This window comes from Streptomyces sp. NPDC092045 (genome assembly GCF_044756005.1).
Taxonomy (GTDB): domain Bacteria; phylum Actinomycetota; class Actinomycetes; order Streptomycetales; family Streptomycetaceae; genus Streptomyces.
In genome coordinates this window covers 423,911-480,385 of record NZ_JBIVSC010000004.1, presented here as the reverse complement: position 1 = coordinate 480,385, position 56,475 = coordinate 423,911, and the positions used below count along the sequence as shown (strand labels likewise).

Annotated in this window: 48 protein-coding genes (1 of these 48 running past the window's edge); 16 read left to right on the top strand and 32 right to left on the bottom strand. The window is 73.5% G+C overall.

Features of this window, described 5'->3' with window-relative positions; translation table 11 throughout:
• The 3 genes in view from ACIQKA_RS15610 to ACIQKA_RS15600 are tightly spaced (each overlapping or abutting the next) and all read left to right on the top strand, a layout consistent with a single transcriptional unit that may run on beyond the window.
• Window positions 1-948: the 3' portion of an ABC transporter permease gene (locus tag ACIQKA_RS15610; protein WP_402541241.1), read on the top strand. Its footprint begins 54 nt before the window's first position; only the last 948 of its 1,002 coding nucleotides appear in the window; its start codon lies beyond the left edge, outside the window; its stop codon occupies window positions 946-948.
• Complete coding sequence (locus ACIQKA_RS15605; RefSeq protein WP_383152739.1) at window positions 945-1,910, top strand: ABC transporter ATP-binding protein; 966 nt, start codon at window positions 945-947, stop codon at window positions 1,908-1,910. Before ACIQKA_RS15610 ends, ACIQKA_RS15605 begins: the two co-directional genes overlap by 4 nt.
• Window positions 1,907-2,923, top strand: coding sequence for an ABC transporter ATP-binding protein (locus tag ACIQKA_RS15600; protein WP_402541239.1), 1,017 nt, complete (start codon window positions 1,907-1,909; stop codon window positions 2,921-2,923). The genes ACIQKA_RS15605 and ACIQKA_RS15600 overlap by 4 nt, the downstream gene beginning before the upstream one ends.
• An 89-nt stretch (window positions 2,924-3,012) precedes the next feature.
• Here the strand turns inward: ACIQKA_RS15600 and ACIQKA_RS15595 are convergent, their stop codons facing one another.
• The 9 genes from ACIQKA_RS15595 to rimP all read right to left on the bottom strand — a co-directional run bounded on the left by ACIQKA_RS15595 (window position 3,013) and on the right by rimP (window position 14,819).
• Complete coding sequence (locus ACIQKA_RS15595; RefSeq protein ID WP_383446289.1) at window positions 3,013-3,981, bottom strand: bifunctional riboflavin kinase/FAD synthetase; 969 nt, start codon at window positions 3,979-3,981, stop codon at window positions 3,013-3,015.
• A gap of 31 nt (window positions 3,982-4,012) precedes the next feature.
• Window positions 4,013-7,720, bottom strand: coding sequence for a trypsin-like peptidase domain-containing protein (locus ACIQKA_RS15590; protein ID WP_402541236.1), 3,708 nt, complete (start codon window positions 7,718-7,720; stop codon window positions 4,013-4,015).
• Window positions 7,721-7,927: 207 nt separating this feature from the next.
• Complete coding sequence (gene truB, locus ACIQKA_RS15585; protein WP_391095927.1) at window positions 7,928-8,827, bottom strand: tRNA pseudouridine(55) synthase TruB; 900 nt, start codon at window positions 8,825-8,827, stop codon at window positions 7,928-7,930.
• The gene (rbfA, locus tag ACIQKA_RS15580; protein WP_383152744.1) at window positions 8,824-9,264 is read right to left on the bottom strand and encodes a 30S ribosome-binding factor RbfA; all 441 of its coding nucleotides are present in this window, start codon (window positions 9,262-9,264) and stop codon (window positions 8,824-8,826) included. Before rbfA ends, truB begins: the two co-directional genes overlap by 4 nt.
• Window positions 9,265-9,293: 29 nt before the next feature.
• Window positions 9,294-9,587, bottom strand: coding sequence for a DUF503 domain-containing protein (locus tag ACIQKA_RS15575; protein WP_030217805.1), 294 nt, complete (start codon window positions 9,585-9,587; stop codon window positions 9,294-9,296).
• 148 nt (window positions 9,588-9,735) lie between these two features.
• Entirely contained in the window at window positions 9,736-12,816 is a 3,081-nt protein-coding gene (gene infB / locus ACIQKA_RS15570; protein WP_383152747.1) for a translation initiation factor IF-2, read from the bottom strand.
• Window positions 12,817-12,961: 145 nt separating this feature from the next.
• Entirely contained in the window at window positions 12,962-13,243 is a 282-nt protein-coding gene (locus ACIQKA_RS15565) for a YlxR family protein (RefSeq protein WP_383152748.1), read from the bottom strand.
• Between the two features lie 74 nt (window positions 13,244-13,317).
• Window positions 13,318-14,319 carry a transcription termination factor NusA gene (gene nusA, locus ACIQKA_RS15560; protein WP_383152750.1) on the bottom strand — a complete coding sequence of 334 codons (1,002 nt, stop codon included), beginning with the start codon at window positions 14,317-14,319 and terminating at the stop codon, window positions 13,318-13,320.
• Window positions 14,320-14,321: 2 nt separating this feature from the next.
• Window positions 14,322-14,819: a ribosome maturation factor RimP gene (gene rimP, locus ACIQKA_RS15555; RefSeq protein WP_383152752.1), complete on the bottom strand. Its 498-nt coding sequence runs from the start codon at window positions 14,817-14,819 to the stop codon at window positions 14,322-14,324.
• Between the two features lie 187 nt (window positions 14,820-15,006).
• On the opposite strand from rimP, the gene ACIQKA_RS15550 reads away from it, so the two are divergent.
• The 4 genes from ACIQKA_RS15550 to ACIQKA_RS15535 all read left to right on the top strand — a co-directional run bounded on the left by ACIQKA_RS15550 (window position 15,007) and on the right by ACIQKA_RS15535 (window position 18,118).
• Window positions 15,007-15,570: a hypothetical protein gene (locus ACIQKA_RS15550; protein WP_402541232.1), complete on the top strand. Its 564-nt coding sequence runs from the start codon at window positions 15,007-15,009 to the stop codon at window positions 15,568-15,570.
• Complete coding sequence (locus tag ACIQKA_RS15545) at window positions 15,567-15,983, top strand: DUF4439 domain-containing protein (protein WP_383152756.1); 417 nt, start codon at window positions 15,567-15,569, stop codon at window positions 15,981-15,983. The genes ACIQKA_RS15550 and ACIQKA_RS15545 overlap by 4 nt, the downstream gene beginning before the upstream one ends.
• Before the next feature lie 32 nt (window positions 15,984-16,015).
• The gene (locus ACIQKA_RS15540) at window positions 16,016-16,915 is read left to right on the top strand and encodes an aminoglycoside phosphotransferase family protein (RefSeq protein ID WP_383152758.1); all 900 of its coding nucleotides are present in this window, start codon (window positions 16,016-16,018) and stop codon (window positions 16,913-16,915) included.
• Between the two features lie 219 nt (window positions 16,916-17,134).
• Window positions 17,135-18,118, top strand: a complete 984-nt coding sequence (locus tag ACIQKA_RS15535; RefSeq protein ID WP_391095920.1) for an SPFH domain-containing protein — start codon at window positions 17,135-17,137, stop codon at window positions 18,116-18,118.
• 62 nt (window positions 18,119-18,180) lie between these two features.
• On the opposite strand, the gene ACIQKA_RS15530 is transcribed toward ACIQKA_RS15535, so the two are convergent.
• The 9 genes from ACIQKA_RS15530 to ACIQKA_RS15490 form a co-directional block, all read right to left on the bottom strand.
• Window positions 18,181-19,881: a proline--tRNA ligase gene (locus ACIQKA_RS15530; protein WP_383152762.1), complete on the bottom strand. Its 1,701-nt coding sequence runs from the start codon at window positions 19,879-19,881 to the stop codon at window positions 18,181-18,183.
• Window positions 19,882-19,951: 70 nt separating this feature from the next.
• Entirely contained in the window at window positions 19,952-20,497 is a 546-nt protein-coding gene (locus ACIQKA_RS15525; RefSeq protein WP_366372271.1) for a GNAT family N-acetyltransferase, read from the bottom strand.
• Between the two features lie 58 nt (window positions 20,498-20,555).
• Complete coding sequence (locus tag ACIQKA_RS15520) at window positions 20,556-21,401, bottom strand: GNAT family N-acetyltransferase (RefSeq protein ID WP_391095916.1); 846 nt, start codon at window positions 21,399-21,401, stop codon at window positions 20,556-20,558.
• A gap of 249 nt (window positions 21,402-21,650) precedes the next feature.
• The gene (gene ispG / locus ACIQKA_RS15515) at window positions 21,651-22,808 is read right to left on the bottom strand and encodes a flavodoxin-dependent (E)-4-hydroxy-3-methylbut-2-enyl-diphosphate synthase (RefSeq protein WP_383152765.1); all 1,158 of its coding nucleotides are present in this window, start codon (window positions 22,806-22,808) and stop codon (window positions 21,651-21,653) included.
• Window positions 22,809-22,911: 103 nt separating this feature from the next.
• Window positions 22,912-24,219: a M50 family metallopeptidase gene (locus ACIQKA_RS15510; protein WP_383152767.1), complete on the bottom strand. Its 1,308-nt coding sequence runs from the start codon at window positions 24,217-24,219 to the stop codon at window positions 22,912-22,914.
• Complete coding sequence (dxr, locus tag ACIQKA_RS15505) at window positions 24,216-25,466, bottom strand: 1-deoxy-D-xylulose-5-phosphate reductoisomerase (protein ID WP_383434613.1); 1,251 nt, start codon at window positions 25,464-25,466, stop codon at window positions 24,216-24,218. The genes ACIQKA_RS15510 and dxr overlap by 4 nt, the downstream gene beginning before the upstream one ends.
• A 34-nt stretch (window positions 25,467-25,500) precedes the next feature.
• A complete protein-coding gene (gene aroA / locus ACIQKA_RS15500) occupies window positions 25,501-26,736 on the bottom strand; it encodes a 3-phosphoshikimate 1-carboxyvinyltransferase (protein WP_402541227.1) in 1,236 nt (411 codons plus the stop codon).
• Between the two features lie 267 nt (window positions 26,737-27,003).
• On the bottom strand, window positions 27,004-28,449 hold the full coding sequence (locus tag ACIQKA_RS15495) for an aldehyde dehydrogenase family protein (protein WP_383152772.1): 1,446 nt from the start codon (window positions 28,447-28,449) through the stop codon (window positions 27,004-27,006).
• 160 nt (window positions 28,450-28,609) lie between these two features.
• Window positions 28,610-29,569, bottom strand: coding sequence for an EamA family transporter (locus tag ACIQKA_RS15490; RefSeq protein ID WP_383446280.1), 960 nt, complete (start codon window positions 29,567-29,569; stop codon window positions 28,610-28,612).
• A 143-nt stretch (window positions 29,570-29,712) separates the two neighbouring features.
• Between ACIQKA_RS15490 and ACIQKA_RS15485 the strand changes: the two genes are divergently transcribed.
• Window positions 29,713-29,928: a hypothetical protein gene (locus ACIQKA_RS15485; RefSeq protein WP_383152776.1), complete on the top strand. Its 216-nt coding sequence runs from the start codon at window positions 29,713-29,715 to the stop codon at window positions 29,926-29,928.
• 53 nt (window positions 29,929-29,981) lie between these two features.
• Here ACIQKA_RS15485 and ACIQKA_RS15480 read toward each other — a convergent pair whose 3' ends face one another.
• Both ACIQKA_RS15480 and ACIQKA_RS15475 read right to left on the bottom strand, forming a co-directional pair.
• Window positions 29,982-31,535, bottom strand: a complete 1,554-nt coding sequence (locus ACIQKA_RS15480) for a PucR family transcriptional regulator (RefSeq protein WP_383152778.1) — start codon at window positions 31,533-31,535, stop codon at window positions 29,982-29,984.
• 83 nt (window positions 31,536-31,618) lie between these two features.
• Complete coding sequence (locus tag ACIQKA_RS15475; RefSeq protein ID WP_391095912.1) at window positions 31,619-34,096, bottom strand: ATP/GTP-binding protein; 2,478 nt, start codon at window positions 34,094-34,096, stop codon at window positions 31,619-31,621.
• Window positions 34,097-34,409: 313 nt separating this feature from the next.
• Between ACIQKA_RS15475 and gabT the strand changes: the two genes are divergently transcribed.
• Together gabT and ACIQKA_RS15465 are read left to right on the top strand one after the other, a co-directional pair.
• Window positions 34,410-35,744 (top strand): 4-aminobutyrate--2-oxoglutarate transaminase, encoded by a 1,335-nt coding sequence (gene gabT, locus ACIQKA_RS15470; RefSeq protein ID WP_383152781.1) that lies wholly within the window; start codon window positions 34,410-34,412, stop codon window positions 35,742-35,744.
• A gap of 104 nt (window positions 35,745-35,848) precedes the next feature.
• Window positions 35,849-36,598 carry a phosphatase PAP2 family protein gene (locus ACIQKA_RS15465; protein WP_383152783.1) on the top strand — a complete coding sequence of 250 codons (750 nt, stop codon included), beginning with the start codon at window positions 35,849-35,851 and terminating at the stop codon, window positions 36,596-36,598.
• Here the strand turns inward: ACIQKA_RS15465 and ACIQKA_RS15460 are convergent.
• From ACIQKA_RS15460 to ACIQKA_RS15425, 8 genes are all read right to left on the bottom strand, one after another.
• Window positions 36,549-38,357 carry a chitinase gene (locus ACIQKA_RS15460; protein ID WP_402541223.1) on the bottom strand — a complete coding sequence of 603 codons (1,809 nt, stop codon included), beginning with the start codon at window positions 38,355-38,357 and terminating at the stop codon, window positions 36,549-36,551. The genes ACIQKA_RS15465 and ACIQKA_RS15460 overlap by 50 nt on opposite strands.
• A 112-nt stretch (window positions 38,358-38,469) precedes the next feature.
• Complete coding sequence (locus ACIQKA_RS15455) at window positions 38,470-38,949, bottom strand: hypothetical protein (protein WP_383152787.1); 480 nt, start codon at window positions 38,947-38,949, stop codon at window positions 38,470-38,472.
• 218 nt (window positions 38,950-39,167) lie between these two features.
• The gene (locus ACIQKA_RS15450; protein WP_383152789.1) at window positions 39,168-40,586 is read right to left on the bottom strand and encodes an NAD(P)/FAD-dependent oxidoreductase; all 1,419 of its coding nucleotides are present in this window, start codon (window positions 40,584-40,586) and stop codon (window positions 39,168-39,170) included.
• 36 nt (window positions 40,587-40,622) lie between these two features.
• Window positions 40,623-41,420 carry an ABC transporter permease gene (locus tag ACIQKA_RS15445; RefSeq protein WP_383152791.1) on the bottom strand — a complete coding sequence of 266 codons (798 nt, stop codon included), beginning with the start codon at window positions 41,418-41,420 and terminating at the stop codon, window positions 40,623-40,625.
• Window positions 41,420-42,352, bottom strand: a complete 933-nt coding sequence (locus ACIQKA_RS15440; protein WP_391095907.1) for an ABC transporter permease subunit — start codon at window positions 42,350-42,352, stop codon at window positions 41,420-41,422. The genes ACIQKA_RS15445 and ACIQKA_RS15440 overlap by 1 nt, the downstream gene beginning before the upstream one ends.
• Window positions 42,349-43,536, bottom strand: coding sequence for an ABC transporter ATP-binding protein (locus ACIQKA_RS15435; RefSeq protein ID WP_383434597.1), 1,188 nt, complete (start codon window positions 43,534-43,536; stop codon window positions 42,349-42,351). The genes ACIQKA_RS15440 and ACIQKA_RS15435 overlap by 4 nt, the downstream gene beginning before the upstream one ends.
• Before the next feature lie 45 nt (window positions 43,537-43,581).
• Window positions 43,582-44,829, bottom strand: a complete 1,248-nt coding sequence (locus ACIQKA_RS15430; protein WP_383152797.1) for a PotD/PotF family extracellular solute-binding protein — start codon at window positions 44,827-44,829, stop codon at window positions 43,582-43,584.
• A gap of 49 nt (window positions 44,830-44,878) precedes the next feature.
• Entirely contained in the window at window positions 44,879-46,393 is a 1,515-nt protein-coding gene (locus ACIQKA_RS15425) for an aminobutyraldehyde dehydrogenase (protein WP_391095903.1), read from the bottom strand.
• 175 nt (window positions 46,394-46,568) lie between these two features.
• Here ACIQKA_RS15425 and ACIQKA_RS15420 point away from each other — a divergent pair, with 175 nt between their 5' ends.
• Window positions 46,569-47,117: an NADAR family protein gene (locus tag ACIQKA_RS15420; RefSeq protein ID WP_383152801.1), complete on the top strand. Its 549-nt coding sequence runs from the start codon at window positions 46,569-46,571 to the stop codon at window positions 47,115-47,117.
• A gap of 85 nt (window positions 47,118-47,202) precedes the next feature.
• Here the strand turns inward: ACIQKA_RS15420 and ACIQKA_RS15415 are convergent, their stop codons facing one another.
• A complete protein-coding gene (locus tag ACIQKA_RS15415) occupies window positions 47,203-47,877 on the bottom strand; it encodes a DUF4190 domain-containing protein (protein ID WP_383160131.1) in 675 nt (224 codons plus the stop codon).
• A gap of 75 nt (window positions 47,878-47,952) precedes the next feature.
• Between ACIQKA_RS15415 and ACIQKA_RS15410 the strand changes: the two genes are divergently transcribed.
• From ACIQKA_RS15410 to ACIQKA_RS15400, 3 genes are all read left to right on the top strand, one after another.
• Window positions 47,953-48,984, top strand: a complete 1,032-nt coding sequence (locus ACIQKA_RS15410; protein ID WP_383160130.1) for an adenosine deaminase — start codon at window positions 47,953-47,955, stop codon at window positions 48,982-48,984.
• A gap of 70 nt (window positions 48,985-49,054) precedes the next feature.
• Window positions 49,055-49,741, top strand: a complete 687-nt coding sequence (locus tag ACIQKA_RS15405; RefSeq protein ID WP_402541218.1) for a glycerophosphodiester phosphodiesterase — start codon at window positions 49,055-49,057, stop codon at window positions 49,739-49,741.
• Between the two features lies 1 nt (window position 49,742).
• The gene (locus ACIQKA_RS15400; protein ID WP_391095897.1) at window positions 49,743-50,546 is read left to right on the top strand and encodes an SAM-dependent methyltransferase; all 804 of its coding nucleotides are present in this window, start codon (window positions 49,743-49,745) and stop codon (window positions 50,544-50,546) included.
• A 226-nt stretch (window positions 50,547-50,772) separates the two neighbouring features.
• Here ACIQKA_RS15400 and ACIQKA_RS15395 read toward each other — a convergent pair whose 3' ends face one another.
• From ACIQKA_RS15395 to ACIQKA_RS15385, 3 genes are all read right to left on the bottom strand, one after another.
• The gene (locus tag ACIQKA_RS15395; protein ID WP_402541215.1) at window positions 50,773-51,315 is read right to left on the bottom strand and encodes a hypothetical protein; all 543 of its coding nucleotides are present in this window, start codon (window positions 51,313-51,315) and stop codon (window positions 50,773-50,775) included.
• A 176-nt stretch (window positions 51,316-51,491) separates the two neighbouring features.
• Window positions 51,492-52,658: a PotD/PotF family extracellular solute-binding protein gene (locus ACIQKA_RS15390; RefSeq protein ID WP_383160134.1), complete on the bottom strand. Its 1,167-nt coding sequence runs from the start codon at window positions 52,656-52,658 to the stop codon at window positions 51,492-51,494.
• Window positions 52,659-52,803: 145 nt separating this feature from the next.
• On the bottom strand, window positions 52,804-54,240 hold the full coding sequence (locus ACIQKA_RS15385; protein ID WP_402541213.1) for a gamma-aminobutyraldehyde dehydrogenase: 1,437 nt from the start codon (window positions 54,238-54,240) through the stop codon (window positions 52,804-52,806).
• Window positions 54,241-54,445: 205 nt separating this feature from the next.
• Between ACIQKA_RS15385 and ACIQKA_RS15380 the strand changes: the two genes are divergently transcribed.
• Both ACIQKA_RS15380 and ACIQKA_RS15375 read left to right on the top strand, forming a co-directional pair.
• On the top strand, window positions 54,446-54,937 hold the full coding sequence (locus ACIQKA_RS15380; RefSeq protein ID WP_366372242.1) for an Lrp/AsnC family transcriptional regulator: 492 nt from the start codon (window positions 54,446-54,448) through the stop codon (window positions 54,935-54,937).
• A complete protein-coding gene (locus ACIQKA_RS15375) occupies window positions 54,922-56,301 on the top strand; it encodes an aspartate aminotransferase family protein (RefSeq protein ID WP_383160119.1) in 1,380 nt (459 codons plus the stop codon). Before ACIQKA_RS15380 ends, ACIQKA_RS15375 begins: the two co-directional genes overlap by 16 nt.
• The last annotated feature ends 174 nt before the right edge of the window (window positions 56,302-56,475 follow it).

Sequence of the window (56,475 nt, the reverse complement as noted above, 5' to 3'; positions counted from 1 at the left end):
CTTCCGGCACCCGCCCCCAGGCCCCCGGCGCCCTCCCCCGAGCCCGCGCGGAAGGCGCCCTCGGCGGCCTCGCTCGCCCGGCAGCGCCGCAAGGCCTCGGCGGTCCGCTTCTGGAAGCGGTACCGCACCCACCGCGCCGGTCTGTACGGCCTCGCCGGGCTGGTCCTGATCGCGCTGCTCGCGCTCGCCGCCCCGCTGCTCGTCGGCGCGGACGTGCAGTCGGTGACGGCGGCGCCGGGCACCGCCCTGGAGTCCCCGAGCGCCGAGTTCCCGCTCGGCACCGACCAGTTCGGGCGCTCGCTGCTCGGGCTGCTGGTCTGGGGGGCGCGGATCTCGCTGGTCGTCGGTCTGCTCGCGGCGGCCCTCTCGGTCGCCATCGGCACCCTGGTCGGGGTCGTCGCCGGGCACTACGGCGGCTGGTTCTCGACCGTCGTCATGCGGATCACCGACTGGTTCCTGGTGATGCCGACGCTCGTCCTGGCGATCGTGCTCGCCACCGTGATGTCCCGCTCGATGTGGACGGTGGTCCTCGCGATCGGGGTGACCTCCTGGCCGACCACCGCCCGTCTGGTGCGGGCGCAGACCATCGCGGTGGAGTCGCGTCCGTACATCGAGCGGGCGACCGCGCTCGGCGGCGGCCACGGGCACGTCATGACCCGGCACGTGCTGCCGAACGTGATGCCGCTGGTGCTCGCGCAGACCACGCTCGGCATCTCGACCGCCATCCTCACCGAGGCCACCCTCGCCTTCCTCGGCCTGGGCGACCCGACGGTGGTCTCCTGGGGCGGGATGCTCCAGGACGCCCGCGAGGCCGGCGCCGTCTCCTCCGGGCACTGGTGGTACCTGGCCCCGCCCGGAATCGCGATCGCGCTGGTGGCGCTGGCCTTCACGCTGTGCGGCCGGGCCGTCGAGTCCGTGCTCAACCCGAAGCTGGGGGTGGGGCGATGAGCCTCCTGGAGGTACGGGACCTCAGGGTGACGTACGGGTCGGGCGCGGCGGCCGTGCCCGCCGTGCGCGGGGTCGACCTGACCCTGGCGGCGGGCACCAAGCTGGGCGTGGCCGGCGAGTCCGGCTGCGGCAAGTCCACGCTCGCGCTCGCGCTGCTCCGGCTGCTGCCGGCCTCGGCGCGCCTGGAGGGCGAGATCCTGCTCGACGGCGAGGACGTCCTCGCGATGTCGTGGGGGCGGCTGCGGGCCGTGCGCTGGGCGGGCGCGTCGATCGTCTTCCAGGGCGCGATGCACTCGCTGAACGCGGTGCACCGGATCGGGGACCAGATCGCGGAGCCGCTGCTCGTGCACGGCCGGGCGACCCCGGCGGCGGCCCGGAAGCGGGCCGGCGAACTGCTCGAACAGGTCGGCCTGCCCGCCGCCCGCGCCGCCGCGTACCCGCACGAGCTGTCCGGCGGGCAGCGGCAGCGCGTGATGATCGCGATGGCGCTCGCCTGCGATCCGCGGCTGATCGTCGCGGACGAGCCGACGACCGCCCTGGACGTGATGATCCAGGCGCAGATCCTGCGCCTGATCGAGGGCCTGGTCGCCGAGCAGTCGATCGGCCTCCTGATGATCAGCCACGACCTGGCGGTCCTCGCCGACACCTGCGACCGGCTCGCCGTGATGTACGCGGGCCGGATCGTCGAGGAGGGCCCGGCGCGGGAGGTGTACGAGGCGGCCGCGCACCCCTACGGGCGGGCGCTGTCCTCGGCGTTCCCGCGCATCGGCGACCCCGCCTCCCGGCGGGCGCCGCGCGGGCTGCCGGGCGATCCGCCGGACCCGGCCGACCTGCCGGGCGGCTGCGCCTTCCACCCGCGCTGCCCGGTGGCGGTGGACGTCTGCGGGGACCTCGACCTGGAACTGCGGGAGGCGGGCGCGGGGCGCCGGGCCGCCTGCGTGCACGTGGGGAGCGCTTCATGAGTACGGACACCTCCGCGCGCCCGGAGGCGGGAACGGCGACCGGGTCACTGCTCTCGGCCCGGGACCTGCGCGTGGTCTTCCCCGGGCGCCGTGGCGCGCCGCCCGCCCGGGCGGTGGACGGCGTGGACCTGGACGTCGGCGCGGGCGAGATCGTGGCGCTCGTCGGGGAGTCGGGCTGCGGCAAGACGACCCTGGCCCGCTCGCTGCTCGGCCTGGTCCGGCCCACGTCGGGCACGGTCGCCTTCGACGGGGCGCCGCTCGGGTACTCCTCCGGGGCCCTGAAGTCCTACCGGAAGCGGGCGCAGCTCGTCCTCCAGGACCCGAGCGGTTCGCTGAACCCCCGGCACACCGTGTACGACGCGGTGGCGGAGGGGCTGCGGATCCACGGGTACGCGGGGGACGAGCGGGCCGCCGTCGCCGGGGCCCTCGCGCGGGCCGGGCTGCGCCCGCCGGAGCGCTTCTTCCTGCGCTACCCGCACGAGCTGTCCGGCGGGCAGCGGCAGCGGGTGGTCATCGCGGGCGCGCTGGTCCTGGAGCCCGAACTGATCGTCGCGGACGAGCCGGTGGCCTCCCTGGACGCGTCCGTGCGGGGCGAGATCCTGGCCCTGCTGCTGCGGCTGCGCGACGAACTGGGCCTGTCGGCCCTGGTGGTGACGCACGATCTGGGGCTCGCGTGGAACATCGCGGACCGGGTGGCGGTGATGTACCTGGGCCGGATCGTGGAGACCGGCCCGGTGGAGACCGTCCTGACGGACCCGCGGCACCCCTACACGCGGGCGCTGCTCTCGGTGCTCCCGGAGTCCGGGGGGCCGCCGGTGGTGCTGACGGGCGAGCCCCCGGACCCGTCCCGGATCCCCTCCGGGTGCCGCTTCCACGCCCGCTGCCAGATCCTCGCCTCAGGCGCGGCGGCGGCGGTCGCGGAGCGGTGCCGGGGCGAGGACCCGCCGGTCCTGCCCGGCGGCGGGGCGGGCGCGGTGGCCTGCCACTGGGCGGGGAGCGGGAAGGCGGACTGACCGGTCCGGGAGCCCCGGACCCCGCGGGCCGGGCCCGGTCCGGGCGCCTCGGCCACGGCGGGTCGGACCCGCCCACGGCCCCCGACGGGTCAGACCTGCTCCGGGTGCTCCCGGTCGTACTCCCCGGTCAGCTCGCGGCAGCGCTTCACGTCGTCCGCCATCGCCAGGAGCAGGTCGTCCAGGGTGTCGAAGCGGAGCATCCCGCGCACGTACGCCAGGAAGTCGACGGCCACGTGCAGCCCGTAGAGGTCGAGGCCCTCGCGGTCGATCGCGTACGCCTCGACGGTCCGCTCGGTGCCGTCGAACTGCGGGTTGGTGCCGACCGAGATCGCCGCCGGCATCCGCTCGCCGTCGGCGGTCAGCCAGCCCGCGTAGACGCCGTCCGCCGGAATCGCGGTGTGCGGCAGGGTCTCGACGTTGGCGGTGGGGAAGCCGAGCTCGCGGCCGCGCTGGGCGCCGCGGACGACGACGCCCTCGACGCGGTGCGGGCGGCCGAGGATCTCGGCGGCCCCGGCCATGTCGCCCTCGGCGACCAGACGGCGGGTGAGGGTCGAGGAGAAGGGCTGGCCGCCGCCCGCGCTGCCGCTGACGTACAGGTCGACGACCTCGACCTCGTAGTCGTAGGTGGTGCCGAACTCGGCGAGGAAGGCGACGTTCCCGGCGGCCCGGTGGCCGAAGCGGAAGTTGGGGCCCTCGATGACGGCCTTGGCGTGCAGCTTGTCGACGAGCACCTTGACGATGAAGTCGGCCGGGGAGAGCTGGGAGAACTCGGCGGTGAACGGCAGCACGAGCACCGCGTCCACGCCGAGGCCGGCCATCAGCTCGGCGCGCCGGTGGTGCGGGGCGAGCAGCGGCGGGTGGCTGCCGGGGCGCACGACCTCGGAGGGGTGCGGGTCGAAGGTGACCACGACGGAGGGGACGCCGAGTTCGCGGGCGCGCTCGACGGCCCGCCCGACGATCAGCTGGTGCCCGCGGTGCACACCGTCGTAGGAGCCGATGGTGACGACGCTGCGCCCCCAGTCCTGGGGGATGTCCTCCAAGCCACGCCAGCGCTGCACTGTGACCGCTCCTCGTCCGCCTGTTCGCCGATTACGCAGGTCTAAGACTGCCATGCCCACGCCCGTCGGCACGCATCGGCATGGAAGTGCCGGGGAAGCGCAGCGCGTCGAGGGCCTCGATGCCGAGGAGCGGCGCCCAGTCGCCGGGGGCCGCGACGATCCAGCCGCCGAGGAGTTCGGTGAAGACGGGCCGTTCCCGGACGAGGGCGGCGAGGAGCCGGTCGAGCCGCGCGGCGCCCTCGGGGGTGCGCACGCACAGCAGGCCGGCCCGGTGGGTGAGCTGCCGGGTGCGGGGCTCGCTGCGCTCCTCCGCCCGCTCGGCGGCGGCCGTCACGAGGGCCTCCGCGACGGAGGAGTCCCCGGCCTCGGCCCCGTACCTCTCGTGCTCCAGGAGTACGTCGAGCAGCTCGGCCCGCAGGTGGCGGGAGGCGCCGGTGCCGGGGGCGGCGAGCACGGGGGCGAGGGCGCGGCGGAGCGGGACGGACCTGCTCCGGACCAGGTCGCCGACCAGCGGGAACAGCACGGCCCCGGCCTCGGGTCCGGCTTCGAGGCGCCGGTCCACGAAGGCGGCCACGTGCGGGGCGTCCCCGGGGTGGAGCAGGGCGTGGTCGCGGACGAGGACGGCGGCGCGGCGGGCGAGGGCGGGCGTGTCGATCCCGGCGAGGGCCTCCAGGACCGCGGCCGGGTCCCCGCCGGGGGCGCCGAGGCGGGTCCGGAGGGCGTCGAGGGCCTCCCCGGGGTGGGTGGCGAGGGCCGCGACGAGCGCGTCGACGGGGACGCCGGGCTCGGCCGCGGCCCGGGGCAGGTGCCGGGCGCGGGACTCGGGGTCGCGGACCAGGAGGCCAAGGGCGGCGCCGTGCAGGTCCCGGTCGGCGGGGCGGGCGAGGAGGGCGAGGGCGGCGTAGCGCAGGAGCTCGCGGTCGGCGGGGGCGGTGGCGCGGCCGGCGGCCAGGTGCCCGTACGCGGCGGCCGCGGCGCGCCGCTCCGGGCGCCCGTCGTCGTGGGCCCAGCGGTCGACGGCCCGGCAGAGGGCGGAGGTCTCGTCCCGGGCGAGCGCGGCGAGGAGGTCCTCGGCGAGGGGGTGGGCGGTGGCGACGAGCGCCTCGCACAGGTCGTCGACGGCGAGGTCCCGGTGGGCGTGCAGGAGGGCCTGGGCGGCGGTGGCGACGGTGGCGTGCGGGGCGGCGGGCAGCGGCCGGGCGTCGCCGAACCAGCGGCACAGGAGCGGCTGGACGCCCCGGGGGTCGGCGGCGAGCAGCTCCGCGACCGTGCCGAACCAGCGGTCACCGCCCGGCGGGTCGGCGGTGACGAGCCGCCGCAGCAGGTCGATCCGCTCGTCCTCCCCGACCGCGAGGCCCCGCCAGAACGCGGGCCCGAAGGCGGCGAGGGCGGGGGGCCGCCCGGGGCGGGCGCCGATCCGGTCGGCGAGCAGCCGCAGGACGGGCAGGCAGGGCCGGGGGTCCGGGATCCGGCGCAGGCTTTCCCCGAGCAGTCGCGCGGCCCACCAGGCCCCGTCCCCGTCCTTCCCGGCGTCCGCGAACCGGGCGAGCGCCTCGACGAGTCCGGCGAGCCGCGGCACGGACCCGCCCGCCCCCCGCTCCCGGTGTTCGAGCAGCAGCGCCTGGAGCACGGGCCCGATCCGGTGCCGGGGCACGGGCGGCGCCTCCGGGGCCCCGGCGGCCGGGGACTCCCCGCCGGACGGGGCGGGGGGTACGGCGGGGGCGGGGGCGCCGGGACCCCGGGGCGGCCCGGAGGCGTCCGGGGCCGTGCGGGGGCCGGGCAGCACGGCCGGTCCCGTCGGGGAGCCGGGAGAACCGGGAGAACCGGGTGTGTCGGGGCTCGTGGGGAGGTCGGGGCCGGGCGCCCCGGCGAGGGGCCGGGAGCCCGCTTCCGTGCCACCGGGGGCGTCCGGGCGCGCGAGGGGTCCGGGGGCGCCCGGCACCGGGCCGGGGGCGCCCGGCGCCCGGCCCTCCTCGTGGTGGGCGTGGACCAGGGCGTGGAGCGCCGTGTCCAGGTCCAGGTGGGCGGCCTGGAGCCAGTCGGCGAGCTCCTCGTGGGCGAAGCGGTAGCCGGAGCCCGCCGGGACGAGGAGGCCCTCGGTGAGGACGGCCGGGGCCCAGCCCTCCCGCCAGGGGAACAGCTCCTCGAAGGAGGCCCGGTCGAGGACGCCGTGGCCGGGGCCGAGGCAGCGGCGGGCTGCCTCGTGGACCCGGCCGGTCACGCGCGCGGCGAGCCGGCGGACGGCGGTCCCCCGGACCAGGGGACGGGTCCCGGCGGCGATCCGGACGGCGGTCCGCAGGCACATCAGGTCGAGGTGGGCGGTGAAGACCTCCTCGCGGCAGGGCCGCCCCGGCACCTCGCCGGGCAGCGCGGCGCGGACCTCGGCGAGCAGCCGCAGGGCGAGCGGGTGCCGGGCGTCCGCCTCGGCGAGGTCCGTCTCCCGGAGCCCGTACCCCTCGCGCACGGCCCGCGCCTCCTCCTCGGTGTACGGGCCGAGGACGACGGCCGGGGGGAGTCCGCTCCCGTCGTCCCCGGTCGCGGGACGGTGCAGGGCCTCCGGGCCGTAGAGGGCACCGGCCCGCTCCCAGTGCTCGGGACGGCAGGCGGTGGCGAGCCGTACCCCGTGGGCGCGGAGCCACCGCTCGGTGGCCGCGGTCCAGGCGGGGAGCCGGTGGGCGAGGAGCGGGGGCATCTCCTCGGGGCCGTCGAGGACGACGAGGAGCGGCCGGCCGGCCTCCCGGGCGAGGGCGGCGGCCCGTTCGGGGGTGGCGGTGGTGGTGTCGCCGAGGGCGCCGGAGGCGGTGACGATGCGCCCGGCCCGGTCCAGGGCGCGGCCGACGGCGTCGGCGAGGGAGTGGTCCTCGGCGCGCAGGTCGGCGCCGCGCAGCCGGACGGTGGGGGCCGGGGCCTCGCCCCGGGCGCGGCGGGCGCAGAGGGCGGCGAGGGCGGTGGTGCGTCCGGTGCCGGGGGTGCCGACCAGGGCGAGGACGGGGGCGTCCCCGGCGGTGAAGCGGTCGAGTTCGCGGGCGCACCCGGCGCGCTCGACGGGTTCGGGCCAGGGCCCGGGGTCCCGCACGGGGCCGGTGGAGGTGGCGGTGAGCTCCAGGATCCCGGCGAGGTTGAGGTCGGGGCCGTAGGCGGGGACGGTGGCGGCGTTGCGCCGCAGCAGGTCGGTGAGCGGGCCGTCGGGCCGGAGCGGGACCGCGTATCCGGCGGCCCTGCGGCCGCCGTGGAGGGCGGTGCCGAGGACGGCGAGGACGGTGCCGGTGGCGGTGTCGAGGACGGGGCTCCCGGCGGCCCGGCCGCCGCGCCGGAGCGCCTCGGCGCCCTCGGTGCCGATGGCGAGTTCGAGGGCCTCGTCGAGGTCGTGGAAGCGGTCGGCGGCGGTGTACGTGACGGCGGCGGGGCCGAGGACGCGCGCCTCGCGCCAGCCGTGGGCCTCGATCCGGACGTACGTGCCGGGTTCGATCTCGGGGCGGGTGGCGAGCGGCAGGGGGCGGACGCCGAGTCCTTCGCTGCGGACGAGGGCGAGCCCGCTCTCGGGCAGGGGGGTGACGGCCCCGGCCTCGGCGAGCCAGCTGCGGTCGTCGGGTGCGCGCAGCAGCACGCGGCTGAGTCCGTCGACGGCTTCGTGGCTGGTGACGACCGTCCCGTGGTGGTCGGCGAGGAAGCCGGTGCCGCGCGTCCGGCCCGCCGGATCGCAGATCCGCACCAGCGTCGCCAGGTCCCCGCGTCCCATGGTGACGACGGTAGGCGGCCGGTGGTCGGGCGACGGCGCGCGGAGGGGAACGCGCCCCCTCTCACTCCCCTTTTTGCTCCGAGCGCCTCCCCGGTGGAGTGAATTCCCGTGACTTTCCGGGACAGGGTCCGGGTGGGGGAACGAGAGTGGGGCGGGTACGCGCGCGTACCCGCCCCATGCGGGGGACCGTTCCCGTTCCGCCGGTCCTCAGCCGAAGACCGCGAGGCTCTTCGCCTTGCCCCGCTGGTCCTCGACCAGCGCGAGCAGCTTCCCCTCCGGTCCGAAGACCGCGACGGGGCCCTTCGGGTACTCCGGCATCTCCAGGCGGACGCCGTTGAGCAGCAGCCGGGCCCGCTTCTCGTCGACGTCCCAGCGCGGGAACGCCGCCGCGGCCGCGTCCGCGACCGGCATGACCGCCAGCTCCTCCTGGAGCCGTTCCAGGGTCCTGGCCGAGTCCAGCTTGTACGGCCCGACCCGGGTGCGGCGCAGCGCGGTCAGGTGGCCGCCCACACCGAGCCCGGCGCCCAGGTCGCGGGCGAGGGCGCGGATGTACGTGCCGGAGGAGCAGACCACCGAGACGACCAGGTCGACCACGGGGGTGCCGTCCTCGGCGACGGCCTCGCGGACGTCGTACACCCGGAAGGAGGAGACGGTGACCGGGCGGGCCGGGATCTCGAACTCCTCGCCGCCGCGCACGCGCGCGTACGACCGCTTGCCGTCGATCTTGATCGCGGAGACCTTCGACGGCACCTGCATGATGGCGCCGGTCAGCTCCGCCACACCGGCGTCGATCTGCTCGCGGGTGACCTTCGAAGCGTCGACCGACGCCGTGATCTCGCCCTCGGCGTCGTCGGTGATCGTGCTCTGGCCCAGGCGGACGGTGCCCAGGTACTCCTTCTCGGTCAGCGCGAGGTGACCGAGGAGCTTGGTCGCCCGCTCCACGCCGAGGACGAGGACGCCCGTGGCCATGGGGTCGAGCGTTCCGGCGTGGCCGACGCGGCGGGTCTTCGCGATCCCGCGCATCTTGGCCACGACGTCGTGCGAAGTGAAGCCCGACGGCTTGTCGACGATGACGAGGCCGTCGGGCGTGGGGGTCTTGTCGCTCATTCGGCGGTGTCGTCCTCGCCCGGCTTCTTGTAGGGGTCGGCGTCGCCCGCGAAGCCGGCGCCCGAGGACGCCTCCCGCACCTGGGCGTCGGAGGCCCGCGCCTTGTCGAGGAGGTCCTCGATGGTGCGCGCGTTCTCCGGGAGGGCGTCGGCCACGAAGGTCAGCGTCGGGGTGAACTTGGTCCCCGCCGCCCGGCCCACGGCCGAACGGAGGACGCCCTTGGCGCTCTCCAGGCCCGCCGCCGCGCTCGCGCGCTCCTCGTCGTCGCCGTAGACCGTGTAGAAGACCGTGGCCTCCCGCAGGTCACCGGTGACGCGGGTGTCCGTGATGGTCACGTGCGTACCCAGGCGGGGGTCCTTGATGCCGCGCTGCAGCTTCTCGGCGACCACCTCCCGGATGAGGTCCGCCAGCTTCTTCGCCCGCGCGTTGTCGGCCACTGGTCCTTCTCCTTCTTCGCCTTGCTCGATCAGTCTTCATCAGTGTGGAGCCTGCGGCGCACCGACAGCAGCTCCACCTCCGGCCGGGCGGCGACGAGCCGCTCGCACCGGTCCAGCACGTCACTGAGGTGTCCCGGGTCCCCCGTCACCATCGCGACGCCGATCTCGGCCCGTCGGTGGAGGTCCTGGCCGCCGACCTCCGCCGCGCTCACCGCGAACTTGCGCTGGAGCTCGGCGACGATCGGCCTGACGACGGAGCGCTTCTCCTTCAGCGAGCGCACGTCGCCGAGGAGCAGATCGAAGGACAGTGTCCCCACGTACATGCGTGTCCGGATGTCCCGCCGGTTCGGGGTCAGTGGCCCCGCCCACCAGAGGGCGGGTACACCAGGAACCGTACACGCAACGGCCGGGGCCGATCGACGGAATAAGCTCCGCCGACCGGCCCCTGCTCACTGCTGCGATCGGACGCGATCAGGCGCGCGGCTTCTCACGCATCTCGTACGTCGCGATGACGTCGTCGATCTTGATGTCGTTGAAGTTTCCGAGGTTGATACCGCCCTCGAAGCCTTCGCGGATCTCGGTGACGTCGTCCTTGAAGCGGCGCAGACCGTGGATCGTGAGGTCCTCGGCGATGACCTTGCCGTCGCGGACGAGGCGCGCCTTGGTGTTGCGCTTGACCTCGCCCGAGCGGATGAGGACACCGGCGATGTTGCCCAGCTTGGACGAGCGGAAGACCTCGCGGATCTCCGCCGTGCCGAGCTCGACCTCTTCGTACTCCGGCTTGAGGAGGCCCTTGAGCGCCGCCTCGATCTCCTCGATCGCCTGGTAGATGACCGAGTAGTACCGGACGTCGACGCCCTCGCGCTCCGCCATCTGCGCGGCACGGCCGGCCGCACGGACGTTGTAGCCGATGACGATGGCGTCGGAGCCCATGGCCAGGTCGATGTCCGACTCGGTGACCGCACCCACACCGCGGTGCAGGACGCGGATGTCGACCTCTTCGCCGACGTCGAGCTGGAGCAGCGAGGCCTCCAGGGCCTCGACCGCACCGGACGCGTCGCCCTTGATGATGAGGTTGAGTTCCTGGACGAGACCGGCCTTGAGCACCTTGTCGAGGTCCTCCAGGGACACCCGGCGGACCCGCTTGGCGAAGGCGGCGTTGCGCTCGCGCGCCGCGCGCTTCTCGGCGATCTGACGGGCCGTACGGTCCTCGTCGACGACCAGGAGGTTGTCGCCGGCACCCGGCACGTTGGTGAGACCGAGCACCAGGACGGGAGTCGACGGGGCCGCCTCCTCGACGTTGTTGCCCTTGTCGTCGAGCATCGCCCGGACGCGGCCGTACGCGTCGCCGACCACCACGGTGTCGCCGATGCGCAGCGTTCCGCGCTGGACGAGGACGGTCGAGACCGCACCGCGGCCGCGGTCGAGGTGGGACTCGATCGCGATGCCCTGCGCGTCCTGGTTCGGGTTGGCCCGCAGGTCGAGCGAGGCGTCGGCGGTGAGGACGACGGCCTCGAGCAGGGAGTCGATGTGCAGACCCTGCTTGGCGGAGATGTCGACGAACATCGTGTCGCCGCCGTACTCCTCGGCCACCAGGCCGAACTCGGTCAGCTGACCGCGGACCTTGGTCGGGTCCGCACCCTCGACGTCGATCTTGTTGACCGCGACGACGATCGGGACGCCGGCGGCCTTGGCGTGGTTGAGCGCCTCGATCGTCTGCGGCATGACGCCGTCGTTGGCCGCGACCACGAGGATCGCGATGTCGGTCGACTTCGCACCACGGGCACGCATGGCGGTGAACGCCTCGTGACCCGGGGTGTCGATGAAGGTGATCTTGCGGTCCTCGCCGTTGACCTCGGTGCCCACCTGGTAGGCGCCGATGCCCTGCGTGATGCCGCCGGCCTCGCCCGCGACGACGTTCGTCTTGCGGATCGCGTCGAGCAGTCGGGTCTTGCCGTGGTCGACGTGACCCATGACGGTGACGACCGGCGGACGGGAGACCAGGGCCTCTTCGCCGCCCTCGTCCTCGCCGAACTCGATGTCGAAGGACTCGAGCAGCTCGCGGTCCTCCTCCTCGGGCGAGACGATCTGAACGGTGTAGTTCATCTCCTCGCCGAGCATCGTCAGCGTGTCGTCGGAGACGGACTGCGTGGCCGTGACCATCTCGCCGAGGTTCATCATCACCGCGACGAGCGACGCCGGGTTGGCGCCGATCTTCTCGGCGAAGTCGGTGAGGGACGCACCGCGCGACAGGCGGATGACCTCGCCGCCACCGCGGGGGAGCATCACGCCGCCCACGGACGGGGCCTGCATGGCCTCGTACTCCTGGCGCCTCTGACGCTTCGACTTGCGACCGCGACGCGCGGGACCGCCGGGACGGCCGAAGGCGCCCTGCGTGCCACCACGGCCACCCGGGCCGCCGGGACGGCCGCCGAAGCCGCCGGGACGACCGCCGAAGCCGCCGCCACCGCCGGGACCACCCGGACGACCGCCGCCGCCACCGGGACCACCGGGACGGCCGGCGAAGCCGCCGCCGCCACCGCCGGGACCGGCCGGACGACCGGCGAAGCCGGGACGACCGCCGCCGCCACCGCCGGGACCGCCCGGACGGCCGCCGGGGCCACCGGGGCCACGACCGCCGGGGCCGGGACGCGGGCCGGCAGCGGGACGCTGCGGCATCATGCCCGGGTTCGGACGGTTGCCGCCGGGCGCGCCGCCCGGACGGGGAGCCTGCGGACGGGGCATGCCGCCCGGGGTCGGACGGGCGCCGCCCTGACCCTGCGGGCGCGGGGCGCCGCCGGGGCCGCCCTGCGGACGCGGGGCGCCCGGAACGGCACCGGGGCCGCCGGGACGCGGGGCGCCGCCACCGGGACGGGGCGACTGCGGCCGCGCCATGCCGGTGGAGCCGCCCGAGGTGAACGGGTTGTTGCCCGGACGGGGACCGGCCGGACGGGCACCGCCCGGACGGGGGGCCTGCTGGCCGCCGGGGCGCGGCGCGCCCTGGCCCTGCGGGCGGGGCGCCTGCTGGCCCGGACGGGCGGCCGGGCGGGGGCCCGGGGTCGCGCCGGCGGGACGCTGCTGACCGGCGGCGGGGGCCGCCGGAGGCGCGGTGAACTCCGGGGTGGTCGGAGCCGGGGAGGCCGGCGCCGGCTTCGGCGCGGCCGCGGGCTTCGGACCCGGGGTGGGACGCGGGCCGGGGGCCGGCGTCGAGGACTTCTCCGCGGCCGCGGGCTTGGGCGCCGGGGTGGGCGCGCCAGGCTTCGGGGCGGCGGGACGTGCAGCCTGCGCCGGGGACGGCGCGGGGGAGGCCTGCGCCGGCTTCGGCGCGGCGGGGGCGGGCGTCGCCCTGCGGGGCGCGCCGGGCTTCGCAGCGGTCTTGCCGGCGTTGCCGCCGGGACCCTGCAAAGCGTCAGTCAACTTGCGCACGACCGGCGCCTCGATCGTCGAGGACGCCGAACGGACGAATTCACCGAGTTCTTGGAGCTTGGCCATGACGACCTTGCTCTCCACGCCGAACTCCTTGGCGAGTTCGTATACCCGGACCTTAGCCACTTCGCTCCTTTGAGGTCCGGTTACCGCCGGACCGTCGCTACTTCATGGGCGTACTCATCGCGTACTCATCGAGTGCTCATCGCAATCTCGACCTACTTCCAACTCGCGAGGTACCTGACCGCACGGTGTTCCGTGCCGTACTTCTTCACTGCTGTGCCGATCGCTCGACGTGCTGGCGGAGCGCCGCGGTGTCGAGCGGCCCCTGGACCCTGAGGGCCCTCGGGAACGCTCGGCGGCGGACCGCCAGATCGAGGCAGACCACGGCGGGGTGCAGATACGCACCCCGGCCGGGCAGCGTACCGCGATGATCCGGAACACACTCGTCCTTATTCACCACGATCCGCAGCAGATCGCTCTTGGCCGCTCGCTCCCGGCATCCCACGCAGGTTCGCTCAGGGCACACGCGGGCGTGCGTCCGGCCAGACACGATTAAGTCTACCTCCCCGTACCGACCTCGCCCGTTTGGGGCAAGAATCGAACAGTCGTTGGCCAAAAACGGTCTCAGGCGCGCTCGCCCTGGTCCGCCTGCTCGGTGTCCGGACGGATGTCGATCCGCCAGCCGGTGAGGCGGGCGGCCAGGCGGGCGTTCTGGCCCTCCTTGCCGATCGCCAGGGACAGCTGATAGTCCGGCACCGTCACCCGGGCCGAACGGGCGGCCAGGTCGACGATCTCGACCTTGGAGACCCGGGCCGGGGAGAGCGCGTTCGCCACCATCTCGGCCGGGTCGTCCGACCAGTCGACGATGTCGATCTTCTCGCCGAGCAGCTCCGCCATCACGTTGCGGACGCGGCTGCCCATCGGGCCGATGCAGGCGCCCTTGGGGTTCAGGCCCGAACGGGTGGCGCGGACGGCGATCTTGGTGCGGTGGCCGGCCTCGCGGGCGATGGCCGAGATCTCGACCGAGCCGTCCGCGATCTCCGGCACCTCCAGGGCGAAGAGCTTCTTCACCAGGTTGGGGTGGGTGCGCGAAAGGGTGACGGAGGGGCCGCGGACGCCCTTGGCGACCCGGACGACGTACGTCCGCAGGCGCAGGCCGTGGGTGTACTCCTCGCCCGGCACCTGCTCCTGGACCGGAAGGATGGCCTCCAGCTTGTCGTCCAGCTTGACCAGGACGTTCTTCGGGTCCTTGCCCTGCTGCACCACACCGGCGACGACGTCGCCCTCGCGGCGCGCGTACTCGCCGAAGGTCACGTCGTTCTCGGCGTCCCGCAGCCGCTGCTGGATGACCTGGCGGGCGGTGCTCGCCGCGATCCGGCCGAAGTCCGAGGGGGTGTCGTCGAAGTCCTTGGGCTCCTGGCCCTCCTCCAGGTCGGAGGGGTCCTCCTTGGCCCACACGGTGACGTGGCCGGTGTGCCGGTCCAGCTCCACGCGCGCGTGGCGGCGGGCGTCGGGGGTGCGGTGGTACGCGATGAGGAGGGCCGACTCGATCGCCTCGACCAGCAGGTCGAAGGAGATCTCCTTCTCATGCGCCAAGCCCTTGAGAAGCTTCACGTCGATGTCCACGGCTACGCCTCCTCTTCCTTCTTGTCCTTGCGGTTGAACTCGATCTCGACACGCGCCTTGGAGATGTCGGCGAACCCGACCCTGCGGGCGGTGGGCTTGCGCCCCTTCACGCCCGGGACCTCCAGGTCGAGGCCGTCCTCGTCCACGGCGAGGATCCGGGCGACCAGCTCTCCCGCCTCGGCGAGCTGGAGCCGGACCAGCCGGCCGGTGGCGCGCACGTAGTGGCGGTGCTCGGTGAGGGGGCGGTCGGCGCCGGGGGAACTGACTTCGAGGACGTACTCGCCCTCGCCCATCGCGTCGGTCTCGTCCAGCTTCTCGGAGATCGCGCGGCTCAGCTCGGCACAGGCGTCCAGCTCCACGCCCTCGTCCGAGTCGACGACGATCCGCAGCAGTCCGCGGCGGCCCGCCCGGGACACCTCGATCTCTTCCAGATCCAGGTCCTTCGCGCGGACGAGCGGCTCGACGAGTCCGCGCAGCCTGTCGCTCTGGGTGGTGCTCATCCGGGTGACTCCTCGGCCGCGTGTGCTGTTGTGTGTCGTCGCGTGTCAGACCAAAGGGTATCCGGTCCCGGAGGGTGTTGCCGTCCATCGCCCCGGGGCCCGCGGGTACGCTCGCCTGCGGTGATCCGAACGGTCTTCCGGTACGGACGGGGATCTTCGACGGTGGACGGCGGCCGAGGGAGAAGGCGTGACGACGACGGGCAGACGCGCTCTCCTCGCGGCGGGAGCCGCCGCGGGGGCGACGGCCCTGGTGGGCTGCACCTCCTCCGGCGGGGAGGGGCCCCGGCGGCCCGGCGCCGCCGAGCGCGAGGCCGAACGGGCGGCGCGCGCCGAGGCGGCGCTGCGGGCGCGCTCGGTGGCGGTCGCGCGCGGACTGCTCGAACGGTACGACGCGGTGCTCGCCGCGCACCCCGGCCTGGCGCCCCGGCTGGCTCCGCTGCGGCGCTCGGTGACGGCGCACGCGAAGGCGCTCGGCGAGGGCGGCACGGGCCCGGTGGAGCCCGCCGCGGCCTCCTCCGCGCCCGCCGCCTCCCCGTCCGCACGCCCCACGGCGGCCTCCCCCGCGCCCGTACCGGTGGCGACCGACCCGGGGACGGCCCTCAAGGAGCTGGCGGCGGCCGAGCGGACCGCGTCGGAGGGGCACGCGGACGCGCTGCTCGCCGCCCCGCCCGAGTACGCCCGGCTGCTCGCCTCGGTGGCGGCCTCGGGCGCCGTGCACGCCTACCTGCTGACCGAAGGAGCCCGGCCGTGAGCGCCCTCGACGCCGTCCAGGCCGCGCTGGCCGCCGAGCACGCGGCCGTCTACGGGTACGGGGTCGTCGGCGGCCGGATCGGCGCGGAGCGCCGGGCGGAGGCCGCGGCCGCGTACGAGGCGCACCGGGCCCGGCGGGAGGTGCTGCGCCGGGCGGTGCGGGACCTCGGCGGCGCGCCGGTGGCGGCGGCCGCCGCGTACGGGCTGCCGTTCCGGGTGGCCGATCCGGCGGGCGCGGTGCGGCTCGCCGCCGTCCTGGAGGACCGGGTGGCCGGCGTCTACTCCGACCTGGTCCGGGCCACCGAGGGCCCGGCCCGGCGGGAGGCGGCCGCCGCGCTGCGGGAGGCGGCGGTACGCGCCGTGCGCTGGCGCGGCGGCGACGTAACCTTTCCTGGGCTCGCCGAGCGGGCCTGAGCCCCGCCCCGACCGAATGGAACAGCGTACGCATGGCTTTCGAACCGCCGCAGCGACTCGTCCGGGCGCTCGGTGAGACGTACGGGGAGACCCTCGCGGCCGAGTGGCTCGGGCGGCTCCCGGAGCAGGCGCGGAGCGCGCTCGACCGGGACTCCCTGGACGCCGAGCGGGTGATGGCCCCCGGCGGGCGGAGCAGCCTGGTGGTGCTCGTCCGGCGGCCCGACGGCTCCCCCGCCGCGCTCAAGGTGGCGCCGCCGTTCGCCCGGCCCGACCGGGAGCGGGAGGCGCTCGCCCACTGGAACGGCTGGGGCGCGGTGCGGCCGCTCGACGGGGCGGGCGAGGGGGAGATCCTGCTCGAACGGCTCCACCCCGAGGTGTCGCTGCGCTCCCTGCCGGAGGCGAAGGCGCTCCTGGAGGCGGCCGGGACCGTGCGGAAGCTGTGGGTCGAGCCCCCGGCGGACCACGGCTTCGAGTCGGTGGCCGGGCGGACGGCCCGGCAGGCGGAGGCGATGGAGCCGTACCGCTCCGACGCGGTGACGGGCGGGCTGACGGCGGCGGCGCTCGCGGCGCGCGAGGAGCTGGCGGCCGGGGAGGCCGAGACGGTGCTCCTGCACGGCAACTTCCGGCAGGGCAAGGTCCTGGCCGGCGACCGGGCGCCCTGGCTGGCGGTGGGGCCCGAGCCGCTGGTCGGCGAGCGGGCCTACGACCTGGCCCGGCTGGTGCGGGACCGGGTGGAGGACCTGGTGGCGGCCTCGGCGGGCGCCTCGGTGGCCCGGCGGCGGGTGAACAAGCTGGCGGACTCGCTCGACGTGGACCGGGAGCGGCTGCGGGGCTGGACCCTGTTCCGCGCGGTGGAGTCGGGGACGCGGGCGCTGACGGCGGGGCGCCGGCAGGACGCGGAGCTGCTCCTGGAGTTCGCGGGCTGGCTGTAGCCGGCGGGCCGGTCACGGCCCGGGGGCGGAAACGGCCCGGGGGCGGAGAAGGTCCGAGGGCGGAGAAGGTCCGAGGGCGGAGAGGGCCGGAGACGGCCCGGAGCCGGGCGCGGCTCGCGGGCCGGCTCGCGTTCGCGGACGGACCGAGCGGGAATACCCCTTTTGTACCGTTCGCCGGACGGCCTGGCACGGCGTTCGGCCCGACTCCAGGGGGCCGTGATGATCGAAGAGCTGCTGATGGCGGCGGCCGGCGCGGGCGCCGCGGCCGTGGTGTACGCGGGCGCGGCCGCCCGGGTGGTCAAGCAGTACGAGCGCGGGGTCGTCTTCCGCTTCGGCAAGCTGCGCGGCCGGGTGCGCTCACCCGGGTTCACGATGATCGTCCCCGTGGTCGACCGGATGCACAAGGTGAACATGCAGATCGTCACGATGCCGGTGCCCGCGCAGGAGGGCATCACCCGGGACAACGTGACGGTCCGGGTGGACGCGGTCGTGTACTTCGAGGTGGTCGATCCGGCGGACGCCCTGGTGCGGGTGGAGGACTACCGGTTCGCGGTCTCGCAGATGGCGCAGACCTCGCTGCGGTCGATCATCGGCAAGAGCGACCTCGACGACCTGCTGTCCAACCGGGAGAAGCTCAACCAGGGCCTGGAGCTGATGCTCGACAGCCCGGCGATGGGCTGGGGCGTGGCCATCGACCGGGTCGAGATCAAGGACGTGTCGCTGCCGGAGACCATGAAGCGGTCGATGGCCCGGCAGGCGGAGGCGGACCGGGAGCGGCGGGCCCGGGTGATCAACGCGGACGCGGAGCTCCAGGCGTCGAAGAAGCTGTCCGAGGCGGCGGCGATGATGTCCGACCAGCCGGCGGCGCTCCAGCTGCGGCTGCTCCAGACGGTGGTGGCGGTGGCCGCCGAGAAGAACTCCACGCTGGTGCTGCCGTTCCCGGTGGAGCTGCTCCGCTTCCTGGAGCGCGCGACGCCGGACGCCAAGAAGGAGACGGACGCCGAGAAGGAGACGGACGCCGAGAAGGAGACGGGCGCCCCGAGGGAGACGGCGGCGCACCGGGCCCCGGAGGTGGAGATACCGCCCCTGCTCGGCGACGCGCACCTCGGGAGCCGGGCGGCGGCGGAGGACGCCATCGAGGACCTGACGGGCACGTCGGTGGAGCCCGCGCCCGCGCCGCGCCGGGAGCCCCGGGAGGACTGACACGGCGACGGCCCCCGCCCCGCGCGTCTCGCGGGGCGGGGGCCGTCGCGCACGGCCGGGGGTCAGGCGGTCAGGCGGGCGATCGCCTCGTCGACCGTCAGCTCCTCGCGCTCGCCCGTGCGGCGGTCCTTCAGCTCCACGACGCCCTCGCCGGAGCGGCGGCCCGCGACCAGGATCTTCGGGACGCCGATCAGCTCCGCGTCGGTGAACTTGACGCCCGGGGAGACGCCCGCGCGGTCGTCGACCAGGACGCGCAGGCCCGCGGCGGACAGCTTGTCGGAGACCTCCAGGGCCAGCTCGGTCTGGAGGGCCTTGCCGGCGGCGACCACGTGGACGTCGGCCGGGGCGACCTCGGCGGGCCAGCACAGGCCCTTGTCGTCGGCGGTCTGCTCGGCGAGCGCGGCCACGGCGCGCGAGACGCCGATGCCGTACGAGCCCATGGTCACGCGGACCGGCTTGCCGTTCTGGCCGAGGACGTCGAGCTTGAGGGCGTCGGCGTACTTGCGGCCGAGCTGGAAGATGTGGCCGATCTCGATGGCGCGGTCCAGCTTGAGGCCGGTGCCGCACTTCGGGCAGGGGTCACCCTCCTCGACGACGACCACGTCGACGTACGCGGTGACCTCGAAGTCGCGTCCGGCGACCACGTTCCTCGCGTGGGTGTGCTCCTTGTTGGCGCCCGTGATCCAGGCCGTGCCCGGGGCCACGCGCGGGTCGGCGACGTACGTGACCTTGTCGAGGCCCTGCGGTCCGACGTAGCCGCGCACGAGGTCGGGGCGGGCGGCGAAGTCGGTCTCGGTGACCATCTCGACGGTGGCGGGCGCGAAGTGCGCCTCGACCTTGCCGAGGTCGACCTCGCGGTCGCCGGGGACGCCCACGGCGACGATCTCGCCGTCGACCTTCACCAGGAGGTTCTTCAGGGTGGCGGAGGCCGGGACGCCGAGGGAGGCCGCGAGGGTCTCGATGGTCGGGGTGTCCGGGGTGGGGATCTCCTCGGCGGCGGGCACGGCGGAGCCGTCCACGGCCTTCAGCGCGAAGGAGACCGCCTCGGTGTTGGCGGCGAAGTCGCAGTTGGGGCAGTCGGCGAAGGTGTCCTCGCCGGCCTCGGCCGGGGCGAGGAACTCCTCGGACTTCGAGCCGCCCATCGCGCCCGCCGTGGCGGCGCAGATGCGGTAGTCGAGGCCGAGGCGCTCGAAGACCCGCCGGTAGGCCTGGCGGTGCAGGGCGTACGCGTGGGCGAGGCCCTCGTCCTCGGTGTCGAAGGAGTACGAGTCCTTCATCAGGAACTCGCGGCCGCGCAGGATGCCGGCGCGGGGGCGGGCCTCGTCGCGGAACTTGTTCTGGATCTGGTAGAGGATGACCGGCAGGTCCTTGTAGGAGGACGCCTGGTCCTTCACGAGGAGGGTGAAGATCTCCTCGTGGGTCGGGCCGAGGAGGTAGTCGCCGCCCTTGCGGTCCTGGAGGCGGAACAGCTCGGCGCCGTACTCGTCCCAGCGGCCGGTCGCGTCGTAGGGCTCGCGGGGCAGCAGGGCCGGCAGGGAGACCTCCTGGGCGCCGATGGCGTCCATCTCCTCGCGGACGATCCGCTCGACGTTGGAGAGGACCTTCCTGCCGAGGGGCAGCCAGCTCCAGACGCCGGCGGCGGTGCGGCGCACGTACCCCGCGCGGACGAGGAGCTTGTGGCTGAGGACCTCGGCGTCCGCCGGGTCGTCGCGCAGCGTCTTCGCCATCAACTTCGACATGCGCTGGACCGGTGCGTTGGCCATGGTTCTCGTACTCCTGCCGGACTGGGGGTGATGGGCCCGAGGTTAGCCGGGCGGCCCCGGGGACGAGAAATCAGTTCCGGCGGGGCAGCGGCAGCGGGGCGCCCATCACGGCGTACGGGCGGGGGGCGCTCGGGAAGTGCACCCGGCGGGCGAGGTCCCGGTAGCCGAGGGAGCGGTAGAGGCAGCGGGCGGGGCTCTCGGTGTCGATCGCGGAGAGGATCGAGCGCGGCTCGTCGGCCGTGTCGGTGATGGTGGTGAGCAGCGCGCGGCCCGCGCCCCGGCCCTGGAAGTCGGGGTGGACGTGGAGTTCGGTGATGGTGAAGGAGTCGTCGAGCCAGTCGGCGGTGCCGGTGGCGCGCAGGTGGGCCTCGACGACGGTGGACCACCAGTGGGTGCGGTCGTTGGGCATCCCGTAGACGAAGCCGACGAGCCGTCCGCCGGGGGTGGTGGCCCCGTAGGCGCGGGCGCCGGGGCTGAGCAGGTGGCGCAGCACGATGTGGCGGCGCACGGCGACCTCTTCGGCGTCCAGGCCGAAGGCGACCGCCTGCACGGCGAGGGCCTCGTCCACCCGGGCTGCGAGGTCGACCGGCCCGATCACGATCTCCGCGTCATCCATGCGGCGCACCCTACAAGCGGGCGCCCTCCCCGGGACAGCGCCGCCCGGAGCGGCGGGCTCAGAAGAGCACGCTCATGAAGGCCCCGGTCTCCCGGAAGCCGACGCGGCGGTACGCGGCCCTGGCGGGGGTGTTGTAGTCGTTGACGTACAGGCTGACCACGGGGGCGACGTCGGCCAGGGCGTACCGCAGGACGGCGGCCATGCCGGTCTCGGAGAGTCCCTTGCCGCGGTGCTCGGGGGCGACCCAGACGCCCTGGATCTGGCAGGCCTGGCGGGTGGCGGCGCCGATCTCGGCCTTGAAGACGACCTTGCCCTCCTCGATGCGGGCGAAGGAGCGGCCCGCGCCGACGAGTTCGGCGACCCGGGCCTGGTAGAGCAGTCCGCCGTCGTTGGCGAGCGGGGAGACGCCGACCTCCTCGGTGAACATGGCCACGCAGGCGGGCATGATCGTCTCCATCTCGTCCTTGCGGACGCGGCGCACCAGCGGGTCGGGCACGACCGCGGCGGAGGGCTCCTCGGCGACCATCAGGGGCTGGTTGGCCCGGACGTCCCTGGCGGGGCCCCAGCTGGGCTCCAGGAGCCGCCACAGTTCGGTGGTGGCCTCGGCGGGGCCGACGATGGAGGAGCAGCGGCGGCCGGTCCTGCGGGCCCGGTCGGCGAAGGCGCGGACGGCCTGGGGGGTGGCGCAGATCGGGACCAGGTTGGCGCCGGAGTAGCAGAGCGAGCGCAGCCGTCCCTCGGTGTACCAGCCCCACATCTCGCCGCCGAGGCGCCAGGGGTCGAGTCCGGCGAGCTGGACACGGGCGGTCACGAACGCGTTTTCGACGGGGGCGCTCTCCAGGACGGCGAGTGCGGCGCCGAGGTCGGTGGGTTCGAGGACCCGGGTGGTGGTCTCTGTCAACACGAGGGGGCCTCACCGTGCGGTTCCGCTGATTCCCCGCACTTTACCCGGAGGGCCCCGGGGCACGCCTCCGGCAGCCGGGACCTGTCCGGCGGAGCACGGCCGGGGCCGCGACGCCCGGCACGGCACCTCGCCGCGTGGCCGAAATGCCGCGGCCCGGCCGGCCCCGATCCGCCGGACAGATCCCGGAAGCCCCGCCTCCCGGAGCGGGGGCGGGGCTTCTCGGGGGTTCCGCGGAGGAGGAGGCGCGCGTCAGCCGGCGACGGCGACCGACGGCTCGCCGCTGGCGACGCCGTCCTTCTCCATCTGCTCGGCGATCTTCAGCGCCTCCTCGATGAGGGTCTCGACGATCTTCGACTCGGGCACGGTCTTGATGACCTCGCCCTTGACGAAGATCTGGCCCTTGCCGTTGCCGGAGGCGACGCCGAGGTCGGCCTCGCGGGCCTCGCCGGGGCCGTTGACGACGCAGCCCATGACGGCGACGCGCAGCGGGACGGTCATGCCGTCGAGGCCGGCGGTGACCTCCTCGGCCAGCTTGTAGACGTCGACCTGGGCGCGGCCGCAGGACGGGCAGGAGACGATCTCCAGGCGCCGCTGGCGCAGGTTCAGCGACTCCAGGATCTGGATGCCGACCTTGATCTCCTCGGCCGGCGGCGCGGAGAGCGAGACGCGGATGGTGTCGCCGATGCCCTGGGAGAGCAGCGCGCCGAAGGCGACGGCGGACTTGATGGTGCCCTGGAAGGCGGGGCCCGCCTCGGTGACGCCGAGGTGCAGCGGGTAGTCGCACTGGGCGGCGAGCTGGCGGTAGGCCTCGACCATGACGACCGGGTCGTTGTGCTTGACCGAGATCTTGATGTCGCGGAAGTCGTGCTCCTCGAAGAGGGACGCCTCCCAGAGGGCGGACTCGACGAGCGCCTCGGGGGTGGCCTTGCCGTACTTCCTGAGGAGCCGCGCGTCGAGCGAGCCGGCGTTGACGCCGATCCGGATCGGGGTGCCCGCGTCGTTGGCGGCCCGGGCGATCTCCTTGACCTTGTCGTCGAACTGCTTGATGTTGCCCGGGTTGACGCGGACGGCCGCGCAGCCGGCGTCGATCGCGGCGAAGACGTACTTGGGCTGGAAGTGGATGTCGGCGATGACCGGGATCTGGGACTTCCGGGCGATCGTCGCGAGGGCGTCGGCGTCGTCCTGGGTCGGGCAGGCCACGCGCACGATCTGGCAGCCGGAGGCCGTCAGCTCGGCGATCTGCTGGAGCGTGGCGCCGATGTCGGACGTGCGGGTGGTGGTCATCGACTGCACCGAGACGGGTGCGTCACCGCCGACGGCCACGGTGCCGACCTGGATCTGACGGCTCTTGCGCCGCTCGGCGAGCCGGGTCGGGACGGTAGGGATACCGAGAGAAATCGCGGTCATCTGTTGTGCAACCTCAAGGTTGTGCGTCGGCGGGCTCAGGTCTCCGAGGTTACCGCCCCGGCGGCGGAGGGCCGGACACCACCGGGTCCGGCCCTCCTGGGGTTCACGTCAGCTTCACCGGGTTGACGATGTCGGCGGCGAGGACGAGCAGGGTGAAGCAGACGAAGACGCCGGCCACCACGTACGCGGCGGGCATCAGCTTGGCCACGTCGAACGGGCCGGGGTCGGGGCGCTTGAAGAGCCGGGCCGCGTTGCGGCGGACGGACTCCCACAGGGCGCCCGCGATGTGGCCGCCGTCGAGCGGCAGCAGCGGGAGCATGTTGAACAGGAACAGCGAGACGTTGAACATGACCAGCAGGTTCATGAACATCACGAGGATGCGCTCCGGCGGCGCGTCCACGGTCATCAGCTCGCCGGTGAGGCGGGCGGCGCCGACGACGCCGACGGGCGAGTCGTCCGCCCGCTCGCCGTCGCCGAAGGTGGCGTCCCACAGGCCGGGGATCTTGCCCGGGAGGGCGACGACGGAGCGGACGCCGTTCTCCAGGAGGTCGGTCATCCGGTCGGTGGTCTCGCCGAAGGTGAGGGGCGCCACCTCGGTCTTGGAGGCGAAGCCCAGGTAGCCGGCGTCGATGTAGGTCAGCGGCTGGACGACCCTGCCGTCCTCGTCCTTCTTCGGGACCTTGTTGGTGACGAGGGTGGGGTGCAGGTCGATCCGCTGCCCGGCCCGCTCGACGGTGACCGTGGCGGGGCCGGTGGTGTCGCGGATGCGGTCGGAGAGGACGTCCCAGTCGTTCACCGGCGTGCCGTTGAAGGCGACGATCCGGTCGCCCTCCTTCAGGCCGGCCGCGAACGCCGGCGAGACGGGGTCGCCCGCCGCGCACTCGTCGCGCTTCTCGCTCTGCTCGATGACGCACTTCTGGACGCCGGCGACCCCGGTCGTCTGGCCCTCGATGCCGAGCGTCATCATCGAGCCGAAGAAGAGCGCCGCCGCCAGGACCAGGTTCATGAACGGTCCGGCGAACATCACGACGACGCGCTTCCACGGCTTGCGCGTGTAGAACAGCCGGGTCTCGTCGCCCTCCTTCAGCTCCTCGTACGAGGCCTCGCGGGCGTCCTCGATCATGGAGCGCCACGGGGAGGTGGAGCGGGCCTCGATCCGTCCGTCGTCGCCGGGCGGGAACATGCCGATCATCCGGATGTAGCCGCCGGCCGGGATGGCCTTGATGCCGTACTCGGTCTCGCCGCGCCTCTTCGACCAGATCGTGGGGCCGAAGCCGACCATGTACTGCGGGACGCGGATGCCGAAGAGCTTGGCCGTGGAGAGGTGGCCGAGCTCGTGCCAGGCGATGGAGACGAGCAGTCCGAACGCGAACAGCACGATGCCCAGGACGTACAGGAGCGTTTCGTTCATGCGCGGGCCTCCGCTGTTGCCTTCGCTGCGAGCTCTCGGGCCCGGGCCCGGGCCCAGGTCTCCGCTTCGAGGACGTCCGGGACGGTGAGGGAGGTTCCCGTGACGGGAACGCCGTGCTCCGCCACGACCGCCGTGACGGTGTCCATGATGCCGTTGAACGGCAGCCGGCCGGCCAGGAACGCCCCGACGCACTCCTCGTTGGCCGCGTTGAAGACGGCGGGGGCGGTGCCGCCCAGCTCGCCGACGTGCCGGGCCAGGCCGACGGACGGGAAGGCCTCGGTGTCCAGCGGGAAGAACTCCCAGGTGGAGGCCTTGCTCCAGTCGAAGGCGGGGGCCGCGTCCGGGACCCGCTCGGGCCAGCCGATGCCGATGGCGATCGGGCCGCGCATGTCGGGCGGGGTGGCCTGGGCGAGCGTCGAGCCGTCGGTGAACTCGACCATCGAGTGGACGTACGACTGCGGGTGGACGACGACCTCGATGCGGTCGAAGGGGATGTCGTAGAGCAGGTGGGCCTCGATGACCTCCAGGCCCTTGTTCACCAGGGTCGCGCTGTTCACCGTGATCACCGGGCCCATGGCCCAGGTGGGGTGGGCGAGCGCGTCCTCGCGGGTGACGTGGGCGAGCTGCTCCCTCGTACGGCCGCGGAAGGGGCCGCCGGAGGCGGTGACGACCAGCTTGCGGACGTCGGCGCGGGTGCCCGCGGCGAGCGCCTGGAAGAGGGCCGCGTGCTCGGAGTCGACCGGGATGATCTGGCCGGGCCGGGCGAGCGCCTTCACCAGGGGGCCGCCGACGATCAGCGACTCCTTGTTGGCGAGGGCGAGGGTGCGGCCGGCTTCGAGGGCGGCGAGGGTGGGCGCGAGGCCGATGGAGCCGGTGATGCCGTTGAGGACGGTGTGGCACGGGGAGGCGGCCAGCTGCGTGGCGGCGTCCGGCCCCGCCAGGAGTTCCGGCAGGGGCTCGGAGCCGTACAGCGCCTCCAGGGCCTCGCGCAGTTCGGGCAGCGCCTCCTCGCGGGCGACCGCGACCGCGGCGACCCCCAGCCGGTGCGCCTGCTCGGCGAGCAGTCCGACCCGGCCGCCGGAGGCGGCCAGGGCGGTGACCCGGAAGCGGTCGGGGTTGCGCAGCACCAGATCGATGGCCTGGGTGCCGATGGACCCGGTCGAGCCGAGGACGACGATGTCCCGGCGTCCTTCGGACGCGTCGAAGGCGACGTGCGGGTCGGCGAGGGGTGAGGGGCGGTCGGTCATGCCCCCCATTCTTGCCGCAAACGCGGCGCGGTCCTCACGGGGTGCGGACGAACGTGTCGAAGACCCGGTGGAAGTCGGGGAACGTCTTCTTCACGCAGCCGGGGTCGTCGAAGGTGACGCCGGGGGTGCGCAGGGCGGTGACCGCGAAGGACATGACGATCCGGTGGTCCCCGTGGGTCGCGATCCCGACCGGGCCGGCGGGCGTGCCGGGGTGGATCTCGATCCAGTCGGGGCCGGTGCGGACCGTGATCCCGAGGCGGCGCAGGTTCTCGGCGCAGGCGTCGAGCCGGTCGCACTCCTTGACCCGGGTGTTGGCGACGTCCTCGATGCGGACCGGGCCGTCGGCGAACGGCGCGAGGGCGGCGAGGGTCGGCATGGTGTCGGAGATGTCCCGCATGTTGACGGTGAGTCCGCGCAGGGTGCCGGTGGAGCGGACGGTGGTGGCGTCCGCTCCGGTCTCGACGTCGGCGCCCATGCGGCGCAGGACGTCGACGAAGGCGAGGTCGCCCTGGAGGGCGCCGGTGCCGAGGCCGGGGACGGTGACGGAGCGGCCGGGCAGGAGCGCGGCGGCGGCGAAGAAGTAGCTGGCGGTGGAGGCGTCGGGCTCGATGCCGTACGTCCTCGCCCGGTAGCCGGTGGGGGCGACGCGGTAGGTGCGCCCCTCCTGGCGCACCTCGGCGCCGAAGCTCCGCATCATGGCGAGCGTGATCTCGACGTACGGCTCCGAGACCAGGTCGGTGACGGTGACGTCGAGGCCCTCGGTGGTGAGCGGGCCGAGCATGAGCAGGGCGGTGAGGTACTGGGAGGACTGCCCCGCGTCCAGGGTGAGCGCGCCGCCCTTGACGCCGTGGGCGTGCACGGAGAGCGGGTGGTGGCCCTCCTGTCCGCCGTGCCGGAGGTCGACGCCGAGGGTGCGCAGGGCGGTGGTGAGCGGGCCGAGGGGGCGCCTGCGCATCTGGGCGGAGGCGTCGAAGCGGTACGTGCCGTGGCCGGCGGCGGCGAGGGTGGGCAGGAAGCGGGCGGTGGTGGCGCCGTCGCGGCAGTAGACGTCGGCGGTCTCCGCGCCGGGTCCGGTCGGCCGGCCCTCGATGTGCCAGGCGCCGGGCTCGCGGCGGACGGTGTAGCCGAGGGCGGCGAGCCCTTCGGCGAAGCCCTCGGTGTCGTCGGAGACGAGGGGCCGCAGGAGTGTGGTGGTGCCCTCGGCGGCCGCGGCGAGGAAGAGGGCGCGGGCGGTGACGGACTTGGAACCGGGGATCTCTATGACGGTCACGGGCACCATCCTGCCGTCTCGCCCGGCGGGGCGGGCCCGCGTTCCGGATGACGGAACGGAACCCGGTGGACGGGAGGAGGGGAGGGGTGGGGACGGCCCGGCTCCCCGCACAGTGGAGCCGGACCGCCCGGTCCGGGTGGGGCGCCCGCCCCGGGGCCGTACGGCCGGGAGGGCGTACGCGCCCGAGTCCGTACGTCCCCGGGGCGGGCGCCCCCGGGTCCGTACGTCCCCGGGTCCGTGAGGCTCCGGGGCGTACGGCTCCGGGTCCTACAGGGCGAGGCCGGTCAGGACCAGGACGCGCTCGTAGGTGTAGTCGTCCATCGCGTACTTGACGCCCTCGCGGCCGACGCCGGAGCGCTTGGCGCCGCCGTACGGCATCTGGTCGGCGCGGTACGAGGGGACGTCGCCGACGATCACGCCGCCGACCTCCAGGGCGCGGTGGGCGCGGAAGGCGGCCTGGAGGTCGTGGGTGAAGACGCCGGCCTGGAGGCCGAAGTCGGAGTCGTTGACCGCGGCGAACGCCTCGGCCTCGCCGTCGGCCTTCGCGATCGTCAGGACCGGGCCGAAGACCTCGGCACGGGCCAGGGTGACGCCGGCCGGGAGGTCGGCGAGGACGGTCGGGGCGTAGGTGGCGCCCTCGCGCTTGCCGCCGGCCAGGAGCGTGGCGCCGGCCGCGACGGCCTCGTCCACCCAGGACTCGACGCGCTTCGCGGCGGCCTCGTCGACGAGCGGGCCGACGTCGGTGGCGTCGTCCGACGGGTCGCCGGTGACCTGGGCCTCGACGGCGGCGACGATCTTCGGCAGCAGGCGGTCGTGGACGGAGGAGTCGACGATCACGCGCTGGACGGAGATGCAGGACTGGCCGCCCTGGTAGTTGGAGAAGGTGGCGATGCGGGTCGCGGCCCAGTCCAGGTCCGCCTCGGAGGACCAGTCGGGCAGGACGACGGCCGCGGCGTTGCCGCCGAGCTCCAGGGTGCAGTGCTTGTGCGGCACGGACTCCTGGATGGCGTAGCCGACCGTGTCGGAGCCGGTGAAGGAGATGACCGGGAGGCGCTCGTCCCGGACGAGGGCGGGCATGCGGTCGTTCGGCACGGTGAGGATCGACCAGGAGCCGGCCGGCAGGTCGGTCTCGGCCAGGATCTCGCCCAGGACCAGGGAGGAGATCGGGGTCGACGGGGCCGGCTTGAGGATGATCGGGGCGCCGACGGCGATGGCCGGGGCGACCTTGTGGGCGCTGAGGTTCAGCGGGAAGTTGAACGGGGCGATGCCGAGGACGACGCCCTTGGGGATGCGGCGGGTCAGCGCGAGCCGGCCCACGCCGCCGGCCTCGGTGTCCAGGCGCTGGGCCTCGCCGCCGTTGAAGCGGCGGGCCTCCTCGGCGGCGAACCGGAAGACGGAGACGGCGCGGCCGACCTCGCCGCGGGCCCACTTGATGGGCTTGCCGTTCTCGGCGGAGATCAGCTGGGCGATCTCCTCGGTGCGCTCGGCGAGCCGCTTCGACACGTGGTCGAGGGCGGCGGCGCGGACGTGCGCCGGGGTGGCGGCGAACTCGTCGACGACGGCGTGCGCGGCGGCGACGGCCTCCTCGACCTGGGCCTCGGTGGGCACGCTGACCTTGCCGACCAGACGTCCGTCGTACGAGTTCGTGACGTCGAAGGCGGCCTCGCCGGTGGCCTCGCGGCCGGCGAGCCAGAAGGCGTGGGTGGTCGTCATTGCGTCCCGGCCCTTTCCGTATCGGGGGGTGCGAGCGGTTGCTCTCGTGACACGTTAGGGCCGGGGCGGCGGGAGTGGGCTTGTCCGCTGTGGAGTGATGAGGCGGAATCCCTGTCCGAATTGGCCGAAGAAGGCCGGGGCCGTCGTCCGGGGCGCCGGCTCATCTCCTCCGCTCGGTCGACACGATCAGGCAGACGCCGGCCACGACGATCGCGCCGCCGAGGAGGACGGACCGGGTCAGGGCCTCGTTCAGGACGAGGGCGCCGAGGGCGACCGCGACGACGGGGTTGACGTACGCGTAGGTCGCGACCAGGGAGAGCGGGGCCGCCTGGAGGAGCCAGGCGTACGCGGTGAAGGCGATCAGCGAGCCGAAGACGACCAGGTAGGCGAGGGCCGCCCAGGAGCGGGTGGAGACCTCGGCGAGGTCGAGTCCGTGGTGCTCGCCGCGGAACAGGCCGACGGCGACGCCGGCGAGGCCGCCCGCGACCATCTCGTACGCGCTGGCGGTGAAGGGGTCGGCGGGCATCGGGAGGCGCGAGGAGGTGAAGGAGCCCACGGACCAGCTGAGGGCGGCGACGACCACGAGGAGGACCCCGCCGGTGCGCACCTCGCCGGTCAGCCCCGGCAGGGTGAGGACGCCGAGCCCGGCCAGGCCCAGCAGGACGCCGCCGAACGCGCCGGGGCCGGGGCGCTCGCCGGCGGCGGCGCGCAGGAGGACGACCCAGGCGGGGACGACGGCGATGAGGAGCGCGGCGAGGCCGGAGGGGACGGAGGTCTCGGCGAGGACGACGAGGCCGTTGCCGCCGAGGATGAGGAGCAGGCCGACGAGGAGCGCCGAACCCAGCTGCCGGCGGGTGACCTTGAGGGCGGCGGGGCCCCGGCGCCAGGCGATGATCCCGGCGAGCAGCAGTCCGGCGGTGACGAAGCGGGCGCCGCCGGAGAGGAACGGCGGCAGGGTCTCGACGACGACCCGGATGCCGAGGTAGGTGGATCCCCACACGACGTACACGATGCCGAGCGCGGCCCAGACGGCGCCGGTGATCCGGCGGGCGGGGGCCGGGGGTGCGGCGGGGAGGACGGCGCGGGCGCCGGGGGCCGGGTCGACGGCGGGTTGTGTCATGAGCAGGAGAGTAGGGACCGAGGGGCGGGACGGCCAGAAATCTGCCCGTGTTCGGGCAGTGATCCCGGAATTCGGGCGGCGGGGGCGGGTGGTGACGGGAATGGAAGGATGAGCGGGACCGCAGAACAGCAAGGGGGAAACGCATGTTCCTGTTCGTGATGTCCGCCGTCCTGCTCCTCGTCGTGGGCGGATGCGTCTGCGTGGTGTGGGCGGCCCGGGGCGGCCCGCGCTGGACGCGCGGAGTGGCGGCGGTGGTGCTGCTGGGCGGGGAGCTGGTGCGCGCCGGGGGCGGGCGGGGCGGCGGGAACGGGCGGTCGGGGGGCGACGCCCCGGGGGACGGGGGCGGGTCGGAGGGCTGAGCGGGGGGCCGGGGTCGGCCCTGGCCCCTGGGCCCGGAAAGCGGGCCCGGAACCTACTCCGTCCCCTCCCCCGTGGCCTTGAGGGCCAGCCACAGCTCCATCCGTACGTCCGGGTCGTCCAGGGAGCGGCCCAGGATCTCCTCGACCCGGCGCATCCGGTAGCGCAGGGTGTGCCGGTGGACGCCCAGGTCGGCCGCGGCCGCGTCCCACTGGCCGTGCCGGGAGAGCCAGGCGCGCAGCGAGGCCACCAGGTCGCCGCGGCCGGTGGCGTCGTGGTCGCGGAGCGCCCGGAGCATCCCGTCGGCGAAGGCGCGGACGGCGTCGTCGGCGAGGAGCGGCAGGACCGAGCCCGCCGCCAGGTCCTCGTGCTCGACGAGCGCCCTGCCGCGGCGGCGGGCGACCGAGAGCGCCTGTTCGGCCTGCTTGTACGCGGCGGCGGCCGCGATCGGGCCCGCCGGGGCGGAGAGGCCGACGACGACGCCGGCCTCCTCGGCCTCGCGTGCCGCGTACCCCTCGCAGGCGGTGACGACCGCGCCGCCGTCGGCGGCGAGGACGAGGAGCCGCTGCTCGCCCTCGGGGACGGCGAGGACCGCCTCGCCCGCGCGGGCGGCGGCGGCCTCCAGGGCCTCGGCGAGGACGGGGAGGGGCGGTTCGGAGGCCGGTTCGCCGCCGGCGGGTTCGGCGACGAGGATCCGGAAGGGGGCGTCGAGCAGCCCGCCGTACACGTCGCCGGCCACCGCGCGCGCGTGGTCCGGCTGTCCGGCGAGCATCATGCGCAGGACGGCGGCGCCGAGGCGCTGCTCGGCGGCCTGGAGGGAACGGGAGCGCTCCGTGGTGAGGGTGAGCAGGGCGATGGCCGAGTGGACGGCGTACCGCTCGCCGGTGCCGAGGGGGGCGCCGGTGCCGACGGCGAGGGCGCCCCGGACGCGGCGGCCGGTGCCGAGCGACTGGAGCTCGACGCGGTCGTCCGTGTCGCCGACCACGGCGCTGGCGGGGGCGGGGCGTTCGCGCAGCCGCTCCACGTCGGGGGTGAGCCGGGCGGCCCGGCGGGCGGCCCACTCGGGCGAGACGGCGACGGGCTTGCCGGCGGTGTCGTAGAGGGCGGCCCAGCCGTCGACGTGGGCGGCGAGACGGGCGACGACGGCGTCGGGGCCCTCGGCGAGCGCGGCCCGGGTCAGCTCGCGCTGGACCTCGAAGCCGGCGGTGACGGCGCGGTACTGGTCGGCGGAGATGGCGGCGGAGACGGCCTTGCTGATGGCGAGGAAGGGGGTCCGGCGCGGCACTTCGAGCAGCGGCAGGTGCTCCTCGCGGGCCGCTTCGAGCAGCGCCGCCGGGATCTCCTCGTGGTTCACCCCCACGGCGAACCCGAGCCCGACGACCCCCGCCCCGAGCAGCCGCCGCACGTAGCGGCGCATCGCCTCCGGGTCCTCCGCGTCGAGGGTGAGCGCGGTGGTGAGCAGCAGCTCGCCGCCCTCCATGTACGGCACGGGATCGGCGAGCTCACTGACGTGCGCCCACCGGACGGGGGTGTCGAGACGGTCCTCACCGGCCCGGACGACGAGCTTGAGGGCGGAGTGCTGCACGAGCGAGGCGAGGGTGGGCGGCATTGGGGACCGTCGGACCTTTGGGGAGGGGGGCGCCGCTCAGCCGAGTGGCGCCCCCGATTGTGCCAGGGGCGGGGGGAGGGTGCTCAGGTGCGGAGGTCTACGAGGAGGGGAGGTGTGTGCGCGCCGGTGACCGTGCTCAGGGAGACGACGGCGTGGCCGGGCGGCACGGAGTGCGCGAGTTCGGAGGCGGACCACCGTTCGCGCTCCACCTTTCGTGTCGTGACGGCGTCGGTGGTGACGGCCTTGCCCGTGATCTTCTTGCGCAGGGCGTGGATGAAACGGGTCATGGGCTGGTCGGCGAAGACCGTGTGGTGCGCCACCTCGGTGGTCTCCACCCACTCCTTGCCCCAGGTCTCGGCGAATCCCCGGCCGTCCCAGGTGCTGATGCCGGAGAGCGCCACGCGGCAGCCGACGGCGCCGAGCAGCGGACCGTGCAACGCCTCGGGCACCTCGCCGAGGGTGCGGAGGCCGAGGACGACTCCGGCGTTGTGCGGGCGCAGCCGCTGGAGGGAGCGGACGGTGCCGGGGGTGAGCGCCCCGGTGGCGTCGTCGAGCACGAGGGAGACGAGGTGCGCGCGGCCGGTGCCCGCCCGGGCCGCGGCCAGGAACTGGGCGAGGACCAGCCGGGCGAGGAGCCGTGACGCCTCCTCGTGCCCGCGCTCGGGCAGCTCGATCCTGACGCGCAGCGGGTGGTGCGTGACGGACTTCAGCGAGAAGGGGCGTACGGCTCCCCCGTCGGCGCCGAAGAACTCGGCGAACGCGGGCCGGTCGAGGAGCGACAGGCGGTCCGCGAGGAGCGGCCCCGCGTCGGCCGCGGTGCCGGCCTGCCGGATGCGCGCCTCCAGCTCGCGCCGCATCGTGGCGGTGCCGTCGGCGGGCAGCCGGTCGAGCAGCGCCGTCAGCGTTCCCGGACCCGCTTCGAGCAGTTCGCGGAGGACCGGCACGGACGGGAAGCGGCCGTACGCCGCCCGGTAGGGGCCGAGGAGCTGGGCGAGGACGGTGGCGGCGCGCCGGGCGTCGACGTTCTCGACGTCCCCCGCCAGGCCTTCGGCGAGCAGGGCCGCCGCCTCGTCGGGGTCGGCGAGGCCGGCGTACAGGTCGAGGTCGTACGGCGAGGACGGGTCGCCCGGCCGGACCACGACGTCGTACGCGGCCTCGGGGCCGAACGGCGCTTCCGCCGTGCCGACGGCGACGACCGCGCAGGTGCCGGTGAGCGCCTGGAGGGTGAGGGACTCGACGACCGGGCCGGTCGGGCGGCCCGTTCCGCCGGTGCCGGCGGGTCCCACGACGAGCAGTGAGGTGGCGAGCGCGGACGGGTCGAGGGCCAGGCCCGCGCCCCGGTAGGCGGCCGGGTTCCGTTCCTCGGCGGCGCAGCGCCCGATGCGGACCTGGCCCACCAGGAGGTCGTGGGCGGCGGCACGGGCCGGCAGGTCCCGGTCGCCCGAGGGGTGCGCCCAGGCCGCGGCGCCCCGGCGCAGCACGGTGTCGACGAAGGAGGCGAGCCCGCCCGCGCCGGCGCGTTCCCGCTCCAGGTTCCGGCGGACCCGTGCGCAGTCCACGTCGTTCATGCGTCCGGCGGCGAGCTCGGCGGCGAGCAGGTCAGCGGTCCGCCACTCCCCCGCCGCCCGCAGTTCGGGCCATTGCGAGAGGGGGACGGGCGCGGCCGGGCCGGGCGCCGGGGCGGTGGTGTCGGCGCGGGAGCGCAGCCGTTCCCGGACGAAGGCGGGCCAGGCGCCGAGGCGGGCGAAGGGCCACAGGACGACCGCCCCGATCAGCGCGTAGACGGTGTAGACGAGGAACGGTGAGGTGAGGACGTCGTACCCGCCGCCGATCAGCGTGACGAGGGAGAACACCGGCCTGGAGACCGGGAGCGCCTCCCAGCCGGCACCGGGAAAGGCGCGGGGCCAGACGAGCGTCAGGGCGATCAGGGCCGCACCGGCCGTGAGCCCGGCGCGCACCGGGGGGCGACGGTCGGCGAGCACGTGGCGGGCGAGTTCGGCCCAGGCCCCGAGCCGGGCCATCGCGTAGAGGAGCACCGCGAAGAAGACTCCGTCGTAGACGGCCCGGGCCTCCTCGCCGTGCCAGTCGCGGGGCGAGGTGGTACCGGTGTGCCACCAGTCCGCGGGGGTGAAGGCCATGAGCGGGATCGACTGGTACGGGACGGCGCCGCGCCGCCAGGCCGACCACAGGAACAGTCCCACCACCAGGGGGATGAGGAGTCCGGCCACGGTGACGGGCGGGAGCCGGCGGGCTTCCCTGGGCGGTGGCGGGGGCACGTGCCGGAACCGCCAGATGCCGGGCGCGGCCTCGGGGCGCGGGGCGTCGAGCCAGGCGACCACGGGCGCGGTGGTTGCACCGGGCACGGCGGCGGGAGCGGCGGGCGGCGCGGCCGGGCCGGGCGGGCCGGGCGGGACGACCGGCGGCGCGGGGGGCACGGGCGGCACCGGGCGCGCGGGCGGAGTCGGCGGCGGTGCCGGGTGGGGGAAGGACGGCGGTCCCGCCGGCCGTGGCACCCCGCCTCCCGTGGTGTCGCGTGACTCGTACGTGCCGTCGGTCTCCATGAACCCCTGCCCCCTGACCAGCCAGGTCGCCGCGTCTGTGCCACCGTCAATCTAGTGGGCCCGCGCCGCCCCGGAGGGATTTCGACCACCCGTGCGGCCGATCCCCGCCGGCGCGCCCCGGCGTGCGGGGCCGACCGTCTCCCGAGGGGGCGTGACCGGGCGTCTTCCGGAGGGAGGAGCGCTCCGTCATGTCCATCCCGGACAACGACACACCCCCCACCACTCCCGATCGGCGCATGCCTCTCCCCCTCCCCCGCGCCTAGCCTGCGGAGGAAACCCGCAAGTGCGTCCAGAACACCCCCAGGAGCCCCGCATGAACGCTGTCCCGCAGGAGCGGCGCGTCGTCACCGCCATCCCCGGTCCGAAGTCGCAGGAGCTTCAGGCCCGACGCCTCGACGCGGTCGCCGGTGGCGTGGGCTCCACGCTGCCCGTCTTCACCAAGCGGGCCGGCGGCGGCATCATCGAGGACGTCGACGGCAACCGCCTGATCGACTTCGGCTCCGGCATCGCCGTGACCTCGGTCGGCGCCTCCGCCGAGGCCGTCGTGCGCCGCGCCTCCGCGCAGCTCCAGGACTTCACCCACACCTGTTTCATGGTGACGCCGTACGAGGGGTACGTGGAGGTCTGCGAGGCGCTCGCCGAGCTGACCCCGGGCGACCACGCCAAGAAGTCGGCCCTGTTCAACTCGGGCGCCGAGGCCGTCGAGAACGCGGTCAAGATCGCCCGTTCGTACACCAAGCGCCAGGCCGTCGTCGTCTTCGACCACGGCTACCACGGCCGTACGAACCTGACGATGGCGCTCACCTCGAAGAACATGCCGTACAAGCAGGGCTTCGGGCCGTTCGCGCCCGAGGTGTACCGCGTGCCGGTGGCCTACGGCTACCGCTGGCCCACCGGTGCCGAGAACTGCGGCCCCGAGGCCGCCGCCCAGGCGATCGACCAGATCGGCAAGCAGATCGGCGCCGAGAACGTCGCCGCGATCGTCATCGAGCCGGTCCTCGGCGAGGGCGGCTTCATCGAGCCGGCCAAGGGCTTCCTGCCGGCGCTCGTGAAGTTCGCCAACGACAACGGCATCGTCTTCGTCGCGGACGAGATCCAGTCCGGCTTCTGCCGCACCGGCCAGTGGTTCGCCTGCGAGGACGAGGGCGTCGTCCCGGACCTCATCACCACCGCCAAGGGCATCGCGGGCGGTCTGCCGCTCGCCGCCGTCACCGGCCGCGCCGAGATCATGGACTCCGTCCACGGCGGCGGCCTCGGCGGCACCTACGGCGGCAACCCGGTGGCCTGCGCCGGTGCGCTCGGCTCCATCGAGACGATGAAGGAGCTCGACCTCAACGGCAGGGCCAAGCGCATCGAGGAGGTCATGAAGGCCCGCCTCACCGCGATGCAGGAGAAGTTCCCGGCCATCGGCGACATCCGCGGCCGCGGCGCCATGATCGCCATCGAGCTGGTGAAGGACCCGGTCACCAAGGAGCCGTACGCGGAGGCCGCCGGCGCCCTGGCGAAGGCCTGCCACGCGGAGGGCCTCCTGGTCCTGACCTGCGGCACCTACGGCAACGTGCTCCGCTTCCTGCCGCCGCTGGTCATCGGCGAGGACCTGCTGAACGAGGGCCTCGACATCATCGAGAACGCGTTCGCCCAGATCTGATCCCCGGCCCCGCGGGGCCCTGGTGTGAAGACTCTGTGGGGGGCCGATGGCGGGACGCGTTTCCCGCTGTCGGTCCCCCTTTCCCTGGCGTACGGTTCCCACGGATGAGAGAAACACCCCGGGCGGAGCCTCCCCAGCACCGTCCGCACCGTGCCTCCGCGCACGCCGCCGGCGCCTCGTGCCCCGGCACTCCTCACCGATCGGATGGCCGCACGCCCCACACCCCCCGGGGCGCGCGGCAGCCCGGTCCTCCCGGCCGTCCTGGAACCACCCCCCCTGTTCCAGGGCGGCCGGCTCTCTTCTCGGCGCTCGTCGCCTTCGCCGTCGTGACCTGGCAGGTGCTCGTCCACGGCCCCCTGGCCAGGCTCGACGAGCGGGTCTCCCGGGCCCTGGTGGACACGGTCCCCCGGCCCCTGAGCGAGCTCGCCTCCGACCTCGGCAACATGCCCGTCGCGCTGCCCGTGCTCGGCTGCGCGATGGCGTACGCGGTGTGGCGGGGGCGCGGGCGGGCCGCCCTGTGCGCGGGGCTCGCGATGGCCGCCGTACCCCTCCTCGTGGTTCCGCTGAAGCTGTGGACCGCCCGTCCCGGGCCCCTGGAGCCGTGGGCGCACGGCTACTACCCGTCGGGTCACACGGCGACCGCGATGGTGGCCTACTTCGGCGCGGCCCTCCTCGTCTCGAACCGGCTGGTCCCCGTCGCCGCCGTGCTGACGGCGGTGACGGGGACCGGGTTGGTGCTGCGGGGCTACCACTGGCCGCTGGACGTGGTGGCCAGCCTCTGCCTGGGGCTGTGGATCCTGGCCGTCAGCTCCAGTTGTACGAATCGAAGTTCTTCGAGAACTCCCACTGGTTGAAGCGGTCCCAGTTGATCGACCACGTCATCAGGCCGCGCAGGGCGGGCCAGGTGCCGTGGGTCTGGTACGAGCCGCAGTTGACCTTCCTGGTGAGGCAGTCCAGGGCCTTGTCGACCTCGGACGGGCTGGTGTGGCCGTTGCCCGCCTGGGTGGAGGCCGGCAGGCCGATGGCGACCTGCTCGGGGCGGAGCGCCGGGAAGACGCGGTCGGTGTTGCCGGCGACCGGGAAGCCGGTGAGGAGCATGTCGGTCATGGCGATGTGGAAGTCGGCGCCGCCCATGGAGTGGTACTGGTTGTCCAGGCCCATGATGGAGCCCGAGTTGTAGTCCTGGACGTGCAGCAGGGTGAGGTCGTCGCGCAGGGCGTGGATGACCGGCAGGTAGGCGCCAGCGCGCGGGTCCTGGCCGCCCCAGGGGCCGGAGCCGTAGTACTGGTAGCCGAGCTGGACGAAGAAGGTCTCCGGGGCCATGGTCAGGACGAACTTCGCGCCGTACTTGGCCTTGAGGGTCTTGACCGCCTGGATCAGGTTGACGATGACCGGGCTGGTCGGGCTCCGGAAGTCGTTGTCGCCGGTCTGGAGCGAGAGGGAGTGGCCCTCGAAGTCGATGTCCAGGCCGTCGAGCCCGTACTCGTCGATGATCTTCGAGACGGAGGTGACGAAGGCGTCGCGGGCGGCCGTGCTGGAGAGCTGGACCTGCCCGTTCTGGCCGCCGATGGAGATGAGGACCTTCTTGCCGGCGGCCTGCTTGGCCTTGATCGCCGCCTTGAACTCCGCGGGCGACTCCACGTTCGGGCACTCGGCGGCCGGGCAGAGGCTGAAGCGGATGTCGCCCGAGGTCACCGAGGTGGGCTCGCCGAAGGCCAGGTTGATGACGTCCCAGGAGTCGGGGACGTCGGCCATGCGGGTGTAGCCGGAGCCGTTGGCGAAGCTGGCGTGGAGGTAGCCGACGAGGGCGTGCGCGGGCAGGCCCTGGTCGCCGCCGCCCCCGCCTCCGCCGCTGGTCGTGGTCGCGGTGACGGCGGCGGACTTCGGGGACTCGCCGGCCGCGTTCACGGCGCTGACCTGGAAGGTGTACGCGGTGGAGGCGGTCAGGCCGGTCGCGGTGGCGGAGGTGCCGGTGACCGTCTGGATCCTGGTGGCGCCCCGGTAGACGTGGTACGAGGTGGCGCCGGAGACCGCGCTCCAGGTCAGCGGCACGGTGGTGGAGGTCGGGGAGCCGGCCGCGAGCCCGGTGGGGGCGGTGGGGAGCTGGACCGGGTCGCCGCCGGGGCCGTACAGGGAGAGGTCGTCGGCCTGGTAGGCGGGGGTGCCGTACCAGCCGTGGGTGTAGATCGTGACCGAGGTGGTGGAGGGGCCCGTGGTGAATCCGGTGCTGAGCTTCTGCCAGGCGGGGGCCGAGCCCGTCCAGGTGGAGACGTCGGTGGTGCCGGTGCCGGTGGCGCCCAGGTAGACGTAGCTGCCGCGGACCCAGCCGCTCAGCGTGTACGTGGAGTTGGGCTTCACGGTGACGGTCTGGGAGCAGCGGGCGTTGTCGCCGCCGGCCGGGGTGGCCTGGAGCGCCTTCGTGCCGCCGTGCACGGGCGACGTGACGACGGCGCCGCTGCCCGCCGTGCAGGTCCAGCCGTCGAGTCCGGCCTCGAAGCCGCCGTTGCGGGCGAGTTCGGTGTCGGCGGCCTGGGCCGCGGGGGTGAGCGCGAGGAGCCCTCCGGCGGCGAGGGCGCCCGCCAGGGTCAGGGTGAGGGATCTGGAGCGGGCCACGACTGCCTCCGGGAAGGGGGAGATGGAGAGGTGGGGGAATCGAAGGGAGCGCGCCACAGCATGGTCCAGACCAATCGAGTGGTCAAGACCTCTGTCCGCACGGCTCCTTCGCTCAGTCCCCGTCCACCACCCCCTCGCCCCGGGCCAGTCGCCCCGCCGCCTCGTGCATCGCCAGCTCCAGGAGCGGGGCGTCGGTGAGGGTCCCGGCGCCGTCCGGGACCACCAGCCAGCGCACCGCGCCGGACGTCCGGCCCGGGTACGGGACGACGATCCAGGTCCCGGCGCCCGCGCTGCGGATCCCGGTGCCGAGCCAGCGGGCGGCGGTGCCCGGCGGGACGAAGAAGCCCATCCGGGCGTCGCCGAAGTCGGCCAGGACCGGGCCCGGCCGGCCCACCAGGCGGGTCAGCACGTCGAGCGTGGGATAGCCGAGTCCGGCCGGCAGGATCAGCACGTCCCACCGCACGCCGGCGGGCAGCAGCGCGACCCCGTGCGGGCTGCGCTCCCACTCCCACCGGCACGCGTCGGGATCGGGCGCGGCCGAGAGCAGCCACTCCACCGCACTCCTGGCGCCCGCGGCTCCCGTACCAGTCATCGCGACGTCCTCCTTCCGTGTGGACACGGTGTCCACCCGGAGAGAGCGCGGAGGGCGGCTTCTCTTACGCGGCTTCGGCTACCCGCCGGTTGTGACGTACGTCACGCGGGCGTGCGTCGCCCGGACGCGCGTCACGCGGGCGTGCGTCGGGCGGGCGTCCGTCCCCCGGGCGTCCGTCCCCCGGACGTGCGTCACGCGGGCGTGCGCCGGGCGACCGGTCAGCTGTCGAAGCCCAGGCCCAGGCGGTCCATCGCCTTCAGCCACAGGTTCCGCCGTCCGCCGTTCTCGTCGGCGCGGGCGAGCGACCACTTGGTGAGGCCGATGCCGGCCCAGGCGACCGGCTCGGGCGGGAACGGCAGCGGCTTGGAGCGGACCATCTCCAGGTCGGTGCGCTCGGTGCGCTCCCCCGCGAGCAGGTCGAGCATCACGTCGGCGCCGAAGCGGGTGGCGCCGACGCCGAGGCCGGTGAACCCGGCCGCGTACGCCACCTTCCCCTTGTGCGCCGTGCCGAAGAAGGCCGAGAAGCGGGAGCAGGTGTCGATCGCGCCGCCCCAGGCGTGGCTGAAGCGGAGCCCTTCGAGCTGCGGGAAGCAGTGGAAGAAGTGCTCGGCCAGCTTGAGGTACGTCTCCGGGCGGTGGTCCCTCTCGGCGCTGACCCTGCCGCCGAAGGGGTAGATCGCGTCGTAGCCGCCCCACAGGATCCGGTGGTCGGCGGTGATCCGGAAGTAGTGGAACTGGTTGGCGGAGTCGCCGAGCCCCTGCCGGTTCCTCCAGCCGATCGAGGCGAGCTGCTCGGGGCTGAGCGGCTCGGTCGTCAGGGCGTAGTCGTAGACCGGGACCGTATAGGCCCTGACCCGCTTGACCAGCGACGGGAAGACGTTGGTGCCGAGCGCGACCCGGCGGGCGAGGACCTTGCCGTACGGGGTGCGCACGCCCGTGCCGGCACCGACGGAGACCAGGTCGAGACCGGGGGTGTTCTCGTAGATCCGGACGCCCAGGCCCAGGCAGGCCCGCTTGAGGCCCCAGGCCAGCTTGGCGGGGTTCAGCATGGCGACGCCCCGGCGGTCCCAGAGGCCGCCGAGGAAGGTCGGCGAGTCGACCTCGGCGCGCACCGCGTCCCGGTCGAGGAGGTCGACGCCGTCGGCGAGGCCGAGCCGGTCGAGCTGCCCGTACACCTCGTGGAGCTCCTCGACCTGGTACGGCTCGGTGGCCACGTCGATCTCGCCGGTGCGCTCGAAGTCGCAGTCCAGGGAGTAGCGGGCGACGGCCTCCTCGATGGCGTCGAGGTTCCGCTCGCCCAGCTCCTCCAGCTTCGGCAGCTCGCCCGGCCAGCGGGCGAGCCCGTTGCCGAAGCCGTGGGTGAGGGAGGCCGCGCAGAAGCCCCCGTTGCGGCCCGAGGCGGCCCAGCCCACCTCGCGCCCCTCGATCAGGACGACGTCCCGGGAGGGGTCGCGCTCCTTGGCGAGGAGCGCGGTCCACAGTCCGCTGTAGCCGCCGCCGACCACGAGGAGGTCGCACGTCTCGGTGCCGGTGAGGGCGGGCAGGGCGCCCGGCTTGCCGGGGTCTTCCAGCCAGAAGGGGACGGGCTGGGCGTCGGAGAGAGATCGGGCGGCGAGACGCATGGCGACTGGGGCCATGGTTTCCAACTCCTTCGGTGCCTGGGCGGCCTTCGCTCAGGCTGTTGCTGTTTTCTTGCGCCGGTTCGTGATGATCTGTCCGGCCACCACCACCAGTACCGCGAGGACGAACATCGCGGTGCCGATGACGTTGATCTGAACGGGTGTTCCGCGCTGCGCCGAGCCCCAGACGAACATGGGGAAGGTGACCGTGGAGGGTCCCGCGTTGAAGTTGGTGATGATGAAGTCGTCGAACGAGAGCGCGAAGGCGAGCAGCGCGCCGGCGGCGATGCCGGGGGCGGCGATCGGCAGGGTGACGCGCAGGAAGGTCTGCGCGGGCCCCGCGTAGAGGTCGCGGGCGGCCTCCTCCAGGCGCGGGTCCATGGACATGACCCGGGCCTTGACGGCCGTCACGACGAACGACAGGCAGAAGGTGATGTGGGCGATCAGGACCGTCCAGAAGCCCAGCTCGATCCCCATGTTGAGGAAGAGGGTGAGCAGCGAGGCGGCCATGACGACCTCGGGCATCGCCATCGGGAGGAAGATCAGCGAGTTGATCGCGCCGCGCGCCCGGAAGCGGTAGCGGACGAGCGCGAAGGCGATCGCCGTGCCGAGGGCGACGGCGCCGAGGGTGGCCCAGGCCGCGAGCTGGAGCGACAGCGACAGCGACTGGCACATGTCGGCGACGCCGCAGGGGTCCTTCCAGGCGTCCAGGGAGAACTTCTGCCAGGAGTAGTTGAAGCGCCCGTTCGGCTTGTTGAACGAGAACGCCATCACGACGAGGTTCGGCAGGATCATGTACGCGAGCGTCAGCAGGCCCGCGACGACGACGAGGTTCTTGCGGATCCAGCGCATCAGACGAGGTCCTCCGTTCCGGCGCGGCGGATGTAGACGGTGACCATGACCAGGACGATCGCCATGAGGAGGAAGGAGAGCGCGGCGGCCGTCGGGTAGTCGAGGACCCGCAGGAACTGCGACTGGATGACGTTGCCGACCATCTTGGTGTCGGTCGAGCCGAGCAGTTCGGAGTTGACGTAGTCGCCGCTCGCCGGGATGAAGGTGAGCAGGGTGCCGGAGACGACGCCGGGCATCGACAGCGGGAAGGTCACCTTGCGGAAGGTGGTGGCCGGGGAGGCGTACAGGTCCCGCGCGGCCTCGTGGAGGCGCCCGTCGATCCGCTCCAGGGAGGTGTAGAGGGGCAGGATCATGAAGGGCAGGAAGTTGTACGTGAGGCCGCAGACGACCGCCATCGGGGTGGCGAGCACCCGGTCGCCCTCGGTCCAGCCGAGCCAGCTCGTCACGTCGAGGACGTGCAGCGCGTTCAGCGCGCCGACCACGACGCTGTCGTCGGCCAGGATCGTCTTCCACGCCAGGGTCCGGATGAGGAAGCTGGTGAAGAAGGGGGCGATGACCAGGACGAGGAGCAGGTTGCGCCAGCGGCCGGCCCGGAAGGCGATCAGGTACGCGAGCGGGTACCCGAGGAGCAGGCAGAGGACGGTCGCGGTCCCGGCGTAGAGCAGGGAGCGGACGAACTGGGGCCAGTACTCCTGGAGGGCCGCCCAGTAGGTCGGGAAGTGCCAGGTGACCTGGAAGCCGGTTTCGAGGGAGCCGGTCTGGACCGAGGTGGAGGCCTGGTAGACCAGCGGCAGCGCGAAGAAGACGAGCAGCCAGACGATGCCGGGGAGCAGCAGCCAGTAGGGGACGAGCCGCTTGCGGGTGGGGGGCTTGCGCAGAACCGGTTCCTCCGCCGATCCGGGCGCCTCTTTCGTCAGGGTCGGGGCGCTCATCCGGCGTCCTCCACGCTCTCCACGCCCGCGTCGCCCACTGTCCCCGCGAGCAGGGACTGGTCCGCGTCGAGCCCGAACGTGTGCGCCGGGTTCCAGTGCAGGACCACCTCGGCGCCCGGGACGAGGCGGGTGTCGCGCTCGACGTTCTGCTCGTACACCTGGAGTTCCGCGCCCGCCGGGCTGTTCACCACGTACTGGGTGGAGACGCCGATGAAGGAGGAGTCGGCGATCCGGCCGGTGACGCGGTTGCGGCCGTCGGCTATCGCGCCGGCGTCGTCCGCGTGCGTGAGGGAGATCTTCTCGGGGCGGACGCCCACGAGCAGCCTGCCGCCCGCGCGGACGGCGGGGGTACAGCGGCCGCCGGGGACCCTGAGCCTGCCGCCGCCCGCCGTGACGAGCACGTCGGAGCCGGTCTCCAGGACCTCGGCCTCGATGAGGTTGGAGGTGCCCAGGAAGTTGGCGACGAAGGTGGTCCGCGGGTTCTCGTACAGGTCGGCGGGGGCGCCGAGCTGCTCGACCCGGCCGCCGTTCATCACCGCGACCTGGTCGGCCATGGTCATGGCCTCCTCCTGGTCGTGGGTGACGTGCACGAAGGTGATGCCGACCTCGGTCTGGATCCGCTTGAGCTCCAGCTGCATCTGGCGGCGCAGCTTGAGGTCGAGGGCGCCGAGCGGCTCGTCGAGCAGGAGGACCTGCGGGTGGTTGATGAGGGCGCGGGCGACGGCGACGCGCTGCTGCTGGCCGCCGGAGAGCTGGTGCGGCTTGTGCCGGGCCTTGTCGCCGAGCTGGACGAGTTCCAGCATCGCGTCGACCTGCGGCTTCACCGACTTGATGCCGCGGCGGCGCAGGCCGAAGGCGATGTTCTCGGAGATGTCCATGTGCGGGAAGAGCGCGTAGGACTGGAAGACGGTGTTGACCGGCCGCTTGTAGGGCGGGAGGTCGGTGACGTCGGTGTCGCCGAGGAAGACGGTGCCGGTGCTGGGGTCCTCCAGGCCGGCGATCATGCGCAGGGTGGTGGTCTTGCCGCAGCCGGAGGCGCCGAGGAGGGCGAAGAAGGAGCCCTGCGGGACGGTCAGGTCGAGCGGGTGGACGGCGGTGAAGGAGCCGTACGTCTTGCTGATCCCGGTGAGACGGACGTCGCCGCCGCCAGTGTTCTTTCCGGTGTGAGCAGTCTTGTCAGTCATGGGTCGTGGTCCCAGGGGAGTGAGAGGGGGTGGACGAGGCCGGGCTCAGGCGCCGATGAGCTTGGCGAACTTCTCCTCGTACGCCGTCTCCTCCGCGCCGGTGAGCGAGCGGAAGGCGCGCGACTTCTTCGCCATGGCCTTGTCGGGGAGGATCAGCGTGTTGTCCGCGAGCTCGGGGTCGATCCTCGCGAGCTCGTCCTTCACCCCGTCGACGGGGCAGACGTAGTTGATGTACGCGGCGAGCCGGGCGGCGACGGGGAGCTCGTAGTAGTGGTCGATGAGCTTCTCGGCGTTGGACTTGTGCCGGGACTGCGCGGGGACGAGCAGGTTGTCGGTGGAGGTGATGTAGCCGGCCGCCGGTACGGCGTAGCGGATGTCGGGGTTGTCGGCCTGGAGCTGGATGACGTCGCCGGCCCAGGCGAGACAGGCGGCGATGTCGCCCTTGTCGAGGTCGGACGTGTAGTCGTTGCCGGTGAAGCGGCGTATCTGCTTCTTGTCGACGCCCTTCTGGAGGCGTCCGACCGCCGCGTCGAAGTCGGCGTCCGTGAAGGCGCCCGGGTCCTTGCCGAGGTCGAGCAGGGTCATGCCGACGGTGTCGCGCATCTCGGTGAGGAAGCCGACCCGGCCCTTGAGCGAGGGGTCGTCCAGGAGCTGGGTGACCGAGTCGACCTTCTTCCCGCCGGTCGCCTTGACGTTGTACGCGATGACGGTGGAGATGCCGGTCCAGGGGTACGAGTGGGCGCGGCCGGGGTCCCAGTCGGGGTTGCGGAACTGGGCGGAGAGGTTGGTGTAGGCGTGGGGGAGGTTCGAGGGGTCGAGCTTCTGCACCCAGCCGAGCCGGATCATCCGGGCGGCGAGCCAGTCGGTGACGCATATGAGGTCGCGGCCGGTGTCCTGGCCGGCGGCGAGCTGCGGCTTGATCTTGCCGAAGAACTCGACGTTGTCGTTGATGTCCTCGGTGTACTTGACCTTGATCCCGGTGCGCTTCTCGAACGCCTCCAGGGTGGGGCGGGACTTCTCGTCCTCGCTCACGTCCATGTACTCGGTCCAGTTGGAGAAGGCGACGGTCTTCTCCTTGGCCGAGTCGTCGGTGGAGGCGGTGCCCGGGCCCTCCCGCTTGGCGGGCGGGATGCCGCAGGCGCTCAGGGACGCGAGGCCGCCGGCGGTGAGCGCGCCGACGCCGCCCGCGCGCAGCACCGAACGGCGGCTGAGGGCGCCCCGGCCGCTCGTCAGGCTGCGCCGTATCGCCGCGAGCTGCGCGGCGGACAGGCTGTCGGGCTCGTACTGCTCCATGCGCTGTGCCCTTTCGGGAGGGTTGCGTCGCCGGTCGGGCGACGGTCGGCTATCGGTCCCCGAAGATCGTGCGGTGCCAGTCCTTGGCGGCGACCGCGGTGTTGTCGTACATCACGTGCTTGACCTGCGTGTACTCCTCGAAGGAGTACACCGACATGTCCTTCCCGTAGCCCGAGGCCCGGGTTCCCCCGTGGGGCATCTCGCTGATGATCGGGATGTGGTCGTTGACCCAGACGCAGCCGGCCTTGATCTCCCGGGTGGCCCGTCCGGTCCGGTAGACGTCGCGGCTCCAGGCGGAGGCGGCGAGGCCGTAGGGGGTGTCGTTGGCGAGCCGGATGCCCTCGTCGTCGGTGTCGAAGGGCAGGACCACCAGGACCGGGCCGAAGATCTCCGACTGCACGACCTCGCTGTCCTGCGCGGCGCCGGTGATCAGGGTCGGACGGTAGTACGCGCCGTCCTCCAGGTCTCCGCCGGGGGCCTCGCCGCCGGTGACGACGGTGGCGTAGCCGCGGGCGCGGTCGACGAAGCCGGCGACCCGGTCGCGCTGGGCGTGGCTGATCAGCGGGCCGAGGTCGGTGTCCGGGGCGAAGGGGTCGCCGAGCCGGACGGACTCCATGAGTGCGGCGACGCGGGCGGTGAAGGCGTCGAAGAGCGGGCGCTGGACGTACGCGCGCGTGGCGGCGGTGCAGTCCTGGCCGCTGTTGATGAGGGAGGCGGCGACGGCGCCGTGGGCGGCGGCCTCCAGGTCGGCGTCGTCGAAGACGAGGAAGGGGGCCTTGCCGCCGAGTTCGAGGTGGAGGCGCTTGACGGTGGCGGTGGCGATCTCGGCGACCCGCCTGCCGACCGGGGTGGAGCCGGTGAAGGAGGTCATGACGACGTCGGGGTGGCCGACGAGGTGCTCGCCGACGGTCCGGCCGGCGCCGTTGACGATGTTGATCACGCCGTCGGGGATGCCGGCGTCGGTGGCGGCCCGCGCGAACATCAGGGAGGTGAGGGGGGTGAGTTCGGCGGGCTTCAGGACGATCGTGTTGCCGGCGGCGACCGCCGGGAGGATCTTCCAGGCGGCCATCTGGAGGGGGTAGTTCCAGGGGGCGATGGAGCCGACGACGCCGAGGGGCTCGCGCCGCACGTAGGAGGTGTGGTCGCCGGAGTACTCGGCGGCGGCCTGGCCCTGGAGGTGGCGGGCGGCCCCGGCGAAGAAGGCGGTGTTGTCGACCGTGCCGGGCACGTCGAACTCGGTGGTGAGCTTCAGCGGCTTGCCGCACTGGAGGGACTCCACGCGGGCGAAGTCCTCGGCCCGCTCGGCGAGGACGGCGGCGAAGCGGTGCAGGGCGTCGGAGCGCTCGCCGGGGGTGGCGCCCGCCCAGCCGGGGAAGGCGGCCCTGGCGGCGGCGACGGCCGCGTCCACGTCGGCGGTGGAGGCGAGCGCGTAGGTGTACACGGTCTTCCCGGTCGCCGGGTCGATCACGTGGTGGTCCTCGCCGGACGTTCCGGGGCGGAGCCGACCGCCGATGTACTGTGCGCCGTCCGCGAAGCGGTCCGTCACCTGGAAGCGGTTGCCCATGACGCTCTCCGTTGTCCCAGCTCGAATTGAGTGCCGATCCTGACAGAGGGACGACTACCCAACAAGTGATTCCGTTGTTGCCTTTTGGTTACGCGACGGATTCGGTCGACCATGTGTCGAGGCCGCCGGAAAATCTCCGTACGGAGTGTCCGTGGCGAATGCCAGACTCGCATGCATGAGCGCGATCGAGGAGCTGACACAGCAGGTCAGCAGGGGTGACAAGGTGAAGTGGCTGCACTTCTGGGGTCACCGTCCGCACCCGGACGGACACCTCTCGGCGAGCTGTCTGAGCCAGTGGTGGCCGTCCCCCTTCACGGTCGACGGGGTGGCCCACGCGACCGCGGAGCACTGGATGATGGCGGCCAAGGCCCGGCTCTTCGGGGACGCGGACGCCGAGCGGGCCGCGCTGGCCGCCCGCACCCCGGCGGAGGCCAAGAAGGCGGGCCGGCTGGTGCGGGGCTTCGACGACGCGGTGTGGGAGCGTGAGCGGTTCGGGATCGTCGTCGAGGGGAGCGTCCACAAGTTCTCGTCGGACGGCGCCCTGCGCGCGTATCTGCTGGGCACCGGTGACCGGGTCCTGGTGGAGGCCAGTCCGGTGGACCGGATCTGGGGCATCGGACTGGCCGCGACCGACCCCGGCGCCCACGACCCGGCCCGCTGGCGCGGCCTCAACCTCCTGGGCTTCGCCCTCATGGAGGCGCGGGAGCGGCTCCGGGAGGGCTGAACACGGGGGAGGGCCCCGCACCGGAATCCGGTGCGGGGCCCTCCCCCGTGTCAGGACGTGCGTACGGAGGTCCGCGTACGGGTCCTCAGCGGGTGATCTCCAGCACCAGGGACGACGCGAACGGGTCCTCGTCGTAGCTGCCGGAGTCCTCGAAGGTCGAGGGGTCCTGGGCGATCGCCCAGACCAGGAAGCCGAGGAAGACCGCGCCGATCAGGGTGCCGATGGCGCCGAGCACGATGCCGGCGACCGCCATGCCCCGGTTCGTCGCCTCCCCCCGGCCCGCCTTCTTCACCCCGACGATGCCGAGGATCAGGGCCAGGATGCCGAGGAGCGCCCCCAGGCCGTACAGGCAGAAGCCCGCGACCGAGATGATGCCGAGCACCATCGCCGCCGTGCCCGTGCCGTTGGAGGGGGGCTGCTGCCAGCCGGGCTGCCCGGCGTGTCCCGGGTATCCGGGGTAGCCGTACCCGGAGGTCGTCACGGGCGTCGGGGCCGTCGGGTAGCCGTAGCCGCCGGAGGTGTGCGCCGGGTAGCCGTACGCGCCGGGCGCCGCGGCCGGGCCGCCGGGCGCGACCGGGGGCGGCGGGACGTCGCCGCCGGGGCCGGGCGCCGCCGGCATGGACGTGACGGTCTGCTGGTCGTGCACCGGCGGGGGCGACGGCTCCACCGGCTTGCTCAGTTCCACCCCGTCGCGGTTCGGCGGAGCCCACGGGTCCGCCGGGTCGTAGCCGCCCGGCTGCTGGTCTCGGTTGTCAGACATGGGCCTCCCCCATCGTGGTCACGTCATGCTACGGCCTCACTCCTGCGGGGGAACCGTCCGGCCTACGATGACCCGATGACCGATCTGCACCCCTTCATCGCGGGCCTCCCCAAGGCCGAGCTGCACGTCCACCACGTGGGCTCCGCCTCCCCCCGGATCGTCGCCGAGCTCGCGGCCCGCCACCCGGACTCCAAGGTCCCCACGGACCCGGAGGCCCTGGCCGACTACTTCACCTTCACCGACTTCGCGCACTTCATCGACGTCTACCTGTCGGTCGTCGACCTGGTCCGCACCCCCGAGGACGTCCGGCTGCTGACCTTCGAGGTCGCCCGGGACATGGCCCGGCAGAACGTCCGCTACGCCGAGCTGACCATCACCCCCTACTCCTCCACCCGCCGCGGCATCGACGAGAACGCGTTCATGGACGCGATCGAGGACGCCCGCAAGGCGGCCGAGGCCGAGTTCGGCACGGTCCTGCGCTGGTGCTTCGACATCCCCGGCGAGGCCGGGCTCGAAGCCGCCGAGGAGACCGCGCGGCTCGCCACGACCGAGGGGCTGCGCCCGGAGGGCCTGGTCTCCTTCGGCCTCGGCGGCCCGGAGATCGGCGTCCCGCGCCCGCAGTTCAAGCCGTACTTCGACCGGGCCCGGGCGGCCGGCCTGCGCTCCGTCCCGCACGCGGGCGAGACGACCGGCCCGGAGACCGTCTGGGACGCGATCCGCGACCTGGGCGCCGAGCGCATCGGCCACGGCACCAGCTCGGTGCGGGACCCGGAGCTCCTGGCGCACCTGGCCGAGCACCGGATCGCCCTGGAGGTCTGCCCGACCTCCAACATCGCCACCCGGGCCGTCGCCACCCTGGACGAGCACCCGATCCGGCGGATGGTGGACGCCGGGGTCCTCGTCACCGTCAACAGCGACGACCCGCCGATGTTCGGCACCGACCTGAACAACGAGTACGCGGTCGCCGCCCGGCTCCTGGACCTCGACGAGCGCGGTCTCGCCGCCCTCGCGAAGAACGCGGTGGAGGCCTCCTTCCTGGACGAGGCGGGCAAGGCCCGGATCGCCGCCGAGATCGACGCGTACACCGAGGGCTGGACGGCGCGCTGAAGCGCCGACGACACGGGTCGTCGGCCCCGCGCCGACGACACCGGCGGCCGTCCCCGGCCACAATGGCCCCATGCGATCCGTCACTGTCGTAGGTCACCGCGGCGACCCGTACCGCTTCCGCGAGAACACGCTCCGTTCGATCTCCTCGGCGATCGAACGGGGCGCGGACGCGGTCGAGGTCGACGTCCGGCTGACGAGGGACGGGGTGCCCGTCCTCCTCCACGACGACACCCTCAAGCGCCTGTGGGGCCCGGACCGGGCGCTCTCCGCGCTCACGCACGCGCAGGTGGAGGAGGTGACGGCGGGCGGGGTGCCGACCCTGCGGGAGGCGCTGCTCACCGCCGGGGACCACCGGCTGATGCTGGACCTGCCGGGCGGGAACGAGCACTCGGTCCGGAAGATCGTGGGCACGGTCCGCGAGTGCGGGGCCGGGGAGCTGGTCTACTACTGCGCCGGGACCGTCGCCATGCTCCAGGTGCGGGCCGCCGACCCGGCCGCCGAGATCGCCCTGACCTGGACCTCGCTCGCCCCGCCCCGACCGGTGCTCCTCGACGCCGTGCGCCCGCGCTGGCTCAACTACCGCTTCGGCCTGGTGAGTCGGGAGCTGGGCGAGCGGGTGCACCGGGACGGGCTGCTCCTGTCGGCCTGGACGGCGGACACCAGGCGCACGATGCGTAAGCTGATCATGAACGGGGCGGACGCGATCACCACGAACCGCGTCGACGCCCTCGCCGCCGTCCTGCGAGAGGACTCCTGAGGTGAACGACAGCGTGAACGACAGCGTCAACGACCGGATCCGCACCGACATCGCCCACAACGCCCGCGTGTGGAACTACTGGCTGGGCGGCAAGGACAACTACCCGGTGGACCGCGCGGTCGGCGCGCAGGTCACCGGCTTCTACCCGAGCATCGGCGAAGTGGCGCGCGCGGACCGGGCCTTCCTCGGCCGGGCGGTGACCCACCTGGCCGCCGAGGAGGGCGTCCGGCAGTTCCTGGACATCGGCACCGGCCTGCCGACCGCCGACAACACCCACGAGGTGGCGCAGCGGGCCGCCCCCGACGCCCGGATCGTCTACGTCGACAACGACCCGATCGTCCTCACCCACGCCCGCGCGCTCCTGACGAGCGCGCCGGAAGGCGTCACCGAGTACGTCGACGCCGACGCGCACGACCCGGAGCGGATCCTCGCGGCGGCCTCGGCCACCCTCGACCTCTCCCGCCCGGTCGCGGTGATGATGCTCGGCATCCTCAACTTCGTGATGGACACGGACGAGGCCCGCTCCATCGTGCGGACCCTGATGGCCGCGGTCCCCTCCGGCAGCTTCCTGGTCCTCACCCACCCCACCCTGGAGCCGGAGCTCGGCGGCGAGGGCAACAAGGCCGCGATGGCCTTCTGGAACGAGAACGCGACCCCGCCGATCACCGCCCGGACCCGCGCCGAGTTCGCCTCCTTCCTGGACGGCCTCGACCTCCTCGCCCCGGGCATCGTCTCCTGCTCCCGCTGGCGCTCCGGGGAGGGCGACGTGGTGGCGCAGCTCGGCGCGGTGGGCCGCAAGCCGTAATGGGCGTGCGGGGGGACGTGCGGGGCGGCCGGGAGCGGGCGCGGGCCTGGGGCGCGGACAACCCGTGGGCGGTGGACGCCGGGATCGCGCGGCGTACGGCCTGCCGGACTGACCGCGGGCGGTCCCCCGCCACCCGTCCCGGCGGAGGACCCGCCCGCGGGGGACGCGCCGGGCGTGCTCGCCGACCGGTGGGAGCGGGTCCGGCCGGCGGCGGTCCGCGCCGCGGCTACGCGGGTACGGCCTCCGGAGCCGCCGCCGTCGCCGTGACGGCCTCCAGGCGCTTGATCAGGCGCCGCACCAGGAGCAGCGGCAGGATCCCGAAGACGCCGAAGGACATGTCGACGACCGACCACCAGAAGGGGATCTCGCGGATCGGGCCGCAGATCAGGGCGAGCGGGACGATGCCGACGCAGGCGATCATGCCGAACTCGACGACCCAGACGTTGCGGACGGGGTCGCGCCAGACGCCGTGGAAGGCGACGGCGATGACGAGGTGGGCGAAGGCCAGCCAGTCGTTGCCGTAGAGGAGGTAGGGGGCGTCCCGGTCGGCGGTCTCCAGGCCGCCCCGCACCCGGTGGATCCACTCGGCGAGGCCGGGGAGGGCGTCGGCGACGGGCGCGGCCCGGCCGGTCAGGGCCGAGTCGAGGAGGCGGAGTTCGGTGACGAGCGGGAAGGCGGTGAGCCCGCTCAGGACCAGACAGACGACGAAGAGGGCCAGCCAGGTGCGGATGCGCTTGAGGAGGGCTCTCGGCCCGTTCGCGTCGCTCATGGGGACAGCGTACGCCCGCTCTGAACGCGTTCAAAAGCCCGGGGGACGCTTTTTGGAACGCGTTCAAAAAGCATGGGCGCCCGGCGACGGCGGCGTCCGCCATCCCCACGGCCGCGAGGGGGAACCCCGTACGTGGCGAGAGGATCGGGACGCGCGTCCGCCGTCGCCGGTCCGGCTCACAGCCCCACGATCGAGTTCCACTTCTTGGCGAAGGCGGGGCGCTCCTCGGCGGTGACGTCCCGGGCGACGGCGAGCCGGCTCCGCAGGGCGGAGTCCGGGAAGATCAGCGGGTCCTCGGCGAGCGCGGCGAGGTCCTCGTCGCCGGAGTCCGCGAGGACCTGCCGCGCGGCCGGCACGGGGCAGACGTAGTTGACCCAGGCGGCGAGTCCGGCGGCGACCTCGGGGTCGTAGTAGTGGTCGACCAGCTTCTCGGCGTTGGACTTGTGCCGGGCGAGGTTGGGGATCATGAGCGACTCGGCCCAGAGCTCGGCGCCCTCCTCGGGGACGACGAACTCGATGTCCGGGTTGTCGGCGCGGAGCTGGATGACGTCGCCGGAGTACGCCTGGCAGGCCAGGACGTCGCCGGAGGAGAGGTCCTTGATGTAGTCGTTGCCGGTGAAGCGGCGGATGTGCTGGGCGCGGACGAGCCGCTCGACCCGCTCGCACAGGGCGTGGAAGTCGTCCTCCTTCCAGCGGGTCACGTCGACGCCCTCGCCCATCATCAGCAGGGCGAAGGACTCGTCGAGCCCGGACAGCAGGGTGACCTTCCCGCGCAGGTCGTCGGCCCACAGCTCCCGCACCGAGCGCAGTTCCCGGCCCAGCCTCCGGCGGTTGTACGCGATGCCGGTGATGCCGGACTGCCAGGGGACGGTGTGCAGCCGGCCGGGGTCGAAGGCGGGCGAGCGCAGCTGCGGGTCGAGGTGGGCCGCGACGTTCGGCTGGGCGGCGCGGTCCATCTCCTGGACCCAGCCGAGCCGGACGAAGCGGGCGGCCATCCAGTCGCTGAGGACGATCAGGTCGCGGCCGGTCTCCTGGCGGTTCATCAGGGAGGGGCCGATCTTGCCGAAGAACTCGTCGTTGTCGTTGATCTCCTCGGTGTAGCGGACGGACGTCCCGGTCCGCTTCCGGAAGGCGTCCAGGGTGGGACGGCGGGACTCGTCGTCCTCGTCGGTGTCGATGTAGAGCGGCCAGTTGGCGAAGTCGAGGACCCGGTCGCGGGCCGAGAGGTCCCGGGCGGCGGCCCGGTCGCCCTCCTCCACGAAGGCGGCGGGCACCCCGCACCCGGCGAGCAGGGCGGCCGTCCCGGCACCGCCGATGCCGCGCAGCAGGGACCGGCGGGACATGTTCTTCCTGGCTGTCGCTCTCATCCGGGCAGCATCCCGGCCGGTCGCCGCCCGCGGCAATGGACGCTCCGTCCGGGCGACGCGGCGCGGCCCCGACACCCTGTCGACCGGGGTGCCGGGGCCGCGCGGAGGACCGGTCGGCGGATCAGCCGAGGGAGGTCATGACGTGCTTGATCCGGGTGTAGTCCTCGAAGCCGTAGCCGGAGAGGTCCTTGCCGTAGCCGGACTTCTTGAAGCCGCCGTGGGGCATCTCGGCGACCAGCGGGATGTGGGTGTTGATCCACACGCAGCCGAAGTCGAGGGCCTTGGACATGCGCATCGCGCGCGCGTGGTCCTTGGTCCAGACGGAGGAGGCGAGGGCGTACTCGACGCCGTTGGCGTAGTCCAGGGCCTGGGCCTCGTCCGTGAAGGACTGGACGGTGATGACCGGGCCGAAGACCTCGTTCTGGACGATCTCGTCGTCCTGCTTGAGGCCGGAGACGACGGTCGGGGCGTAGAAGTAGCCCTTGTCGCCGACGCGCTGTCCGCCGGCCTCGACCTTGGCATGGGCCGGGAGGCGGTCGATGAAGCCGGAGACCTGCTTGAGCTGGTTGGCGTTGTTGAGCGGGCCGTAGAGCACGTCCTCGTCGTCCGGCTGCCCGGTCTTGGTCGCGGCGGCGGCCTTGGCGAGGGCGGAGACGAACTCGTCGTGGATCGACTCGTGGACGAGGACGCGGGTGGCGGCCGTACAGTCCTGGCCGGCGTTGAAGAAGCCCGCGACGGAGATGTCCTCGACGGCCTTGTCGATGTCGACGTCCTCGAAGACGACGACGGGGGCCTTGCCGCCCAGCTCCAGGTGGACGCGCTTGACGTCCTTGGCGGCCGACTCGGCGACCTGCATGCCGGCGCGGACGGAGCCGGTGATGGAGGCCATGGCGGGGGTCGGGTGCTCGACCATCGCGCGGCCGGTGTCGCGGTCGCCGCAGACGACGTTGAAGACGCCCTTGGGGACGATCTGCCCGATGATCTCGGCCATCAGGACGGTCGACGCGGGGGTCGTGTCCGAGGGCTTGAGGACGACGGTGTTGCCGGCGGCGAGGGCCGGGGCGAACTTCCAGACGCCCATCATCATCGGGTAGTTCCAGGGCGCGACCTGGGCGCAGACGCCGACGGGCTCGCGGCGGACGATGGAGGTCAGGCCCTCCATGTACTCGCCGGCCGAGCGGCCCTCCAGGAGACGGGCGGCACCCGCGAAGAAGCGGATCTGGTCCACCATCGGCGGGATCTCCTCGCTCGCGGTGAGGGCGATCGGCTTGCCGGTGTTCTCGACCTCGGCGGCGATCAGGTCCTCGGCGCGCTCCTCGAAGGCGTCCGCGATCTTGAGGAGCACCTTCTGGCGCTCGGCCGGGGTGGTGTCGCGCCAGGCGGGGAAGGCGGCCGCGGCGGCCTCCATGGCGGCGTCGACGTCGGCCTGGCCGGAGAGCGGGGAGGTCGCGTACGCCTCGCCGGTGGCCGGGTTGATCACGTCGATCGTGCGGCCGTCGGCCGCGTCGCGGAACTCCCCGTTGATGTAGTTACGCAGCCGGCGCAGCTCGGTGGTCACTTGCCACCCCTCCTGTCACGTTCTGACTTCGCACGTCCTCGTGCGCTGTCCCGATGGGTGAGACACCCCAGCCTAATCGCTCGGCTGACGGTTTCAACAGGCCCGACCCTCCACAACTTCGGATTCAGTGAGATCAGAAGCCCTTCACAACGAATTACATCGCTCTCGGGTTGCGAAACCGACGAGTCTCGGTGCAGAGTGAGGTGTGGCCAGTCGAAGCGCAGACTCCAGAACCGGAACCGGTTCGTCCCCGACGATCGACGCCGTCTCCCTGGCGATCATCGAACAGCTCCAGGAGGACGGTCGCCGTCCCTACGCGGCGATCGGCAAGGCCGTCGGCCTCTCCGAAGCCGCCGTGCGGCAGCGCGTCCAGAAGCTGCTCGACCAAGGCGTCATGCAGATCGTCGCCGTCACCGACCCGCTCACCGTGGGCTTCCGGCGGCAGGCGATGGTCGGCATCAACGTCGAGGGCGACCTCGATCCGGTCGCGGAGGCGCTGACCTCCATGGCCGAATGCGAGTACGTGGTGATGACCGCGGGCTCCTTCGACCTCATGGTGGAGATCGTCTGCGAGGACGACGACCACCTGCTGGATGTGATCAACAAGCGCATCCGCACCCTCCCCGGCGTGCGCTCCACCGAGAGCTTCGTCTACCTCAAGCTCAAGAAGCAGACCTATATGTGGGGAACCCGATAGCCGTGAGCAAGGACCTCTCCAAGACCGCGTACGACCACCTGTGGATGCACTTCACCCGCATGTCGTCGTACGAGAACTCGCCCGTCCCCACCATCGTGCGTGGTGAGGGCACCTACATCTTCGACGACAAGGGCAAGCGCTACCTCGACGGCCTCGCGGGCCTCTTCGTGGTCAACGCCGGACACGGCCGCAAGGAGCTGGCCGAGGTCGCGTACAAGCAGGCCCAGGAGCTCGCGTTCTTCCCCGTGTGGTCGTACGCGCACCCCAAGGCCGTCGAGCTGGCCGAGCGCCTCGCGGACTACGCCCCGGGCGACCTGAACAAGGTCTTCTTCACCACCGGTGGCGGAGAGGCCGTCGAGACCGCCTGGAAGCTCGCCAAGCAGTACTTCAAGCTGCAGGGCAAGCACACCAAGTACAAGGTCATCTCGCGCGCCGTCGCCTACCACGGCACCCCGCAGGGCGCCCTGTCCATCACCGGTCTGCCCGCCCTCAAGGCCCCCTTCGAGCCGCTGGTCCCCGGCGCGCACAAGGTGCCGAACACCAACATCTACCGCGCCCCGATCCACGGCGACGACCCCGAGGCCTTCGGCCGCTGGGCCGCCGACCAGATCGAGCAGCAGATCCTCTTCGAGGGCCCCGAGACCGTCGCCGCCGTCTTCCTGGAGCCGGTGCAGAACGCCGGCGGCTGCTTCCCGCCGCCGCCCGGGTACTTCCAGCGGGTCCGCGAGATCTGCGACCAGTACGACGTGCTGCTCGTCTCCGACGAGACGATCTGCGCCTTCGGCCGCCTCGGCACGATGTTCGCCTGCGACAAGTTCGGCTACGTCCCGGACATGATCACCTGCGCCAAGGGCATGACCTCGGGCTACTCCCCGATCGGCGCCTGCATCGTCTCCGACCGCATCGCCGAGCCGTTCTACAAGGGCGACAACACCTTCCTGCACGGCTACACCTTCGGCGGCCACCCGGTGTCGTCGGCGGTCGCCGTCGCCAACCTCGACATCTTCGACAAGGAGGGCCTCAACCAGCACGTCCTGGACAACGAGGACGCCTTCTTCTCGACGCTGAAGAAGCTGCACGACCTGCCGATCGTCGGCGACGTCCGCGGCAACGGCTTCTTCTACGGCATCGAGCTCGTCAAGGACAAGGTCACCAAGGAGTCCTTCACGGACGAGGAGACCGAGCGCGTCCTGTACGGCTTCCTCTCCAAGGCGCTGTTCGAGAACGGCCTGTACTGCCGTGCCGACGACCGCGGCGACCCGGTCATCCAGCTGGCCCCGCCGCTGATCGCCGACCAGGGCACCTTCGACGAGATCGAGGGCATCCTGCGCTCGGTGCTCACCGAGGCGTGGACCAAGCTGTAGGACCCGCGAGCCCCCGGGCTCCGCGGCACCACGCCGCCCTCACGGCGTGACACCACGGCCCGGGCCGGGGGGGGGGGGGGGGGGGGGGGGGGGGGGGGTGGGGGGGGGGGGGGGGGGGGGGGGGCGGCGGCGGGGGGGGGGGGGGGGGGGGGGCCCGCCGCGCGCGGGGGGTGC

What these genes read in the sequence shown, in the direction of transcription:
- ACIQKA_RS15605 (WP_383152739.1), top strand. Translation starts at nt 945, where the DNA reads ATGAGCCTCCTGGAGGTACGGGACCTCAGGGTGACGTACGGGTCGGGC.
- ACIQKA_RS15600 (WP_402541239.1), top strand. Translation starts at nt 1,907, where the DNA reads ATGAGTACGGACACCTCCGCGCGCCCGGAGGCGGGAACGGCGACCGGG.
- ACIQKA_RS15590 (WP_402541236.1), bottom strand. Translation starts at nt 7,720, where the DNA reads ATGGGACGCGGGGACCTGGCGACGCTGGTGCGGATCTGCGATCCGGCG.
- truB (WP_391095927.1), bottom strand. Translation starts at nt 8,827, where the DNA reads ATGAGCGACAAGACCCCCACGCCCGACGGCCTCGTCATCGTCGACAAG.
- ACIQKA_RS15575 (WP_030217805.1), bottom strand. Translation starts at nt 9,587, where the DNA reads ATGTACGTGGGGACACTGTCCTTCGATCTGCTCCTCGGCGACGTGCGC.
- rimP (WP_383152752.1), bottom strand. Translation starts at nt 14,819, where the DNA reads ATGAGCACCACCCAGAGCGACAGGCTGCGCGGACTCGTCGAGCCGCTC.
- ACIQKA_RS15540 (WP_383152758.1), top strand. Translation starts at nt 16,016, where the DNA reads ATGGCTTTCGAACCGCCGCAGCGACTCGTCCGGGCGCTCGGTGAGACG.
- ACIQKA_RS15535 (WP_391095920.1), top strand. Translation starts at nt 17,135, where the DNA reads ATGATCGAAGAGCTGCTGATGGCGGCGGCCGGCGCGGGCGCCGCGGCC.
- ACIQKA_RS15530 (WP_383152762.1), bottom strand. Translation starts at nt 19,881, where the DNA reads ATGGCCAACGCACCGGTCCAGCGCATGTCGAAGTTGATGGCGAAGACG.
- ACIQKA_RS15525 (WP_366372271.1), bottom strand. Translation starts at nt 20,497, where the DNA reads ATGGATGACGCGGAGATCGTGATCGGGCCGGTCGACCTCGCAGCCCGG.
- ispG (WP_383152765.1), bottom strand. Translation starts at nt 22,808, where the DNA reads ATGACCGCGATTTCTCTCGGTATCCCTACCGTCCCGACCCGGCTCGCC.
- ACIQKA_RS15510 (WP_383152767.1), bottom strand. Translation starts at nt 24,219, where the DNA reads ATGAACGAAACGCTCCTGTACGTCCTGGGCATCGTGCTGTTCGCGTTC.
- dxr (WP_383434613.1), bottom strand. Translation starts at nt 25,466, where the DNA reads ATGACCGACCGCCCCTCACCCCTCGCCGACCCGCACGTCGCCTTCGAC.
- ACIQKA_RS15495 (WP_383152772.1), bottom strand. Translation starts at nt 28,449, where the DNA reads ATGACGACCACCCACGCCTTCTGGCTCGCCGGCCGCGAGGCCACCGGC.
- ACIQKA_RS15490 (WP_383446280.1), bottom strand. Translation starts at nt 29,569, where the DNA reads ATGACACAACCCGCCGTCGACCCGGCCCCCGGCGCCCGCGCCGTCCTC.
- ACIQKA_RS15485 (WP_383152776.1), top strand. Translation starts at nt 29,713, where the DNA reads ATGTTCCTGTTCGTGATGTCCGCCGTCCTGCTCCTCGTCGTGGGCGGA.
- ACIQKA_RS15480 (WP_383152778.1), bottom strand. Translation starts at nt 31,535, where the DNA reads ATGCCGCCCACCCTCGCCTCGCTCGTGCAGCACTCCGCCCTCAAGCTC.
- ACIQKA_RS15475 (WP_391095912.1), bottom strand. Translation starts at nt 34,096, where the DNA reads ATGGAGACCGACGGCACGTACGAGTCACGCGACACCACGGGAGGCGGG.
- gabT (WP_383152781.1), top strand. Translation starts at nt 34,410, where the DNA reads ATGAACGCTGTCCCGCAGGAGCGGCGCGTCGTCACCGCCATCCCCGGT.
- ACIQKA_RS15465 (WP_383152783.1), top strand. Translation starts at nt 35,849, where the DNA reads ATGAGAGAAACACCCCGGGCGGAGCCTCCCCAGCACCGTCCGCACCGT.
- ACIQKA_RS15455 (WP_383152787.1), bottom strand. Translation starts at nt 38,949, where the DNA reads ATGACTGGTACGGGAGCCGCGGGCGCCAGGAGTGCGGTGGAGTGGCTG.
- ACIQKA_RS15450 (WP_383152789.1), bottom strand. Translation starts at nt 40,586, where the DNA reads ATGGCCCCAGTCGCCATGCGTCTCGCCGCCCGATCTCTCTCCGACGCC.
- ACIQKA_RS15445 (WP_383152791.1), bottom strand. Translation starts at nt 41,420, where the DNA reads ATGCGCTGGATCCGCAAGAACCTCGTCGTCGTCGCGGGCCTGCTGACG.
- ACIQKA_RS15440 (WP_391095907.1), bottom strand. Translation starts at nt 42,352, where the DNA reads ATGAGCGCCCCGACCCTGACGAAAGAGGCGCCCGGATCGGCGGAGGAA.
- ACIQKA_RS15435 (WP_383434597.1), bottom strand. Translation starts at nt 43,536, where the DNA reads ATGACTGACAAGACTGCTCACACCGGAAAGAACACTGGCGGCGGCGAC.
- ACIQKA_RS15430 (WP_383152797.1), bottom strand. Translation starts at nt 44,829, where the DNA reads ATGGAGCAGTACGAGCCCGACAGCCTGTCCGCCGCGCAGCTCGCGGCG.
- ACIQKA_RS15425 (WP_391095903.1), bottom strand. Translation starts at nt 46,393, where the DNA reads ATGGGCAACCGCTTCCAGGTGACGGACCGCTTCGCGGACGGCGCACAG.
- ACIQKA_RS15420 (WP_383152801.1), top strand. Translation starts at nt 46,569, where the DNA reads ATGAGCGCGATCGAGGAGCTGACACAGCAGGTCAGCAGGGGTGACAAG.
- ACIQKA_RS15415 (WP_383160131.1), bottom strand. Translation starts at nt 47,877, where the DNA reads ATGTCTGACAACCGAGACCAGCAGCCGGGCGGCTACGACCCGGCGGAC.
- ACIQKA_RS15410 (WP_383160130.1), top strand. Translation starts at nt 47,953, where the DNA reads ATGACCGATCTGCACCCCTTCATCGCGGGCCTCCCCAAGGCCGAGCTG.
- ACIQKA_RS15405 (WP_402541218.1), top strand. Translation starts at nt 49,055, where the DNA reads ATGCGATCCGTCACTGTCGTAGGTCACCGCGGCGACCCGTACCGCTTC.
- ACIQKA_RS15395 (WP_402541215.1), bottom strand. Translation starts at nt 51,315, where the DNA reads ATGAGCGACGCGAACGGGCCGAGAGCCCTCCTCAAGCGCATCCGCACC.
- ACIQKA_RS15390 (WP_383160134.1), bottom strand. Translation starts at nt 52,658, where the DNA reads ATGTCCCGCCGGTCCCTGCTGCGCGGCATCGGCGGTGCCGGGACGGCC.